We start from the raw sequence: 57,671 nt of genomic DNA, 5'->3' as shown, positions 1-57,671 counted from the left end.
CAATCAGCCCGGTTACAGCAAACCCTGTTAACACAGTGGTGCCGATGAGTGTGCCAATCGCAGTACGAAGCTGGTTTGGGTTGGCTGTTAGTTTGCGGATCGACTCTGTAATGCGATGAACCATAAAGATTTCACTCTGCAATAGCGATGGGAATCGGGCTGTTGTATAACTTGAAGACCACCCAGAGGACAAGCCTAATTGCTTGGAGATGCATTGCAGCCGTTCACGTTTTTTGAAGCTTGCCTGTATTCATCGAAATTTTTGTGTAGTTATTAAAAGGTGTATTTGGTTGACCTGACGGATCGGCTGGGATGGTTGTTAGCTTAGAGAGATGACTGGGCTAGATTGCTCAAAGCAGCAACTTAACATGTTCGGAATGGTAGCAAATTAAATTGTCATGCTTCGCAAAATGAAAAAACTGTACTTGGGGTTGGGATTCTTGCTGGGGCTGGGTTTGTGGGCTGAAGGAATGCCAGCGATCGCGCAAAGTGCATCTCCAGCAGCGCGCCCTCACACACAGCGAGTTTCCCAGCGGTTACGGTTTAATGTGCGCAATGTTCGTCCCTCGCGCAATCGCATTGGGGGTATTGCTCGCGGCAACTCGTGCGATCGCGCCATATCCGCCAACGATACGCCGTTAGCTTTGGCCCCCATGAGGATGTCTCTCAACGATGCCAACCAAGTCTCGGTAGAAGCAACCATTTCTCCGCGTCCCACCTTTTTTGCCTATGTGCCGCCTACTACAGCTACGGTGGCTGAGTTTTTGCTGACTAATGAAGATCAGTCCCAGGTGTTGGCAAATTTGCTGATCAACCTGCCGACTTCAGGCGGCATTGTGAGCGTGCAGGTGCCGCCTGAAGTGGTGCCCCTTGAGGTGGGTGAGGTGTATAACTGGTCACTGGAAATTTTGTGCGACCAGTCCGATCGCTCAGGCAATACTTTTCTAGAAGGTTGGGTACAGCGGGTAGAAGCTAGCCCAGACTTTGCAACCCGGCTGGATCAAACCCAACAGCGCGATCGCCCTGCTTTGTACGCTGCCGAAGGGCTTTGGCAAGATACCCTGGCCTCTCAGGCCACCCTCCTGCAAGATAATCCGACGGATCCTGCGGTTCGAGCTGACTGGGCAAGTTTGCTGCGATCGGTCAACCTGGAGCGTATCATTGGTCAACCAATTTTTATTCCCACAATTGAATAAAACATCCGTTAAGCGATCGCCAGATCGCTTAACGGGTACCTGAGAAGTCAAAAAATAGCCCTCATCCCCCAACCCCTTCTCCCAAATTTAGGAGAAGGGGAGCCGCAAACCCTTTCCCCTCTCCCAAATTTGGGAGAGAGGAACACAAGGGGTGAGGGCAATACACGAAGCTTTAGGTACTTTTCAGATGTCCTCTAAGTCTATTCAGACAAGTACTTTTTTGAGATCCCCTGCGCAGGGGATCTCAAAAAATATCATCACACCATCATGGCTTCAGCTAAAAAAAGCACCGCCTAGGCGGTGCTTTTTTTAGCAACATCTGCGTGATGCTCACGCCTAATAATTGGCCTACAAACGAACTAGGAGTAATTGACAATACGCCCAAATCCGCTTGGCACCAGGCTTGCGCCCCCCACCAAAACTCCGTCAATTTCGGGCTGAGCCATAATTTCATCAATATTGTCGGGCTTCACAGAACCACCATACTGAATTGGCACATCCGAGTTAGAAAGCTGATTCCGAATAATGCCAATCACTCGGTTTGCTTCCTTCGATTCGCAGGTATCGCCTGTACCGATCGCCCAAATGGGTTCATAAGCAATTACCAATCGCGACTGTTCCACCCCTTCCAGATCGATCGCCAACTGTTTGAGGATCACATCTTCGGTTTGTCCGCTATCGCGCTGTTGTTTGGTTTCGCCCACACACAAAATGGGGACCATGCCAGCCGCTTGTGCTGCTTTTAGGCGCTGGTTTACCGTTTCATCCGTTTCACCAAAGTATTGACGGCGCTCGCTGTGCCCAATCACCACATAGCTCACACCCAACTCCACCAACATCGGTGCAGAAACTTCTCCGGTAAAAGCGCCTTCGCTTTCCCAATGTACGTTTTGGGCTCCTAGCCGAACCCGGCTGCCGTGCAGATTGCGCGACATCACCGCCAAATCGGTAAATGGAACACACAAAATAACCTCGCGCTCTTCGGGTGTTTCGTCGAGCTGAGGCAAAAACTCTTGCAGATACTCCTGTGCATCTGCCTGAGTTTTGTACATCTTCCAGTTTCCAGCAATAACCTTCTTTCGCACGGGAGACTCTTTCTTAAGGATGGATTAACAATAAAACCGCACCCTACAGTTTACTGGCTAATCGGATCTTTCTGGCAAGTTTTCGCGATACACACGCAAGTTTGGCGAATTTTTGTTTTGCCTGAGCCAACAGCCGTGGCTCTCATAAGACGGCGCTCTCCCCGTTGCCATGAGGGCGATCGCCCGCCATCTCCTCCAATTAAAAACAGTCGCATAGAACAAAGGTTCTGTGTATCTTTAAGGAAGCAGAACCACTCCTGTTCTTTTCTACTGGTCTCTAGCCCCTAAATCCTCATCCCTTCTCTACTTCCTCTCTAGCTCCTGCCGATGCCACGCACGCCCAAGCTCAAGTTTGATCGAGGCACTCTAATTCTCCACCCTCCACCCAGGGGAAAATCGTGGGTGGAGTTTGCCACATGGGATGATCGGATTGAGCGGTTTCGGGTGCCTGCCATTCAATACCGGGCGCTGGTGGAAACGCTACAGGCAGAGGGCACAGCGTTTGAAGACAGCGCCAAAGCGTTTGAGGCGCTGGCATTAACAGCCAAACTAGAGCGCGAGCCATATCCCCATCAGCAAGAGGCGTTGGATGCTTGGGTTTCGGCAGGACGGCAGGGCGTTGTGGTGCTGCCCACGGCGGCTGGCAAAACATATTTGGCCCAAATGGCCATGCAAGCAACGCCCCGCAGCACACTGATTACGGTGCCAACTCTAGATTTGATGCACCAGTGGTATGCCCATTTGCTGGCGGCGTTTCCCGATGCGGAGGTGGGGTTGTTGGGAGGTGGCTCGCGCGATCGCACGTCCATTTTGGTTGCCACGTATGATAGTGCTGCGATTCATGCAGAAACGTTGGGCAATCGCTATGCGCTGCTAATTTGCGATGAGTGTCATCATTTGCCTAGCGATTTTACGCGGGTGATTGCGGAGTATTCCATCGCGCCCTATCGGTTGGGGCTTACAGCTACCCCCGATCGATCGGATGGCCGCCATGTGGATTTGGATCTGCTGCTGGGGCGGGTGGTGTATCACCGCACGGCGGCAGATTTGGCGGGCGATGCACTGGCCCATCATGAGCTGGTACCTATTCGTGTCAAGCTATCGCAAGAGGAGCGCGATCGCTACGAATCCCTGATTCGCACGCGCAACCAATTTTTGGAACAGCGCAAAATCCGTTTGGGCAGCATTCAAGGGTGGCAGCAGTTTGTGATGGCCAGTGCCCAATCGCAGGCAGGGCGGCGAGCCATGTTGGCCCATCGCGAAGCCCGGGCGATCGCATTGGGAACAGAGGGCAAGTTAAGAGTCTTGGCAGATCTGTTGACTCAGCATTATCCTGAGCGCACTATCGTGTTTACCAACGATAACGCCACCGTTTACCGCATCTCGCAAGACTTCCTCATTCCGGCCATCACTCACCAAACTCCGGTGAAAGAACGACACGAGATTTTGCAAAAATTTCGGGAGGGTGCGTACCAAACGCTGGTGGTATCGCATGTGTTGAATGAGGGAGTCGATGTGCCAGATGCGCGCATTGCCATCATTTTGTCGGGGACGGGCTCCAGCAGAGAATACATTCAGCGGTTGGGGCGGGTGTTGCGCAAAGGCTCGGGTGGCAAACAGGCGATTTTGTATGAGGTTGTGGCCGAGGAAACCACAGAAGAAGGGGTATCTCGTCGTCGTCATACTCAATCCAAGCCGTCGCGGTCTTCGACTCAGCTGGAACTGGTGCCGCCCGCCTCGCCCTACGAAATTTTTCTCACGCCAACGCGCAAGGCCGCAGAGCCCGATGCTCGCTATGGCACTACGGACGACGATGATGATGAGTGGTAGTGATAAAGCACAAACAAGACGCAGCGCAAATCCTAGGAGCGATCGCTCATCCGGTAACATGTCTGCCTAAGTGTTTCGCCAAAATATCGCGCATTTCCTTGCGAATTTCACGAGCGAGAGTGGGATTAGCCGTGAGCTGTTCTCGAAAGCCAGGACCGCATAGAAATGCTTGTTTTTTGGTGTCGAAAACGATTTCAAGCTGATTTGGGTCAACGAAGCCTTCAAGATCTTGAAGCAGGTTGTTGAAGACACTGTATACGGAAGAAACGTCGTATTGAGAACTCATGCACTTTACATAGATAACCAGATCGCACACATGATAAACCAGCGATCGCAGCAGTTGAGCTGATGAATATTGCAAAAGATGCATAAAGTTTCAACACATTCGGAAAGTGGCTCGATGTGGCGGTAGTTGTTTGTGGGCACGATTAGTTTGGAGATCGAGCAACTGGTGTTTGATCTTGCGATCGCCCCTGCTGGCATTTCCCCCCGTGCCATAGCCCATACAAGCAATTTTTTAGAGGTTCCGATGGTTTTATTTTCTGGCTCGGCAATTCGGCAATTGGTAGGCGGCTGCTCGCTCCTGCTACTAGCGGCGTGTTCTTCGGCGAATACTCCAGGAAATGTGAGCGCCTCTCCTTCTCCCAATTCGGGTACCGAATCAGCCGACACAACCCCTGAAATTGCCGCCGCAGGGCGATCGCCCGGTGAGTATTGCTTCCAAATAGAAACGGATACCTTAACGGGCCAACTTCGGTTCATGCTAGAAGCCGATGGTAGCGTTTTGGGCGGCGGTTCTGCGGTCATTCAAGACGATGAGAACAGCTACTACACCTCCTACCGCCAACAGTTTGACGGACAAGTGGTCGATGACAACCAACTTGAGCTGCAGCTCATCACCGAAATTGAAGAAGATGTTCAAAACTCGTCTGAAACCTGGACTTTAACCGAATCCACCCTCGATACTGGCCGCGAAGTATACACCCAAGTGGACTGTGCCGATTTGCTGACCGAGGCCGATATGGGGATGGATGTTGTCGATGACCCCACGGTGCATGTCTACTCTGTGGAGTTTGATCCAGGAACAACGGGAACAACCGTAGAAGGTTCGGTCATTCGTGGAGAGCGTGATGTCTATTTGCTCAGTGCCCAAGCCAACCAGCTTATGACCCTAACCCTAACCTCGCTAGAAGATAACGCTGCGCTGGAGTTGATGGCTCCCGATGGCCTGTTTCTGGAATATGAAGCGACCGAGACCAGCGTTGTGTTGCCTCAAACTGGTGAGTATCAAATTCGGGTTGGTGGCACTCGCGGCAATGCTACATACCGACTGGAAATTGAAATTAAATAACCTGAGTTTTGAATAAGCTGAAGTGCCCATTTTTGCGTGCGCATCACGCACACAAAAATGGGCTTTTATCAGGTTTGCGCGCCGCGCAAACCTGATAAAAGCCCTTAACCGAAACTGACGTTACGAAAGCGCTTGGAGCAAGCAGACGAGGCCAAGAGCTAAATTCCAGTTGGAAGGAGCAGCGGATCTGGGGTGGGAGGTGGGGTTGGTGGACGCGGAGTTGCTGCTAAGCGCGATCGCACGGCTACTCGTTGAAACATGATCTCAAACATCGCTTGACGCTCTTCGGCGGGTTCTGGTGCATCATTCCACAGGCTTTCGAACGAAAAGAACGCCATACCCAAGCCGCGCGATCGCGCCCCTTGTACCTTTGCTTGTACCAGCGACATAGGAACTGGACGACGGCGCAACCCGGTCAAAATTCCAGCCGCAGTAGGAATCAACTGTCGGGCCTCCTGAATTTCAGGACGGTTAACCTGTTCCATAAAGCTGTAGATATCAGAGCGATACATTTGCACCAACAGCTCATCTACGATGCCGGTTCTAACCCAGGTCAGCCAGTCCTGTAAAAAGCCGTTGTACGCCGTGGTATAGGGATTGGGCGATACCGAAAAGATAATGTGAGGCTTTCGAGACTTGACTTGGTGGTTAAGGCGAGTCATAAATTCGGTCAGTTTGTCGGCCCGCCAGCGCATCCAGGCCGGATCGCGAGGATTGGCCGGAGGAGGCTGTTTGGTCTCTTGCTGATACAGCGCTACGGTGTAGTCGTCATAGCCAAACTCAACGGGCAGGCTGGTATGGTCATCAAACTGAATGCCATCGATGTCGTAGCGGTTCACGACTTCCATGACCAGACTGGTGAAGAACTGTTGCACTTCGGGGTGTAAGGGGTTCATCCACCGGACTTCGCCAGCAGCACTCATGGTGGTGTCGCTGCCATCGCGTCGGTGAGTAAACCAATCGGGATGCTCGATGGTGAGCTCGGACAAGGGAGGAGCCATAAACCCAAACTCAAACCAGGGAATTGCCAGCAGCCCATTTTGGTGGGCAGTGGCGATCGCCGTTTGCAGAATATCTTGCCCTTGCAACCCGCGCCACACAAATGGCTGAATGCCATAGCGCTGTGCGACCTCGCTGGGATACAGTACGTAGCCCGAATTCCACACAACTGGATACACTGTGTTGAACTGAAGCTGCGACAGGCGGGCCATGGTGTTTTGAGTTTGGGGCAGGTCACGCAGAATGCCCATATCGTTGGTTGTAATCCACACGCCGCGAATTTCTTGGGTAGGGCGCATGGGAGGTGGCACCAGAGGGGATTCTTGGGCGATCGCGCCTCGCCAACCTGGCATTGCCACTCCAACTAAAAATGTTGTGAGGGCTAACAGAGCGCTATACGTCAGAATTTTCCGGATAGCACGCCAGTTGTGGGATGGCCACCCTCCTCCAGCACGAAAACGTAATGACATAGGCTTCACAAATACGAACGCTAAGCACGAGCCCAGTGGCTCATAGAGTTTGTCAAGTGTAATGTGGCAGGGTGCCGTACCAAGTGATACGGCTCAGGTAAATGACCAATTAGGCCATTTATATACCATTTCCTTCCGTAGACCTTTAGATATTTTTTCGATGAGATTTGAGCCAGGGGGCGGTGCGCTTTACACAATCTTGTTCCAAGCCAATCGATAAGGCTGCTGTGGTTAATGAGATGGTGAAAGCGGTCATTGCAAGTTGGGTGATAAATCCAAGATTTTCTCCAATCGTTTGAATTGAGATAATTGGGGGGTTAAGCGGGGGCAAAGGGGCGATCGCTCATCACAGGCAATGAATTGGCTTGGCAAAAATGAACTGCACAGCTTAATTACATATACTCAGACCTTTCATTCGCCAGCAGGATTTTTTAGGTCAAGTTCAGCAGGATAGCGGCATTTAGATAGCAGCTTTGGGTAGTACAGACTGAGCTTGTATTACTCAAAATCATGTTTTCAAGGGAGTACCATACAGCAGTCAACAGCTAAACCCAAGGCAATCGACGATTGATATGAGCAGATTTTTGAGTTGCGTTATCTAAGTTTCGTTATCTAAGTTGGGGGATAAGGATGCCTCGGCTAAATTCATGTCCTCAGCTCATAATGCCCACTCTGCGACCCTAGGGTTGGATAACGACAAAGTTGATTCAGCTTAGAATAAAAACATAGGCGATCGCTTAATATTCAAACACCGTCAAATAACCATCTCTTCAGTTCGTTGCTCCCAACTTTATCAAAGATTTGTCACCGATCGTTGAAACCATTCATGAAATCGATGAGTGGGCTAAAAGATGCCTTAGATCAAGCATTGATATCTCAATATCATCAGGACTTACGCAGTTGAATGATTTTTGGGGCGCTAAGCGCCCCAAAAATCATTCAACCCTCTGGTTTTTCGGATGAAGTGCGTAAGGCCTAATCATTTATTCAATTAAAACGAAGACTGAAGCGGCTATCTTCATACCGGGCTTTTTCTCACCGTGAATCGGTTTGAGCTAAGCTACATGACTTGAGAATTCAGCCAAATTGCTGATCGAAGCTTCAATTTTATGAGGTTCAATGCCTCTATTCACTGACGTTCATGGTCTGTTTAAAGGGGGATTAGACCTCATCGTTGTGGTTCACATGGCTTATTTTATTTGGCTATCTTTCTATAAGGATTGTATCGATTTGAGTCAAGGTGTTGCTGTGGTTTTAAGCCCATGGAACTTTTGATACACCAGTATTGCGATGTGTTCTGCGTTCTTTCCCACCACGATGGATAAAAGTCGATCTTTTGTCGCTACAACGACGCCTGAGCAAATCCTGGAGGGCATGGAGGCGATCGCTCAACGTATTCACTGGGGGGCTCATCTTGACCTAGTGTTGAACGAAGCAGCCGAGGCCGTTCATTCCTTATTGCAAGTGGAGCGGGTTCTCGTTTGTTGCGCTCAGCCGATAGGTTTTGTCGTAATGGCTGAGGCCAGCACTGAAGTCAGCACTGAGGCTAATCATTCTTGGTTGGGGCAGACTTGGGCTGCGTTGGGCATAGAAGCAATACAGAGCGACGGAGCCGAGGGTGCGGCGATCGCGGTTTCAGCATTTCCGGCTGAACTGGGTTCATCGGCGTCAGATTTGGCATCACATGGGGATTTGGATGCGCTAACGGGTGAGACTCCAGGAGTGCTAGCAGACTCCATGGTGCAAGCGCTCGCTGTCGCAGCCTGCTTAGCTGCGCCCATTGTGCGCCAGGGTGAGCTGTGGGGTTGGGTTGTGGCGTTGCACCAGCACCAAACCCGAGCGTGGCGATCGCTTGACCGAAAGCTGATTCAATATGTAGCGTTGCAGTTGGGCATTGCGGCTCAGCAGCAGGGACATTTCCCCGTGCAACCGTTGTCTCATGCTTCTGTACCGGCCGGATCTGCATCTGCTGGATATGGGGCTGATACCTCTGCGGGAGCAGCCCTAGAGCAAACTCTACGCGACCAAGAACGCCGACTAACGGCGATCGCTGCCAATTTGCCCGGTGGGATTTACCGGGCCGTTTACGATGCCGATGGCACGTTCCTAAGTTTGTTTTTGAGTGATGGCTATCGCGATTTGTTGGGGTGCGATCCACAAGAACTGATGCAGCATCCTGAGCGATTGGTCGAGTTCATTCATCCCGATGACTGGGAAATGTTTCATGCTTCTGTGCAAACTGCCTCACGCCTACAAACGGCAGATCATTTGGAATATCGCTTTGTTGCACCAAATGGTCGGGTGTGCTGGGTGCGCGATCATGCCCGTTTTCACCAAGGTGAGCAGGGGGAACTAATTGTGGATGGGGTGGCAATTGACATTAGCGATCGCAAACTGGCAGAAGCCCACTTGGCCGATCATCAAGCCGCATTGAAGCAAATTATTGATTCCAGCGCTAGCTCCATCTATGTCAAAGATCCCGAAGGTCGGTTCCTGATTGCCAACCAATCAGCGGCGGATGTGCACGGCACCACAGTTGCGGCCATGCTTGGAAAATATGAGGTGGAGTTCAACGCCAACTTTACGATGGCTCAGCTCGAAGAGTATTGGGCTATCAATCGAGCCGTCATGACGAGTCGGCAACCACAACAACACATCCAGCAAATTCAAACTGCCTCCGGCGAGTGGCGCTGGTATCAAACAACCATTGGCCCATTTGTCGGCGTTGATGATCAGGTGCGGGGCGTGATTGGAAATACGGTAGATATTACCAATATGAAGCAGGTTGAAGCAGCCCTTCAAGCCAAGCAGCACTTTTTAGACAAGGTACTCACTGCCAATCCCAATGCCATCTATGTTTACGACTTGATAGCGCAGCGCAATGTGTACGCGAATCGAACTCTGATAGAAGGTCTGGGCTACACGCTGGCAGATATGCAAAAGTTAAACCACATCACCTTGCAGGATTTTGTCCATCCCGATGATTACCCCCGCCTAGAACAGCATTTGCAGCATTGTGCCACGCTGCTAGATAACCAAGTGATCGAGATTGAATATCGTTGCCAGCATGTTAATGGTGACTGGCGTTGGTTTCTTAGTCGCGATACCCCCTTTTCTCGCACAACGGATGGGGTCGTGGGGCAAATTTTGGGAACGGTGCAGGATATTACCGAGCGCAAGCGCATTGAAGAGCGCTTGCGGCAAAGCGAGCAATGGCTAAATCAACACAGCCATCAGTCTCCCAGCAATATTTACACTGTGGTGCAAGAGCCCGATGGCCGAGTATGGTTTGAGTACATTAGCGCAGCGGTGCAAACGATCCACGAGTTCACGTCTGAAGATGTGCTGGCCAATGCCTACTTGGTGCTGGATCAAATTCATCCTGAAGATCGGGCCGGCTATGCAGCGGCCGTTGCACACAGTATGCAAACGATGGGGCAGTTTGCGTATGAATGGCGGGTGATCACCCCTTCGGGCAAGGTGAAGTGGTTGCAGGCAAATTCTCAGCCGGTGCATCGGTTTAATGGGGCGATCGCCTGGCATGGCGTAGTGCAGGATATTACCGATCGCAAGTTGGCTGAAGCGACGCTGCTGCAAAGCGAAAGCCGCTACCGCCACGTGGTGCAAACCCAAACGGACTTCATTTTGCGATCGCATGCCGATACCACAATTACCTTTGCCAATGCAGCGCTGTGTTATGCACTAGGCTGCACCCTCGATCAAGTGGTGGGGCAAAAATGGATTGACTTTGCAGAGCCCGGCGATCTACAGCGAATTTTGCAGCAAATTGCGGCACTCACTCCCGATGCGCCCACTTTTATGACCGAAAATCGCGATCGCCGGGGTGATAGCCACATTGGCTGGACGCAATGGATCAACCAGGGCATTTTCAACCTGGAGGGCGAGTTGGTTGAGATTCAATCCGTCGGGCGGGATATTACCGCCTTAAAGCAGGTAGAAGCGGCCCTGCGCGAATCGGAAGAGCGCCTGCGCTTGGCGTTGGAAGCGGCGCAAATGGGCAGTTGGGATTGGAACATTTTAACCCAGGAACTGGTTGTATCAGAAAACATGGAACGATTGATGGGTATCGCTCCTGGCTGCTTTGATGGGCGTATGGAAACCGTTTTGGCGATGATCCATCCTGAAGATCGGCCTCGAATGATTGCGACCCTTCGGCACAGCATTCGCCACCAGCAAGAGTACGAGATCGAGTTTCGCTATTTCAGACCTGACGGTAGCCTGAACTGGGCAACCAGCAAGGGCAATGTCCGAGTTGACCATACTGGGTTGCCAGTGCGTCTGTTGGGGATCAACCTCGACATTACCGAGCGCAAGCATCATGAGGCCGTTCGCAAACAGGCTGAGCAGCAATTGCAAGAAAGTGAGTTGCGCTTTCGCCTGGTGTTTGAGGCGGCTGGTTTGGGAATTGCCCTCTGTCAGGGGCCAGATTACAAAGCTATCCTAAGCAATTCGTATTTGCAGGAATTTTTAGGCTACTCGGGCGAGGAGTTGCGCAATCTAGATTTGCAAGATTACACCCATCCCGATGACTACGATGTTGAGGCGGGTCTGGTTGCAGAGTGCTTTGCTGGAGCGCGCGATCGCTACCAAATCGAAAAACGATATGTGCGCAAAGATGGCAGCGTGTGTTGGGGGCTACTGAATGTGGCGGTAATTCGCAATGATGTGGGAATCGTTTCCTTTGGGTTTGCCATGGTGCAGGATATTACCCAGCGGAAACAGGCAGAACTGGCCTTACGCCAGCGGATGGAGCGCGAACAGTCGTTGGGCTTAGTGGTAAGCACAATTCGCCAATCCCTGGATTTGGATACGATCTTAACCACCGCCGCTCGTGAAGTGGCGCACCTATTGCAGCTTGATCAGGCAGCAATCGTGCAATATATTCCGGAACGACGCTGCTGGCGACACATTACAGCCTACCAGCACGATTCCCACTTTCCTAACGGAATTGGGCTAGAAATTCCGGATGACAATAATCCAATTGCAGATCAGCTGAAGCGACGAGAAGTGGTAACAGTGGTCGATTCTCGCCGAATTACAGATGCGGTGAATCGCAGGCTGGCACAGTCTTCGCCGGGAGCGTGGCTTCTGGTGCCAATTGTAGTGGGGGATTCCATTTGGGGAAGCTTTACGCTACGGGTGCGTCATCCGATTGAGCAATGGCCCAGTGAACAAATTGAATTGGCTCAAGTTTTGGCTGATCAATTAGCGATCGCCATTCATCAGTCTGCGTTGTATCACCAAGTGCAACTGCTAAACGCAAGCCTAGAAGAACAAGTGCAGGAACGTACCAATGAATTACAGCAAGCACTGAATTTTGAATCTTTACTAAAACGTATTACGGATAAGGTGAGAGACAGTTTGGATGAAGCCCAAATTCTGCAAACAGCTGTAAAAGAATTAGCAGTGAACCTGGGGTTATGTTTTTGCGATACCAGCTTGTATGACCTGGAACAGAAAGTTGCAACCATTTGCTATGAATATGTTCCTTCCCAACTGCCGTCTGCCAAAGGACAAACAATTGGTTTTTCCGAGCTACCAGAGGTTTTTGCCCAATTGCTCAATGGCACCTGTTCTCAGTTTTGTTTGATCCCAACTGGCAAGTTGCCCGCTCCTATCAAAAACGATGGCCCAGAGGTGTTGTTGGTGTGCTCGCTCAAGGATGATCAGGGGGTGTTGGGTGATATGTGGTTATCCAAGCCAGCTCACAGTTTGTTTAGCGAATTGGAGGTCAGGCTGGTGGAGCAGGTGGCCAATCAATGTGCGATCGCCCTGCGGCAAACTCAACTTTACCAGGCTGTACAACTCCAGGTGCTAGAGCTAGAGCGCCTAAATCGATTGAAGGATGACTTCCTCAGCACGGTATCTCACGAAATGCGAACTCCCATGTCTCATATTCAAATGGCAACTCAAATGTTGGAATCCAGTTTGGAGCAGGCGGGAGTGTGGAAAAGTGAATCGAGCATGGATCAGGGAAACCAGATCAGTCGCTATTTAAAACTTCTGCGAGAGGAAGGCCAGCGGGAGATGGAGTTGATTAATGATCTCTTAGATCTCACACGATTGGATGCTGGAACCGAACCCTTAACGCTAAACACCATTGATTTGCAATACTTTCTGCCACATCTGGCGGAACCGTTTATTGAACGAGTTCAGACGCAACAGCAACAGCTCGTGATTGATATTCCTGAAACGCTACCATCGCTCACAACCGATCTCACTTGTCTTGAACGCATTTTTACCGAACTGTTGCACAATGCGTGCAAATACACACCTGCCCAAGAGGTGATTACGCTCACGGCTCAGGCATCTGAAACCTGTTTGGATGTGTTCGTCAGTAATTCTGGGGTTCACATTCCGCCGTCGGAGGGCGATCGCATTTTTGATAAGTTCTACCGGATCCCCAGTCATGATCCGTGGAAGCAAAGCGGAACTGGCCTTGGTCTCGCCTTGGTGAAAAAACTGGTGGAGCATTTGGGTGCAACCATTCGCGTACAAATTCAGGAAAGATTGATCACTTTTATTTTGAGTTTTCCGCTGCATTCCCACCAGCCTCCTGAAGAGCCAACTCAAGGGGATAGCTGCACTTTGTATCGCGCTCAGTAGTCACTCTCCATCCTCCTGCTGAGTTTAGAGCAAGAGTCTGTTTTGTGGGTTGACAGGTGCGATCGCCACCAATCTGGTTGGTGAACCCTGCCCCTTGGGGCGATCGCGGTAGCGATATGATGCGGAAACTTGGGAAAAATTGGGGGAGCCTGGATATAGCAAACCCAACCCAACACTATACCCAATGGACGTTTGTTATTTAAGTTTTGGCTGCTATCCTGTCGTTCACGATGGGGGTTCTTTAAGATAGTTCTGGGGGCAAAACACCCGATTTTCCTGCTTTTTCAAGCTATCACTACCAAATTTGCGATCGCCCATGTTAGCTAGTATTGTCAAGCGCAACAACGTCGTTACCCTAGGTCATGGTGAGCAAACCCTCATCTTTGCCCATGGGTTTGGCTCAGATCAAACAGCATGGCGACACCAAGTAGAGGCCTTTGCTTCATCGTATCGAGTCGTGTTATTCGATCATGTCGGCGCAGGCAAATCTGATATGTCGGCCTATAGTCCACGGCGTTACAGCTCGCTGTACAGCTATGCCGAAGACTTGTTGGACTTGTGCGCCGAACTCAAGCTCTCTCAGACCATTTTTGTTGGGCACTCAGTCAGTGGTATGGTGAGCCTGCTGGCGGCGTTGGTCGATCCAAGCCGATTTCAAAAACTGATCTTTTTGGGAGCCTCTCCCCGCTATGTCAACGATCCGGAGACGCAGTACATTGGCGGATTCGAGCAATCGGATTTGGATGCTCTATACGATGCGATGTCGTCGAATTATTACGCTTGGGTGAGTGGTTTTGCCCCGTTAGCCATGGGCAACCCCGATCGGCCTGAGCTGGCAAACGAATTTGCAAAAACGCTGTCTGCCATTCGTCCCGACATTGCCCAGGCAGTAGCGCGGGTCATTTTCCAGTCCGATCACCGGGCTGAGCTGCCCAAGCTCAAGATACCCACGGTCATTCTGCAATCCAATAATGACATTGCGGTGCCTACGGTGGTTGGCGATTACCTGGCCCAGCATCTGCCCAACTCCACCCTCGTGCGAATCGATGCTCAGGGACACTTTCCTCACATTAGTGCCCCCCATGTTGTCACTCAAACGATTTCAGAATGTTTAGCTGCCTAGTTCTTTCCCCTCCATCTCAACCTTTGTGAAGCCAGATCACCTGTTCAAGTCTCATCGCGTATTTGCTGCTTTGCCCTCGGGGCATCCAGCTCGCTTACCGACATTTGAGCCATTGCTATGGGGTACGGCGATCGCTTTGGTGGGGTTGGCCGTGCTGAGTGGATGCTCGGTTTGGGTGTGGGGAGCACCGATGGTATTTGCCTTGGCAACGTTGTATCCGCCCGTGATGGCGATCGCCATGGTGGGCCTTGGGGTTTGGAGTGTGGACCTGCTGGGACAGCCTGATCCCAGCCTGTTTCAGCCTGTAGCGGTGATGGGCAGTGTTGTGCTGCTGAGTCCCCTGGTGAGGCGTCGCCTGTTGCAATACGAGTGGCAGTTTGCGGCTCAGGCGACCTTAGCTAACCTTACCCAAGACGAAACGGCTGGAAATTCCCATGAGGCGATCGCCCAAGCGTTGACCGCTCTCAAACAATTTTCCTGTGCAGATGGGGCCATGGTGCTGCGGCGACTGGATGAGGTTACGGCAGAGGCGCTGATGTGCATGCCCGAAGCGGTGCTGCCCGATCGGCTCACAACACCTGCAATTTTTACCGAGGCGATCGCCCAAAACCGCTGTGTCTACTACTCCAACTATCCCGAAGCTCCCGTAGCGGCAACGGCCCTTGTCGCGCAAGGGGTGCAGTCCATGGCGGTGCTGCCGCTGTACCAACCCAACCAAACGAATGGGGTCAATGGGGCCATCGTTCTAACGTGGAATGAGCCAGTTGAGTTTTCCGAAGATTTGCAGCAATTTTTGGCATCTCTGCGGGGTGGGCTGCGCAATTTGCTGCATTTTCAAGATATGACCCTGCGGCTGGATAAGCTGCAAGCTCGACTGCAAGCCATTTTAGAAACGATTCCTCAAGGGGTTGTGTTTGTGGATGAGAGTGGCGAACAGGGCTGGATTAACCACGTCGCCGCGATGCATCTCAATTTGCCCCAGGGCTATGTGGAACCGATGGCGATCGCCCAGGCCATGACAGCGCTGCGCCTGCGTGCCGACAATCAGGACGACATTGCCACCCAAGCGAGCCAGCTCTTTACCAACGCCAGTAGCGAAATTCGAAATTGGCAATGGACCTTTAGCCAGCCTGCGCACCAAGTGCTGAGCTTGTCCAGCACACCAATTTATCTGCGCGATGTGCCGGGCCGCCTGTGGGTATTCGACGACATTACCGAGCGCAAGCAGGCCGAGGCGCTTACCCAATACGCCAAAGACATGGCCGAATCTGCCAACCGCGCCAAGAGCGAGTTTTTGGCGAATATGAGCCACGAACTGCGCACGCCGCTCAACGGCATTTTGGGCTATACCCAAATTTTGAAAAAAGCCAGCAACCTCACGTCCAAACAAATGCAGGGGTTGAACATCATTCACAACAGTGGCGAACACCTCCTCACACTCATTAATGATGTGCTCGATCTGTCGAAGATTGAAGCGCGGCGGATGGAGCTGCACCCCACAGAGTTTGCGCTGCCTGCGTTTCTCGAAACGTTGGTGCAGATGTTTCAGGGGCGCGTCCGGCAGGATACGGTGTTTGCCTATCGCCCTGTTGACCCATTACCTGCCTTTGTTTATGCAGATGAGAAACGGCTGCGTCAGGTGCTGCTCAATCTGTTGAGCAATGCGATCAAGTTCACCGAGCAGGGGCGTGTTACGTTAAAGGTGCAAATCCTGGCACTCGTAGACCCCAAGGTTTCCTTAGTGCGGTTTGAGGTGGAGGATACCGGGATCGGTATTTCTGAATCTCAATTGGAGGCGATTTTTCAGCCATTTCAGCAGGTGGGCGATCATCCTCAAAAAGCTGAAGGAACGGGGTTAGGGTTGGCAATTAGTCGCCAGTTGGTGCAACTGATGGGCAGCACGATTCAGGTGCAGAGCGAGCTGGGCAAGGGTAGTCGGTTTTGGTTTGATGTGGCGCTTCCCCATGTCACGCTGTCGGGTAAGGCTGCCTATATGCCCAAACCCCATGTGGTGGGCTATGTGGGCGATCGCAAAACTATTTTGGTGGTGGATAATACTTGGGAGAACCGGGCGCTGTTGGTGGATATGTTGACCCCGTTAGGATTTCAAGTCGTAGAAGCTGTGGATGGGCGCAGCGGATTGGAGAAAGCGCAACAGCTCCTGCCCGACCTAATCTTGATGGACTTGGTGATGCCTGTGATGGATGGATTTGAGGCGATCCGCCATCTGCGGTTGTCGCCGACGTTGAGCCGCATCCCGATCATTGCCATTTCAGCCAGTGTGCTGGATATTAATGCTTCCAATAGTCACACTGTGGGGTCTGACAGCTTTTTGATGAAACCTGTGCGCGAAGATGAACTATTGGAACATGTACAACAATTTCTCAAGTTAGAGTGGATTTATCAACATCCTGGCGATCGCATATCTGATTCACCCCCATCTTCCGAGCCGCCAGATCAGGCGGTGCGAGTGCTCCCTTCGCCAACCGAGCGCGAGTTTTTTCGCTCTGTGCAGCCACACCTCCAAACCTTGTTTACATTTGCTCAGCATGGCGATATTCAGGGAATTCTGGATTACATTCCTCAGCTTGAGCAGGCCGATCCTCGATGGCTTCCCTTAACGCAACCTTTGCAGCAACTGGCGATCGCGTTTGAAGAGCAAAAAATCCTGGAATTAGTGACTCAGTATCGAGAGTTTTATGATTAGCGCCACTTTAGCCACTATTCTGATCGTGGATGACTCTCCCGCCAACTTAAACGTCTTGTTTGACGTGCTCAAGGAGGCAGGCTTTAAGGTGTTGGTGGCTCAAAGTGGAACCAGCGCATTACAAAAAGTGGAGTGCACGTCTCCCGACTTAATTTTGCTTGATATTTTGATGCCCGCTCCCGACGGGTTTGAAACCTGCCGGATTCTTAAGCAAAAGGAAGAGACCAAAGAGATTCCAATTATTTTTATGACGGCCCTGTCCGATACGGTGGACAAGGTACGGGGGTTGCAGCTAGGAGCGGTCGATTATATTACCAAGCCGTTTCAACACGAAGAAGTGCTAGCACGCATTCAGCTTCATCTCAAAATGCGTAACCTCACCCGGCAGGTACAAGCCCAAAATCTACAGCTTGAGCAAGAAATTCGAGAGCGCATTCAGGTTGAGGAGGCACTGCGGCAGCGAGAGGCCCAGCTTCAGCTCATTACCGATTCACTGCCAGTTCTCATTTCCTACGTCGATCGCACCCATTATTATCGCTTTGTCAATCGAGGTTACGAAGAGTGGTTTCAGCTGCCCAAGGAGCAAATTCAAAATCGCCACATGCAGGAAATTTTGGGAGATGAGATGTATGATGACATCCTTCCTCATTTGAATCGCGCATTGGCGGGGCAGGTGGCGACGTTTTCCAATACGCTTACGCACAATGGCCGTTTGCATTACCTGCGCGAGACCTATGTGCCCGATCGCCGTGATCAAGGCGTATTTGGGGCTTATGTCCTCATTCAAGATGTAACAGAACAGCAACAGCTAGAACAACAACTGCTGCGATCGCAACGGATGGAAAGTTTGGGCACGCTGGCCAGTGGCATCGCCCATGACTTGAACAACGTGCTAACTCCAATTTTGCTATCGGTGCAACTGTTGGCAATGCAAAGCTCTGATGAGCAAAGCCTGCGATGGCTAGAGTTATTGGAAAGCAACGCAAGACGAGGAGCCGAATTAATTCGCCAAGTCATGCTGTTTGTGCGCGGGGTCGATGGAAAACATGTGTCGCTCCGCCCTGAGCAGTTCGTCTCAGAAATTGCAAAAATCGTTCGGGAAATTTTTCCAAAATCGATTCACATCTCAACCCACATTGCATCTGATTTATGGTCTGTGTTTGGCGATGCCACCCACCTGCATCAGGTATTGATGAATTTGTGTGTCAATGCTCGGGATGCCATGCCCAATGGCGGTGAGCTTACCATTACTGCCGACAATGTTGTCATTAAAACCATAGAGCCTCCACTGCCGCCCGAGGCCAAGCCCGGTTCCTATGTGGTTGTGCGGGTGAAAGATACGGGCTGTGGGATTCCGGTCGAAAACTTGGATCGCATCTTTGAACCCTTTTTTACGACAAAAGAGTTTGGCAAAGGAACTGGGTTGGGCCTGTCAACCGTTTTAGGAATTGTCCGGAGTCACAATGGTTTCATTACCGTTATACCAGCCGAAATGGGTGGAACACAGTTCAGTGTGTTCTTACCTGCATTTATCTCACTGGTATCTGACATGGAAGATGAAACCGAAATTCCGGTGGGCCACGGAGAAACGATTTTGATTGTGGATGATGAGTTGGCGATTCGCGAAATCACCCAAAGCTCGCTGGAGGCCCATGGCTATCACGCTCTAACGGCCAAGGATGGGGTGGAAGCGCTATCAGTATACATGGAACAGTCTCAAGCCATTGACTTGGTCATGGTGGATATGATGATGCCATCCATGGATGGTCCATTGGCAATTCGGGCACTCCGAAAAATTAATCCTGATATTCGCATTGTGGCGGTGACTGGCCTAGCCCCTAACGATACATTGCGGGAGCTAACAGGAACTGATGTCCATGCGTTTTTGCCGAAGCCCTTTACAGCCAAAGATTTGCTGAAGACGCTCAATCAAGTTGTAACAAGTGCTTCATCAGCATGAGTCTGCTGGCTTACCTTGGGCTCTTACTCCTTCGGGAGGGTGCAATATTGCTTCTGTTTTTGAATATGCAAATTGGACGGGCGAGGGCTTGCATTGCGATAGCCAGTTTGATTAGGGCAGTTTGGGGGATGGCGAAGCCATCCCCCAAACTGCCCTTGTCTCAACGATGCTGGCGACAGCTATATCAGTCAAAAAAGATGGGCTGAATGTGCCGAGTAAACCCCTACCTGAAATGCCGTGAAACCCGCTCCTGTTCTAGCCTGTATCCACTTCGACGACTCTCTATCATAAAAGATAGAGATAGAAGTAACAAGCAGTATGAAGATTCAATCGTCGGTCTTGGTTCACTTAGGATTTGGTAAATATGTGCGATCGGATCAGGTGACTTCGCTTCAGCCTGTTGAAGAAGAACGCGGTCCTGGGCGGCGCACCTTTGTCTATTTGGAAGGGCATGTCGATCCAATTGTGGCTTCACGGGCTGAGGACACAATTGTTCGCGATTTGGTGCAAGAACCCCGTGAAGTGATTCAGTCTCGTCAGCAACAGGAAATTTTGACTGATCTGCTACAAGACTTGTCCAAGGTTAATTCCACAGTACGGCGCATTAGCCGCGACGAGGGCGGGCTGGATCTCGATCAACTAGAGCGTCGAATTCAGCGTGTTCTGGAAGCATAGGTTGGATGTAACTTTTCAATAGATTCATCCATCGATAGATAACTGCCGCCAGGGTAGCTATTTTGAGAGTGGCCTAGCTGCCCTCAAAACGTCTCCAGATGGAGCTTGTTCGAGATTGAATATGTTCAACCTGGAACAAGCTTTTTGCTGGCTAAACCATTAAGTAGAAAGGTCACAACGGTTTATTGCTGAGATTAGTTTCTAAGAAGGCGGGTGAATGTTTCTTTGACGCCCAGTTGATCCAGATTTTGTAAAAAGTTACTTATGTTGGCATCGGCCAAATTGCCTGGAATGCTCCCCTTCATAATGATGGATTTATTAACGGTAACGAACTGACAGAGCTGATCGAGTTGGGGGCTGTAGGCGAAATTGCAGGATGGGCCTACGACCACCACGATATTTTGCTAAAGCAATGCACCAACACCCGAGTTGCGGGCGTTCCGCTGGAGCAGCCAGCCCACCGATTGACCATTGGCATCGCCAACGGCGTGAAAAAGACGGATGCTATTCTCGCTGCGCTGCGTGGCAATTAATCACTGGATTGATTGTTGATGAAGCAGCAGCAATTCTCAGCAAAATTTGATGAAATGTTTATCTGGCGATCGCCAGATTGGTTTGAACCTGTTGTTTTGAGAGCCTTTGCCTAGAAAGGGTTCTCAAAACAGACACTCACCTCTTGCATGCAAAACACCCTTAACCAAACCTCAAAAAAGCCCATGATTGCGTGCGGAACACGCAATCATGGGCGCTTTAGCTTATCCAAAACTCCTGTTCACCAAAATTTCGGTTAAATTCCTCAAGTTTGAACGAGGTTGAAGATATGGGTGATCAACCTATCGATGTCAGCGGGTTTGCTGAGATGCACCTGAAAACCGACTTCAAGCGCAGTATTGATCGTTTCTTGATCGGCATAGCCCGATAGTGCGATCGCCGGAATTAACCCTCCAGCTTCTGGCGACAAGGCTCTGACCCGCCGCATTAAGTCATAGCCGTTGATATTGGGTAAACCAATATCACTGACAATGAGATTGGGCAGTTCTTGCCTGAGCTGTTCTAATGCGTCTGTTACCGAGCTTGCTTTTGTCACGGTTGCACCAAACTGTTGCAAGGCAAAACTAATGGCAATGGAAGACATTTCATCGTCTTCCACCAGCAAGACTTTGACACCATCCAAAGAAATTTTCGATATCGGCACTGCCGGAGCAGCGATCGGGACGGATATCGTATGATCCTTGGGAAACGTGACAGTAAATGTTGATCCCTGACCTTCTCCAGGGCTGTGTGCCTCAACCGTTCCCTTATGAGCCGTCATAATCGATTGCACCAAAAACAGTCCCAAGCCTAAACCACCTTCTCGTCTGGTGTTCGACGCATCAGACTGCCGAAACCGCTCAAACACATGAGGCAGCAAATCGCGAGAAATGCCTTTTCCGGTATCTTGCACCTGCACCTGCACTTGATTTGGCCCGTTGAGCAGTCGCACAATAATGCGGCCATCCCGTGGTGTAAATTTAATGGCATTGACGAGCAAATTTGAAAACACTTGGGATATGCGAGTTGGATCAACAGAAATTTGCTCTGGGCAGGCTTGCAAATCCGTCTCAAGCTGTAGCCCTTGCGCTTGCATTTGAGGTTGAAGCTGAGCGATCGCTTGCTGTAAGAGTGTGGTTAAATCGCTCGGCTGCAAAGCAACTTGAAAGCGATCTTGCACAATCCGAGAAACGTCTAGCAACTCTTCGATGAGTTTGGTCTGTGTCGCTGTACTTTCACGAATTGCGGCGATCGCTTGTTGTTGCGTCACCTCGTCCAGCAATCCCCGCTCCATCAGTTGAATCCAACTCAAAATACTGGTTAATGGTGTTCTCAACTCATGGGAAAGTACCGCAAGAAACTCATCTTTACTTGCATTCGCCGCTTGAGCGGCGCGTGCATGCTCCACCAACATTTGCTGCTCTCGCTCAACCCGAATCAAGTCAATAAATTCGGATGCCTGCCGAGCATACAGGTCTAGCATTCGCAGCTCGCGTTCAGAGGGACGATGAGGCTCCTGAAAATAGGTTGACAGCACCCCTAATATTTCCCCTCGTCGATTAATTAATGGCGTTGACTGAAGCGCTCGAACTCCTGCGGTTGCTGCAATCGAACGGTGCGGCTCATATTCAGGTTCAATCTGCACATCTTCAATCATCATTCGCTGCCTTTGCTGAACCGCACGATAGCAAGAAGAGTTGCTATTTACAGCCATTGCCTGAAGGTAGTCTAAAAACTCTGAACCAAAGCCCCGATGCGCCGCAACGGTTAACACTCCCCGTTGCAAATCGTACAGCTGAACCGTTCCCATCTCCGTTTGGTGAAGCGCGATCGCCGCATCCAACACTTCATTCAACGCGCGATCGAGATCCAGAGATGCAAATAGCTGCACGCTCAGATCTTGAACCTGATTGATCGCCACTAGTTCAGTTTCAAGCTGTTCTTGAATTTGACGTAGATTCTGCTCCGTTTGCTTGAGATGGTCAATATCCATCAACGCAACAACAGCACCCCGAATCTCATTGTCAACAGTGCGGTAGGGCCGAATGCGCAAGCTATACCAGTGGCCTCGCTGGTTTTGCACTTCCTGCTCAATCGGATTCAACGCTTCAATCACTTCTACAACCAGCTCTTCTAAATTGGTGCCAGTCATGCCAAACCTGAGATCGCGAATTGGCCGCCCAACATCGGATGGAATTAAGTTAAAAACATCCTGCGCCGCTGGAGTAAAGCGCCGAATCCGCAGGTCATCCGATAACATCAAAATCGGAATATTGACATGGTTGATGAGGTTCATGAGATCATCGCTAGCACGACGGACTTCAATATTCCGCTTTTGTAGCTCTTCATTCGTCGTTTTCAGCTCTTCATTGGCCGACTGAATCTCTTCTTTGGCAGTCTGTAGCTCTTCATTCGTACTTTTTAGCTCTTCATTACTCGACAAAATTTCTTCATTCGCAGCAATCAGTTGTTGGTTGGTCGATTCCTTTTCTTCAACCGTTAGTTGCAACAAGGTTTGGGTGTCGAGCAGCTCTTGGCGACTCATTGTAAGTTCTTGGCGCAGGCGAAACATTTCAGGGTCAATATTGGCTTGATCCTCTACCATGCTGGCGTCGGGATCTTGCTCCAAGGTCGGTTCTTCGAATCCTTCACGCTCAAATAGGATAAGGTAACAGCGCTCCTGAGACGTTGAAACCCGGAAGGGAATCACTTCGAGAGACAGCGACCCTGCCAACAGTTCTTGAAAGATCAGCCCTTGTCGCTTGATGGCGATCCCCTGCTGCTTAACCGTTTCAATTGCGATACGCAGGTCGGTTAATAGACTGGGACGAACCATCTTCAGCACGTTGTAGCTAGGTTCTCCGGCGGGGATTCTGAGATAGGGATTTGTATCTCCTCGAAATTGCAAAATTTCTAACTGCTCATTGACCAAAACTCCGGCTGGTCCGTAGCGGCTGAGTACAACTTGGTCGGCCCACTGCTGTAGATTGGTGCGAATCAAGGCAGCAGAAAAGATTTGTCGCTGTTCGCTCTCAGGTTGTTTGGCATAGTAGCTTGGAGTGAAGTCGAAGTTAAGACGAGACGGTACCGCCTGTCGGGTATAGACCTTGGCTTGAGCATCAAATGGTTCAAATAGGTCTGAGGTATCTCCCAAGCTCTCAGAGTTGCCCAAGATCAAAAAGCCGGAGGGCTTGAGGCTGTAATGGAAAAATGACAACACCCGTCGCTGAAGGGGCGGCTTAAAGTAAATCAGCACATTGCGACAGCTCAGTAAGTCAATGTCCGAAAAAGGCGGATCGGTACTGAGATCCTGCCGAGCAAAAATGCATAGCTCGCGCACTGACTTTTTGATTTGATACCCACCTGTGACCTCATTAAAAAATCGACTCCGGCGCTCTGCCGATACATTTTCCATCTGGCTCTCGCGGTAGAAACCGATCCGGGCGGTTTCGATAGCTTCATCGCTAATGTCGGTACCAAAAATCTGAATTGTGGGGTTTAGCAGCAGCGAATGCAAGCTCTCCAGCAAACAGATGGCAAGGGAATAGGCTTCTTCTCCGGTGGCACACCCAGCAATCCAAATGCGAATGGTTGATGCAGCGGATGGTTGATGCAGCAGGGTGGGCAATAACTGGTCTTGAATGACATGAAAGACTTCGGCATCTCGAAAAAAGCTCGTGACCGTAATCAAGACATCGTTGTAGAGAGCCTGAATTTCAGCAGGGTGCTCTTGCAAATACTGAGTGTATTCACTTAGATCCAAACATTTGTGGAGCGCCAGCCTTCGTTGCAACCGTCGCTGAAACGTATTGAGTTTGTAGTTTGTAAAGTCAACTCCCGTTTGGCGTTGCAACAGCCTAAAGACGGTGACTAACTCATCTTCTCGGATATCCAGTGAGCTTGTTTCGCCTCCTTCGGCGGGTGGCGACTTGCGCAGATAGGGATGGCGGCTAATTTTGACGAGTTCTTCCGCGATCGCAGCGGGGGACAAAATAAAATCGACTTGCCCGGTGGCGATCGCAGCAGCAGGCATATTGGCAAACTCAGCGCTGGAATGCTCTTGGGCAAAGACAATCCCCCCTTCTTCCCGAATGGACTGAATCCCAACAGCCCCATCATTGTTACTTCCCGATAACACGATGGCGATCGCCTTATTTTTTTGGTCAGCCGCTAATGACTGAAAAAAAGCATCAATCGTTTTGACACGACCCTGAGTTTGATCGCAGACCGCTAACTGAAGCTGCCCCTGCTCGATGGTCATTTGGGTATTGGGCGGAATCACATAAACATGATTGGGTTGCACCTCTGCGCCCATTGTGGCAACCTCTACTGGCATGGGTGTAGTGCGCGCCAACAAGTCACCCAAAAGACTTTCCTGCTCTGGAGCAAGATGCTGAACCAACACAAACGCCATGCCTGTATCCGCTGGCAAGTGCCTGAGCAATTCGGAAAATGCACCAAGCCCTCCAGCAGAAGCACCAATTCCTACAACTAACAACACATCATTTGTAGGATCTTGAAAAGACATAATCTAGTCTCGGTAAGGGGCCAGAGCAATATTCCAAAAATCGTCTTTGCTGAGAAATATTTTTTTGCTCAATGTCACAAGCGATACAAGCTAACTCTACAAGTTTAGACAATCGCTCTAGAACTTTTCACTTACGCAGGCACAATATATTAATTTGTGTTAGGTTTGAATTGTTAGATAAACATGTTAGATTATACCGCTTGTCGATTCTCAAAATCAAAGAAATTCTGATTCAATTAAACACCTAAAGATTTGCCAAAAGAAGACTTTCAGAAGCTTTTCGCGATCTGTGTTTTGATTGATACAGACAAAATAGAGCTAAATCAAGAATCAAAATATCGGATTGATCGATGCATGTAAATCCTTTGTTTTGTGCCAGCAGGTTACTCTTTAAAGTATCTCATTAAATCCAGTTTGAGCTTGTCTGAGAAGAATATTTAGGCTGGGTAGAGAATCTAAATTAAACCTGCTTTTAAATTAGGTTCACAAAACAATGATTTTCACCTTCATCAGCTCAAGCTGTTGCTGAAAAGCTGCTGGATCGTCATTGTTGATGATGGTTCTTAGATAGTTGACGGGAATTAAAATGGATACCGTTCTTAATATTTAATCGTTTAAGGTTTATATATCCAAACCATTCGAAAGTATCAAAAGGTTATAGATATGGATGCTCAAGAAATTCGAAAACGCTACTCTGATGGACAACGAGATTTTAGTCATGTCAATCTTGTTCAAGTCTGTCTTGTGAATGCAAAGCTGATTGGAGCCGAACTCAATGGGGCAGAATTGATTGGAGCTGATTTGAGTGGGGCAGAACTAACAGAAGCGCAGCTTAACCAGGCAAAACTCAATCAAGCCAATTTAACAGATGCAGACTTGGTTCAAGCTTGTTTAACTCATGCAGATTTGAGTGAAGCAGACCTGAGTGGGGCCAGTTTGACCCATGCAGATTTGAGCGGAGCAGACCTGAGCGGGGCAAAGCTTGGAGGCACAGACCTGAGGCAAGCCAACCTTAATCATGCAAATCTAAATGGGGCTGATTTGCGGTGTGCTGATTTGAGTGGGGCGAATTTAAGAGAAACAAATCTGCGCAATGCCATACTAGACGGGGCTTATTTAGGCGGAGCAGATCTAACCGGAGCAGATACGGAAGGGGCCACGATTCTCAGAGCTGAGTTAAGCCAAACAAGAATGACTGATGGAACGATATATAACTAGTAGAATTTCTCAATACCCAATTCAAAATTAAGTAGCAAGTCTAATTGAATTAATCTTAGTTTGCCGGATCTTGGCTGTGTTCAACGCGCTTCATTAGCAAGACGTAAAGCATTAAGCGGGCTGAAATCCAGCTTACGAACTATTATGGCGACCAGCTGATGGATTCGAGATTGACTGTACAGTCTTCATGGCATAGGAAATCACTAAAATGATCATTTTCAAACGGATTTCTTTAACTTCGGCACCTGAATCTTTACAAGATGAAGCGTTAACCAGTTTTGTCGCAGATCAAAGTATGGCAAGCCAGCACATTTGCTCATGTTGTTCTTACGTTTTGCTGAGACATATACATTTAGGGAGTTTGTATTGGCGTTGTAGCCATTGCTATGCGGAAATGCCAGCTTGGGCCTGATTTTCAGGAACCCAGCGATCGCTGAGGTTCACTTCTACAGCATCTTCATCGACAAGAAGAACCCTTGCACTTCTGCCTGAAGCGTCGTAAATGCTGAGGTGCTGCTGCCTTTCTAGAGATGACAAACAATCTCTATGATGAGATTGCTTGAATCATACAAAGGCGAGTACTAAGACCAATTCCACTTGGACTCCATCCACTCGGGCAGTGATGTTCTCGAATTGAAGGTCAACTTTCCTCCCGCTTCATCCGATAATGAAGGAAAAGCAAACCTTTTTTAGTGTTTCATCATGGCCGATCTGTCATCCTGGGGTACATCCCTGACAACCACCGCTCAACGGATTCTCTTGCTTGGCTCTGGCGAGCTGGGTAAAGAAGTTGCTATCGAAGCGATGCGTTTGGGATTAGAAGTCATTGCGGTTGATGCCTATGCGAATGCGCCCGCGATGCAGGTGGCCCACCGAGCGCATGTGATCAATATGCTGGATGGAGCAGAGGTGCGGCAAATTGTTGAGCAGGAAAAACCATGGCTCATTGTGCCAGAGGTTGAGGCGATCGCCACGGCTACCCTCGTAGAATTAGAACAAGAAGGGTGGCGGGTCATTCCCACGGCGAAGGCAACTCAGCTCACGATGAATCGAGAAGGGATTCGACGGTTAGCAGCCGAAGAGTTAGGGCTACAAACCTCGCCCTATCGCTTTGCGGAGACCGAGGCAGAATACCAGCAGGCGATCGCAGATTTAGGCATTCCCTGCGTCGTAAAACCCGTCATGAGTTCCTCTGGAAAAGGCCAAAGTACCATTCGCACCGAGGCCGATGTGCAGCCCGCGTGGGAGTATGCTCAAGCCGGGGGGCGCACCAAAGGCGGTCGAGTTATTGTCGAAGGATTTGTCCCCTTTGACACCGAAATTACCCTACTAACCGTTCGCTCTGCTTCAGGTACGCACTTCTGTCCACCCATTGGCCACATTCAGGTTAGTGGCGACTATCGAGAATCCTGGCAACCCTGCATTCTGCATCCTCAGACACTAGAGCAGTGTCAAGAGATTGCCGAGAAAATTACAACAGCCCTTGGCGGATGGGGCCTGTTTGGTGTTGAACTCTTTATTCAAGGAACGAGCGAAACAGCACAAACTGTTTACTTCAGCGAAGTAAGCCCTCGTCCTCACGACACTGGGATGGTCACTCTCATTAGTCAAAATATGTCTGAATTTGAGCTGCATGTGCGGGCTATTACTGGGCTGCCCATTGGCGAGATTACCCTCATACAACCGGGAGCATCGGCTGTGATTCTCGCTAATGCAGCGGGTGACAATCCCTGCTTTTCTGGAATAAACGAAGCGTTGCAAGTGCCAACCAGTAAAGTTCGTCTGTTTGGTAAGCCTCGCGCCTATCGAAATCGCCGCATGGGGGTGGCATTGGCCCTTGGCGATACTGTCGAACAAGCTAGAGATCGGGCAAAAGCCAGCGCGGCAGCTGTCACAGTTTTGGTGGATAATCCGGAGCAATAAGTTCGAGAAAAGCCATTTGACCACTTAGCTGCTGGTCAAATAGTCCATCTCTTTGCGGCTCTGTTGTGGCATGCCCTGCTGGGATAACGGTACCTCTGCGGCGACCGGGTGCATCTCACCCACAAACAGGGCTGCGACATTTGCCCAAAAGCCTAATGGTGGTGACTGATGGCTGATGAACCTGGTCTATGATCCATCAGCCAAGTGCGCAACTTCTCACAAAATAGATACATCCTGGCGATCGCCCTCTTGCTTTAATACCCTTCAATCCCCCTATACACCTCCTGAACGAATGGCTGTTTGAGGCTTGAATCGTTGAGCAGTGCGGCTGCGTAGCAATTCAGACAGGAGGTTTCATACAGGTGAAACCCATTATCAAAGCACAGGAACGGCTGTCAATTGTTCATTCATTAGATGAAAGATGGCTGATGGAAACGAAGAGTTGATTCGGAACCGATTACCATTGCACTGGTTTTTAAAGGCACAAATCAGCAATTACTTAACCTAAAAATCAGTAGAGTAGCTGATGACTTACCAACCACTGCTGATACAAAGTGCAACGGTGAAATAATAACTCGATCTACAGTGTGTCAAATGTCCATCAATTCCATCAGGAATTGCTCCGTTCAATCCAAGTTGGAAACATCATGAACGTTCACTTCAACAGATTTTTCTCTAGCCCGTGATCTGTAAACAGGCCGCCCGTTACAGGGCCATTACCATAATTTATTTTAGGAATTAAACACTTCTGTTGAAGAATTAAAGCGGTTCTGAGGGAACGCTAATGTAGATTTCAATTTTTAATAGCTACCTATGGTCTTCCGGTGCTTGCTCCATCTCCCCACATTTTTTCTATTAAGCATTGCTGCTGGAATTGCTGCCCAGGTTCCAACTTCAGTGCTTGCAAAAACGGTTACCCCGAACCCAGCACCCAAACAAGCACTAACCTGGAGTCTGGCGTTGAATGGGGCGATCGCTGATTCAACCCCTGTTTCTCCATCTCTAGAAAACGCTTTAACAGAACAACGCGTTCAGAACTTCACTGAAGATCCCAAGCTGGCCTCAGGCGGGGTTCCGTTCTTTGCAGATACCCCCCAAGTTGCCCAACTGCCCATTGACTTTCAGCGTCCCGAACCTCTCCCCCCCCAAGAGCCTCTACCGCAGACGCCGCTTCCCAGCTTGCCGCCACCCGAACAGCTTTTGCCCCGGCCAGATGCACCTGCCATTCCTCCAGAACTGGGAGACGGGCCAAGCACCACCATTCGGGTGAATCGGTTTGAGGTCGTCGGAAGTACGGTTTTTAGTGCAGAAGAACTGGCCGAGATCACGGCTCCCTATACCAACCGCGATCTTTCCTTTGCAGAACTTCTACAGGTCCGCACCGCCATTACTCAACACTATGTCAGCCAAGGGTACACCACGTCTGGGGCTTTCATTCCCCCGCAAACGCCTGAGGACGGTGTTGTTCGGATTCAAGTATTGGAGGGTCGTGTCGAAGACATTACGATCACGGGCAACCGGCGACTACGCCCTGCCTATGTGCGCAGTCGTCTGCGCCTTGCGGCGGAGGCTCCGCTGAATGTGAATCAATTGCTGGAAGGGCTGCAACTGCTTCAACTCGATCCATTAATTGAAACGATTTCAGCCGATCTTCAAGCAGGAGTACGACCGGGGACAAATGTATTGGATGTTGAGGTGCAAGAATCTCGGAGCTTTCGCTTGACGCCATCGCTCGATAATGCGCGATCGCCCAGTGTTGGCAGCTTTCGTCGCCAGCTCGAACTGAGTGAAGCCAACCTTTTGGGGTTTGGAGATGCCCTTAGCCTTAGCTACAGCAATACTGATGGCAGCAATGGAATTGATGCTAGCTACACGTTGCCCATCAATCCTCGTAATGGCACCCTGCGATTGGGATTTGGCACAACCACTAGCAACGTCATCGAAGCCCCTTTCAACGCCCTGGATCTTCAGGCAGTGTCTCGGTATTACGAACTATCGTTTCGTCAACCAGTTGCCCAAAGCCCCACCGAAGAATTTGCTCTGGGGGTAACCTTCTCTCGACAAGAAAGCCAAACCGAATTGGGCTTTGATAATATTGGACCGTTTCCCCTCTCTCCAGGGGCAGACTCGGAAGGCCGAAGCCGAATTTCGGCTCTGCGATTTTTCCAAGAGTGGACTCGTCGCAGCCGCCAAGAGGTGCTGGCGTTTCGCTCACAAGTTAGCCTGGGCCTGGATTTGTTGAATTCCACAGTCAATCAGGATGCGCCCGATAGCCGATTCTTGGCATGGCGCGGTCAAGGGCAGTGGGTTCGGGTACTGGCTCCCGACAGCCTATTCTTAATTCGAGGGGATGTGCAATTTGCAGATTCTGCATTAATGCCGCTAGAGCAGTTTGGCCTGGGTGGACAATCCACGGTGCGCGGTTATCGCCAAGACACGCTGCTTAGTGATAATGGTGCGCTTCTTTCGTCGGAGGTGCGCTTGCCGATTCTGCGCGTTAATTCTGTCGATGGCCTCCTGCAACTCGTTCCGTTTATCGATGTGGGAGTCGCCTGGAATCAAGGCAACAGTGATCTGGATACAAATTTTATTGCTGGAACTGGAGTGGGCTTGCTATGGCAAATGGGCGATCGCTTCTCTAGCCGTTTAGATTGGGGCATTCCCCTGGTGGATGTGGCCAATCAAGGAAATACCTGGCAAGGGAATGGGGTGTATTTCTCAGTTCGGGGAAGTTTTTGAGGGAACGGATCGACGATGGGGCTAGATGTGAAACGATTCATAAACCAACGGATACTTCGGTTTTTTCCAGAAAAACGCCTGCGTTTGCATCAGTTGGTTTTCATTACGCCAGCAGTGGCGACAACGATTATTGCTGGCAACCTGTTGGGTGTGTTTAACCTTTTGGAATGGGCCATTCGGGATGAGTTCTTTCGGGTGCGCCCCGCCGAACCCCAGGAAGATTTGATCGTAATTGTCACAATTGATGAGGCCGATATTCAAACGGCAGGCAGTTGGCCCATTCGAGATCACACGCTAGCCGACTTAATTACGGCGATCCGGAATCAGGAGCCTCGTGTGATTGGTCTCGATTTATATCGTGATATTCCCGAAGAACCGGGATATCAGAACCTGGTCGAGGTATTTCGCTCGACACCGAACTTATTTGGAGTTGAAAAAATTACGGGCGATCGCGTTCTGCCACCGCCCACCCTGAAGGAGGTCAATCAGGTTGCCCTGTCAGATCTGGTGTTGGATGCTGATCGCAAAGTTCGGCGGGGTTTACTCTCTGCCAAGGATAGCCAAGAGCAGGAAGCAATTAAAACGGGATTGGCGGCCCAAGTTGCGTTGAAATATCTAGAAGCCGAAAATATTCGCCTTGAACCTGTCAATGCCGAACAGCAAATGTTTCGATTGGGGAAAGTGGTCTTTTCTCCCTTGCGCGATCGCCAAGCTGGATATTTAGACAGCGAGGTGGGAGGATATCAAATTTTGATGAATTGGCGTGGGGGCCAGGAAGCGTTCCTCACGGTTTCCATGCGCGATGTGTTATCCGGAAAAGTGCCGACTGACTTTATGCGCGATCGCATGGTTTTTATTGGCTCCATTGCACCCAGCACGAACGATTTTTTTGATACTCCCTACAGTAGCAGTCGGTTTGGAGCCAAAGATCCAACCCCCGGCATTGTTGTTCATGCCAATTTGGCCAGCCAGCTTGTGCGCAGTGCCAGAGATGGACGTCTCAACTTGCGCGGCATTTCGGGGCTTAAGCAAACCCTCTGGATTGCCCTGTGGGTAACCCTGGGTGCGACAGGCAGTTGGTCGATCGCGCGCTGGAGTGAAGGTCGGCCAACCATTGTGGGTGGCCGAATTTTGTGGACAGCGATCGCCGTCAATACACTGTTATTGAAAGGTTCCTACCTGGCTTTCCTGAGCGGACTATTCATTCCCGTCATCGCACCCTCTGTTGGCTTTATTGCAAGTGTTGTTGCAGCAACAAATGCTTACAAACACAAACGCTTACAGGATATTAATGCTCAGTTGGAAATTGCCAATCATCAATTGATTGATTATTCCAAAACGCTGGAAATAAAAGTTGACGAACGAACCCGTGAACTAGAGAAAGCAAAACTTGCAGCGGATGCGGCGAATCAGGCCAAGAGCGAATTTCTTGCCAATATGAGCCACGAATTGCGCACGCCCCTAAATGGCATCCTAGGCTATGCCCAAATTCTAGAGCGGTCAGAAACGCTCAAAGCAAAGGATCTTAAAGGCATTCAAGTCATTCACCAGTCTGGCAATCACCTGTTGACCCTCATTAATGACATTCTAGATTTATCTCGCATTGAAGCTCAAAAATTGGAACTGCATCCAACAGAGTTACATCTGCCCGCCTTTTTGACAGGGCTGATGGAAATTTTTGAAGTTCGAGCTGAGCAAAAGGGAATTATTTTTGAGCAGGCGATCGCCCCCAATTTACCGATCTTTATTACCGCTGATGAAAAGCGATTGCGTCAGGTATTGATTAACCTGTTGGGAAATGCCATCAAGTTTACCCATCAGGGGAGTGTAACCCTGCGAGTCAGCTGGCTCAACCCCGAAATTAGCACACGGTCATCCCCCGATTCCGCAACACCACCTCTGGGGACCCTACGGTTTCAGATTGAAGATACGGGCATCGGCATGTCTCAAGACGAGTTGGAAAAAATATTTCTTCCTTTTGAACAGGTTGGAGATATTTCTAACAAAGCTCAGGGCACGGGACTGGGGCTTTCGATCAGCCAGCGGCTAGTGGCATTAATGGGGGGGGAGTTGTGTGTTCAAAGCCAACCAGGAGAAGGAAGTATCTTTTGGCTGGACTTGGAGTTTCCGATTCTCTTCCGCAATCATCGGGCAAATATCCAACCCATTCAAGCCTCCATCGTTGGTGTCAAAAGCCAACAGTCCAGCCAAATTCTTATTGTTGATGATGATCCCGAAACCTGCACTATTCTAACATCGCTACTCCAGCCTCTCGGATTTTCAGTCATGGTGGCTGAAAATGGGCAGATGGCGCTCAATCTGGCCCAACAGCACATTCCAGATCTGGTGTTAACCGATCTCAGTATGCCAATTCTGGATGGTTGGGAATTGATTCAACAAATGCGTAGTCAAGAATCGTTGTGCCATGTGGCGATCGCTGTAACCAGTGCCAGCGTATTCGAGACCGACCGAGCCAAAAGCTTAGAAGCAGGAGCCAATGCGTTTTTGGCCAAACCGCTTCAGGTGGACGAGTTATTTGAAACGGTGCGATCGCTCCTCAACGTAGAGTGGATCTACGAAAATGGCTTCTCACAAGAGAATCAGGAAAGCTCAACTCAAACAGGCTGGACTCCTTATCCTCGGTCTTCGCCCAAACCTGCGATACCTCCTACCATCGTTCCACCGCCAGTGGAAGTGTTAAATCAGCTGTATCGCTGCGCCAAAACTGGCGACATCCAAACGATTGAAGACATCCTAAAAGCTCTGGAAAACCAAGAACCATCTTTAGATGCCTTTACGACTCATCTCCGACAACTAGCCGAAAATTTCCAAATTAAGCAGATTCGTCTTTTTATCGAATCTTTTCTATCTTCGGAGCATCAACCATGATCACCACACCCCAATCCACCAGGATTCTGCTTGTAGACGATACCCCAACCAACTTAAAAGTCTTATCCGAAGCGATTAAAAGCGAAGGCTGGTCTACGCTGATTGCCAATGATGGAGAGTCGGCAATAGAGCAGTTGGAATACGTTATCCCCGATTTAATCTTGCTCGACGTCATGATGCCGGGTATCGACGGCTTTGAGGTCTGTCGGCGATTGAAAGCAAACGTCGCGACCCAAGCCATTCCCATCATTTTCATGAGCGCTCTATCCGAAACCGTTGACAAAGTTAAAGGGCTGGAACTGGGTGCAGTAGACTACATCACCAAGCCCTTTCAGCAAGAAGAAGTATTGGCGAGACTGCGAGTTCATCTAAAGTTGTGTCGGCTCACCAAAACATTAGAAACCCAAACTCAAACCCTGGCTGAAAAACACCACCAAGCCATAGAAGAAATTCGCAAACGTGAACAAACAGAGCAAGTGCTGCTAGACCTTAAAGAGCAGCTAGAACAACGCGTCAAAGAACGCACCGCCGATTTGTCAACCTCGCTGCAACAACTACAAAATGCCCAACTGCAACTGGTTCAAAGCGAGAAAATGTCTGCTTTGGGACAACTTGTTGCCGGGGTCGCCCACGAGATCAATAATCCAGTCGGCTTTATCAAAGGAAACCTTTCGCCAGCCTGGGACTATACGCAAGATTTGTTGGATTTAATTCACCTCTACCAAAAACACTACAATCAGCCCCCCGCAGAGATTACACAAAAACTTGAAGATATTGATTTGGAATATATTCAGAAGGATTTGCCCAAACTGCTCACATCCATGAAAGACGGAATCGAGCGAATCCAAAACATCAGCGTTAGCCTACGGACCTTTTCAAGAGCCGATACCGATCAAAAAACTGCCTTCGATTTGCACGAGGGAATCGACAGTACCCTCCTCATCCTTACCCATCGACTGAAGGGCAACACCCATCGTCCAGAAATTCAAATTAGCCGTCAGTATGGGGACTTGCCAAAGCTCAATTGTTTTGCAGGCCAGCTTAATCAGGTATTTATGAATATCCTGGCGAATGCGATCGATGCATTAGATGAGTTGAGTTTGAAGAGTTCATTTGAAGAGATGGAGGCACGCTCCGGCAAAATTCAAATTCGAACTGAGGTGGCTCCCACAAACCAAGCTGTTTTAATTCACATTCAGGATAATGGGATGGGAATTCCTGACACCGTCAAAGAGCGCGTGTTTGATCACCTGTTTACAACAAAACCCGTTGGCCAAGGCACGGGATTGGGATTATCGATCGCCCGCCGGATCGTTGAAGAGATCCATGGAGGAGAGTTGAGATGCACTTCAAGGCCGGGAGAAGGCACCGAATTCACCATTCAACTTCCTTTGTATGAGTAGAGGATATGAATAGAGGCCAAAACGTTATCGAGAGATAAGGTTGATCCTGCGCTGTAGAGTCTATCCTTAACTGGCGAGATGGATTCAGAATCTTCAGCCAATCCACAGCCAGTCCATCAAACATCAAGGATTCGTGTGTGTCGCACTTCAGACCCTATTCGATCACCGAAATCTTGAAATGTGTTGTTCTTGGGATTGTCATCAAGTCAAGCTGAAATCCCAATGCACCAACTACAACAGCCCTTCGTCCAGCTCATCAGAGTATGAGCGAGACCGTCCGTGTCCCCAGAAGTTTACTCTCAAGAGATCTATACTTTATTGATGAAACACCCAGGGATGGATAGGGGTTGATGAGGATGGATCCCGGTCAGTGTGTATGTGCCGGGTGCAGAAGTCTAAAAGTTTTGGCTGATTTGTTGTGGGCTGAGTCCACAACAAATCAGCCAAATGTATAGTTTCTCACTGGGAATACAGAGGGGGGATTGCAGTGCAATCCCCCCTCTGTTGTTGAGTCAGTTGCTGAGTCAACTGGATACACTTCTTACATTAACCATGGATATTTGTATCGCAAATATCCATGGTTAAATCACGTTTTTGGCACTTGTTTAGGAATGGTTTTGACCTTCCTTGCATAAATTCATCGCACGAAGCTATGCGCTGTAAGGTGCCATTCGCGTCAGACGTTTACTGAACTGTTGCAGCGTAAACAGTTGTCACTTCTTGCAAACCTACAGAGTTCAACAACTCATGCCAATCTGCTGTAAACGCAGTATTGGTAGGTTGAGCAATTCGTAAGTCGGTCAATAGAGCTACGCTGTCATACCAGACGCCGTTTGCAGCCAGGGTTTCTGCTTGTTGATGAGCATCCACTTGCTGCAATGCCTGAGCCAAGTTCGTATCGGGGGCAATCCGTTTGATCCAGGCATCTACATACGGGGTGCTGGGGGAAAGGGTGCCATCTACCATCAGAGCAAAGAACCACTGATAGTTTTGGCCGATTTCCAAAGCAGGAGCATTTTCAGGTAATTGCACTGCTACAATACCTGCCGTGCTTGGAACGGTGACCAGCGTTTGGTAGAGGGTATTTCCCGCTTCATCTTTTAGGCTAAACACCGCATCTTGAGCATTGGAGGCGGGAACGTAGACCAGGATGGTCGGACGCTCTGCCAGAGTCGTGCCGTAAAAGGTTTGCGGGGTGACTGCCAGCATGGAAACCGCTTGCTCTCCTGATTGAGACGGTAGGTACCCGTACAAATTGGTTCGAGATGCCCCACCGACTGCTGTTTGGGGGGCGGCATTATCACTGGGGGGGATGAATCCGTCTCTAGAGGCACCGCCCGTGGCTTGGCGAGGCGCAGTATTGTTCGAAGGAGGCACGAATGTACCGCGAGACGCACCACCTGTGGCCTGTTGAGGAGCCTCATTTCCAGAGGGAGGAATGAAGGTCCCGCGAGATGCACCACCTGTGGCTTGACGAGGAGCCTCATTTCCAGAGGGAGGAATGAAGGTTCCGCGAGATGCGCCGCCTGTGCTAGCAGACGGGGCACTGTTATTGTCAGGTGGGGTAAAGGATATGGCGTGAGCATCCCTGATCGATACTCCTGCCAAGGCCATCAGGAGAACGAGAGTTCCCAATGGTTGCAAAAGAAAGGATCGTTTCATAGTGACTTCTAGGCTTTGCCTAGCCGTTGAGTTGACTGTTCGTTTTGCAAATTTCAGAACGGATTGCTGCTGTTAAGCAGTTTTTTAGCTCTGAAATTTTTAGGGAAACACTACTCTCAGAGTATATTTTGAATGTATAAACGAGAGCAGTAAACCTGCGCAATTTGACGCTATTAAATGATCAAATTGTGCGCTTTTTTTATTGCCAAAAGATGCATAGGCGATCGCAAACTGTAAATCTCGCATAGGTGTCGTGTATGGGACAGCGAATAGTTCCTGATGAACTTTGTTGACTGTGTTTACGAGGGGTAACGATTGGCTCAGATCAGGTACTTCTCAGCTCAGAGGCTAGGTTGCTCTGGGCAACACGCCCCTGAGCTGAGAAAAGCAAACGCAATCACTCTGGCGATTTTGGCAGTGTCCAGTGAGCGATCGCCGAGTTTGATACCGATCTACAGCCAACTACCAATCAATACAAACGCAGACCAGAAGAAAGGATCTTTGAAGTCGGTTTGATGCATTAAGTTCACTTGAGCCCGTTGAAGGGCTTGAGCTTTGGTTGTATTTGGTTGTTTTAACTGGCTATAGAACTCAGTCATTAATAGCGCGGCAGCCTTGTCTTTGACAGGCCATAGAGTAGCGATGGTCGATCGGGCACCTGAGCGCACGGCTAAACCTGCCAGCCCTAGCACTGCTCGATCATCCCCAGTGGCGGTATCGCAAGCACTGAGCACCAACAAGTCAATCGCTTTTGTTTGGTTTGTTTCCCGATTTTGCAGGAGTTCAGAAAGTTCATTCACATTAATGCGACCTTCCCACGTGAGCAAAAAGGTTTCTTCACGCTTGGAGCTAAACTGCCCATGGGTTGCCAGGTGCACAATGTTGGCGGCACTGGTTTGAATTTGTTGGGCGATCGCCGCCTGAGTAAAGTCTTGATTCAACAGCGTGGTACCAGGAACCAATTTGGATATTTCTTGAATTTCCGTGGATACTTCTGGTAACGCGCTGAAGCCATTGCGGGCTTCGCTAATGCCACCCACCATAACTTGCACGTTGTCAGGGTTGAGCGGTTGAGCCAGCATGAGTTGAAGTCCCGGAGAGAGCGCAACAGCATACTTCTCGACTAAATACTTTTCGCCATCGTATAACGCTGCAAGAGATACACTTCGCAGTAACCCATCGGGAACAAAGACAAGGGTTTTTGTTTGAGTCAGCAACTGATCTTGCTCAGCAGGGCGAACAAGCCAATCATAAATTTGGCGAGAAAGCTGTAATTGAGCTTGTCGATCGGCAGCGGGGTGCAGAGTGGCTAGAAAGTTCCTCAGGGTTGTTTCGACCTGGGTCTTGGAAACGGGAATTGAATAATATTTCAGCGGTTGATTGGGAATGGAAACAATAGTAGCGATGCGATCGCTCAACAAAATGGGGTAGATCACGGCTGCTGTTTGATCAACCTGGTCAATTTGTTGGGTATTGCGATCGAGACAGGCTTCTCGAAAGAAGTTATCCAACTCGGCCAACTGCAACGATTCGATCAGCTCACGCGACTTCAGCAGCGCCGCCGAATCTGGCTCATCAGCCAGCAGGAGCGTCACCATTTCGCGGTATACCGGCTCTACGCTTTGGCGAAACGAAAACTGAATATCTGAGTTAATGCTGACCAGATCTCCCCGCAGAGCCTGAAGTGCCGTGACAGCTTCGTTGTACGCTGCGATCGCATCCTGTTTTTTGCCTTGTTGATTGAACACTTGGCCCAGTTGCCACGCAGCTTGCGATGCTAAATCGTCTGCATTGAGTTGGCGGGCGATCGCCAAAGACTGCTGAGTTAACTGAGCAGCCTCGTTCCATTGCTGCGACTGTCTATAAAGGTTGCCCAATTCCAAAAGAGCATAGGCTTCCGCGTGAGGATCATTTAACGTCTTGGCCGACTCTCTCGCTGAGGCAAGCAATCGAGCCAGTTGCTCATGGGGAACTGGCTGGCGAGCATCATCCAACTTGGCTAAATGAGTCACCAAGTTTACAGCTCCATAAATTGAAAAATGGCTGGGAGGCAGGACCACAAGCTGCTGATAAATTGCATAAGCAAGCGCCTCAATGGGATGCCATTGCGCTTCATCAATAAGGGGCGCATTGTCTGTGTAGATCCGGAGCTGGTTGAGCCGAGCCCGCAGCAAGTCTATTGAATTGACCGCATGACGCTCAGCCGCTTGGAAATACTCAAGTCCCGTTGTCAGGTCACCCTGATCTGTCACAGCTCTGCCCAAAGCCAAAAATGAGGAACTCATTTCGGTTGTAGCATTCATGCGTTGGGCGATCGCCACACTTTCTTCCAGCGCTGACTGGCTTGCAGATAGATCTCCAATTAACCGCAGGGTCATGCCCAAATTACGCAAACCACTCAGCTTGACGTTGGAATCTGGCATGGTGGACAAGCGTTGGTTAATGGCTTCCAACTGTTCTCGCGAGCGACGATAAAAACCGAGCGCTCGCAACGCCTGCGCCTGATTAATTTGTGCCCCCAAAGCTCCCAGCGGATCATTGGCTTGTTGATACAGCGTTGCCGCCTGCTCCCAAGTGCTAAATGCCGATTCCGTTTGCCCTGTGTGCAGTAGCAATCCCGCTTTTGTATTCAAAGCCTGAGCCAACACAATCGTTTTTTCGCCGGAATTGACGCTCTCCAAAAGGCTCAAACTCTCTTCAATCGCGTTGCTTGCTTCCGTCCATTGGTTTAGCTCTTGGTGGGCTAACGACAAATAGCTCAAGCTCAATGCTTGATTGAGGCGATCGCCACGGGTCGCATACTCCTGCGTAGCCTGCCGCCACACTGAGATCGCCCTTGCAAACTCGCCCGCTGCATAGAATCTACGCCCTTCTTCCAGAAGCGAAGTGGAAGTCACCTCAGCGGGGTCGGTAGAGGTCACGGGTGAAACAGAATCCATGGCGACTCCAGGAAACCCGACAACCACCATAGATAAACTGAGCAGACCAATCAATAAATAACGCAGCGGAGAAATCCAACGAAGATAGAGCAGAGAACGGGAACGATTCTTGGAATAGCGCAGCATCTTTCTAAATTATCTGTAAATATGAAGGACTTTGATTCGAACGCATTCTGGAGATGATGGCTGAGCATTAATTTGGAACAGCACTGCATGTTGTCGGCGCACGATTTTGAGCCGGTATTTCTGCCTGGGCAATGAGTTGAAGTTGGCCTTGGGCATTGACGCTTAAATTGGTTGCCTCAATTACCGCATCTGCTGAATGGAAGGATGTACTAGAAACCGGTGAGCTCTCTAAAACGGGTGAGCTTTCTAAAACAGCGGCGCTGTTGGTCGGAAGCTGACGCAAATCAGACCAGGCGCGATCGGCCCCAATACCCTGAGTCGGGTTTTCACGAACTCCCCCTCGCCCCGTCGCGATAAACCGACTGGATTGAGTATTCGAGCACGTTTGGGCAACTTGTTGGCTAGAATCGGCCACATCAGTAGGAAGTGCGCTGAGACTAGAGACCGGGTCGACGGCAAGATTGTTAATTTGAACCGTGCCATTCACACTGAATTGAGAACTCGCGGTGATGTCATTGGTGACATTGGCTCTTGGCGTTAACGTATCGCGAAACTCAAGCCCAATAATGCCCTGAGCCGTGATGTCAATATTGCCGCCTGCTCCTTGAAACGCATTGGCAATGATGTCACTATTTTCGTTTGGCACACCGACAATAAACGCCGAATCAATCGTGATATTGCCCCCGATGGATGCGCCTTGAGCATTGGTGGTAATGGTGCTGCCCTGCCGCAAAAGAATAATTTCATTCGCGGTTAACTGAATATTGCCCTGGCCGCCCCCATTCACCTGGGCCTCCAGGCTGGCCCGGTTATTCAAAAGAATATTTTGAGCATTAATCGTCAGGTTACCAGCATCACCTGAACCAGTGTTGCCAACAGATATCGTGGCTCCATCTTGTATCTGCAATACACCACCCGTGATATTCACCGAACCTGCTGCGCGATCGCTAACGGAGGATGCCCCAATCGTGCTGGGAACAATTCGCCCATCACTGAACGGTTGAGATCCACCTCGAACGGTAATGGTGTTAATGTTGAGGTCCACATTACCAGCCGTTCCTTGCCCTAAACTGGACGCGAGGATCTGCCCCCCGTCCAGTATTTGTAAGCGATTGGCCCTTACATCGACACTGCCACCTTGACCCATGCCACCTTGATTGACAATGGCGATAATGCCACTTGGGGCTCTGCTAACGCTGTCAACTGCATAGTCGCGAACAGTAACTTCATTCGCTCGAATATTGATACTTCCAGCGACCCCCATTCCAGACATTGAACTAGAAATCGTTCCGCCATTTCGTAACAGCAATCGCCCAGTATCAACCGTGATAGAGCCACCCTGCCCTTGAGCGGCTCCTTGAATGGAGTTAACAATAGAAGCCAGGATATTTCCACGCGTCATCCCTTCAATCTCGACACTTTCTGTTGCCCGAATTGAGATATCGCCGGTTCGGCCTGTGGATACCAAGCTTGAATTAGAGTCTAGAGGGCCAAATAAATTCGCACTGATGACTCCTCCTTCTAAAAGTCGAACGCGTTCCGCCGTAATTGAAATCGTTCCACTTTCAACATTCGTTCCAGCAGAAGACAAAATCGTGGTGATTGCCGTTGGCAGAATATTTCCTCGCGTAGTTAGGGGTGTGCCTGGCGGCAAGAGAGGGTTAGGAAATGGTGTGTCTCCTCTAACTTCAACATCTCTAGCGCGAATCGTGATATTTCCACTTCTTGAGTTATCGTTCTCGCCGGGTTTCGGCATAAAAAATTCATCAAGCCCCGAAAAACTCGATTGAATCCAGGCTCCGTTGCTCAATCGCAATTGAGGTGTCTCAATGATGATGTCTCCAGCCGTTGCCCCAGATCCATAGGCAACCGTGCTAATGCCCGCGGTTCGATCTTGAAGCGGTGCAGAAGCACCCAACAGTTCCACAAACTCAGTGGTTCTAACGGAAATCGCTCGTCCTCTTCTGGCACCGTTGGTGCTGGAAACCAGGCTTGAGCCATCCTGAAGGGTGAGCCCGCGGGCCCGCACCTGAATCCATCCTCCGTTATAGGGTTGTGCAGAGTCTACTTCTCTTGAAAGCCTGCCCGTATTCACCAGCGAGGATTGTCGCAAGGTTACGGTTCCCCAATCGGTGGCGGCGGGTTCAGTTCCAGCGAGATACCAACCCGTTGGATCTATCATGATGTCCGCATTGCGAACAGCCCATAGTTCCACCTGTCCATCTGGGGCATAGAGTTTGGACTGAGCCAGATCCAACGTGCTGCCGACCAACGCCAAAGTCTGCCCTGGTGCCACCTGCAACCCATGAAACACAGAGGGGTTTGGCAATGGGCCTTGCAGTTGAATGGGGCCTGCATTGGCTCCCAGTTGCAGCCCAACCGGAGCGCTCACAGTCAGTAGCGATGATGCTGCCGGATTGACCGCACTAAATACGGTGCCATCGGCAAAGCGAATGCTGTTGGCGGTGCTGCCCACAAACGACCCACCCAGATTCAACGAGGCATTTGGCCCAAACAAAATGCCGTTAGGATTGAGCAGAAACAGGCTTGCAGTCCCGTTGGCTCGAATCATTCCATCAATATTGGAAGCACTAGAACCCGTGACCCGACCAAAGATGGTTTGAATATCGGCAGCGTTGTTGAAGTGGGCAGATCCACCTGTGGGAACCGAGAACTCGCGAAAACTATGAAACAGGTTGCCGCCGCTGCGGTTGCCATTTTCGATGACGAAGTTGAGGGAATTGGAGCTGGTGACGGTGGTGGAGAGGGTTCCATCGACTGCGATCTGTGCCAAAACAGGTGAAGCCACCCCTAGGCTTAATAAAGCCAAGGTAACTGTTAGTGTGACTGGAGTAGCCTGGAATCTCATCAATACTTTCCTCTGGACAAGATAGAGCGATCGCCCCCTATCTGAGAATTCCCGTAAGGACGGGTTTGTGGACTAAGAGAAATTACGCAATTCAGTACATCTACTTGAAAGCCCATGTGACCAAGCATCCCTTAGCTATATGTATATGTAATGGCTCTGACGCTTTTTTGGGGAGGAGCTATCGGTCTGTAGGGCTTTGGCAAGCAAACACCCTATGAAACCGCAGCAGCGCTACAGGTCGCAGGTGCCCGATGTTGAACTGATGTTTCGGTCTGGGCAATGAGTTGCAGTTGGCCTTGGGCATTGACGCTTAAATTGGTTGCCTCAATCACCGCATCTTCTGAATGGGCGGGTGTGCTAGAAACCGGCGTACTCTCTAAAACGGGTGAGCTTTCTAAAACAGCGGCGCTGTTCGTCGGAAGCTGACGCAAATCAGACCAGGTGCGATCGCCTCCAATGCCCTGGGTTGGGTTTTCGGGGATTCCCCCTCGCCCCGTTGCCACAAACCGACTGGATTGAGTATTCGAGCACGTTTGGGCAACTTGTTGGCTGGAATCTAGCACATCCGTGGGTAACGCACTGAGGCTAGAGACCGGGTCAAGCGCAAGGTTGTTGATTTGAACCGTACCATTCAGGCTGAATTGAGAACTCGCGGTAATGTCGTTCGTGGGATCCAGTCTTGGCGTTAAGGTATTGCGATATTGAAGCCCAATAATGCCCTGAGCCGTGATGTCAATATTCCCACCTGCTCCCTCAAATGCATTGGCGATGATATCGCTGTTCTCCGATGGAATGCCCACAATGAACGCCGCATTGGCCGTGATATTGCCCCCGGTGGAAGTGCCTTGAGCATTGGTGGTAATGGTGCTGCCCTGCCGCAGAAGAATAACTTCATTCGCAGTTAATTGAATATTGCCCTGGCCGCCTCCATTCACCTCGGCTCGCAGGTTGGCTTTGTCCACCAAAATAATGTTGCGAGAGTTGACAATCAAGTTGCCCGCATCTCCGCTGCCGCTATTGCTCACCGACAGGATCGCGCCATTCTCGACCCGCAACGCATCGGTTGTAATATCAACCGAGCCCGCCGCAAACTCGCTGACCGAAGAAGCCCCAATCGTACTAGGAAGGATTTGCCCCGTGGGGATAACCGGAGCCTGCCCCGAAACTCGGATATCGGCAACGTTCAAGGTCACACTGCCGGCCTTCCCCAAACCTAAGCTGGATGCAAGCACTTGCCCACCATTAAACACCTGTAAGCGCGCTGCTCGAATATCGATACTGCCCCCTTCCCCACGGCCACTTTCAGCAAGCGTTGCGGTAATGCCCCCAACCGTTTGGCTAAAAACATCAATCACCGGGTCGCTAACCTGAATATCACGCGCTTGAATCACGACATTTCCCGCTGTCCCAGAGCCAGCCATGGTGGTCGAGATTGTGCCGCCATTGCGCAGCACAAGTTGTCCAGTGTTGCGCACCGTCACATTGCCACCCTGCCCCGAAGCCCCTGGTTGAACAGAACTAATCACTGCAGCTACCATCCTTCCCCGAGTTGCTCCCTCAATGTCGAGGATTTCTGATGCTTCGATCGTGATATCGCCAGTTCGACCTGTAGGCACAAACGTAAACCCAGGCATATTTAAACCCAACAGATCGGTACTGATGCGGCCTCCTTCTAGCAAGCGTACCCGCTCTGCCGTTACAGAAATATTCCCACTGGTTACATTGGTACCGGGAGCCCCTAAAACAGTGGTAATTGCGCTGGGCACCGTATTCCCAGGGGTATCGATAGGGGCATCGGGCGGTAAGAAGGGGCTCCGAAATGGGGTTTCTCCAATGACTTCTACATCCTGAGCGCGAATGACGATATCTCCACTGCGGGAGTTATTGCTAGAGATGGTTTGAAACGTAGCGAAATTAAATAGAGATGAAACATTAGACTGAATCCAGGCTCCATTTCGCACCCGGAGTTGTGGCGTTTCAACAAGAATGTCGGCACCCTGTGCCCCATCGCCATAGGCAACCGTGTTGATGCCTGCAGTTCGATTGTGAAACGGCGAGGAGGCCCCCAACAGTTCCACAAATTCTGTCGTGTTCACGGTGATTGTGTCTTCACTCACTCGGCCATTGGTACTGGAGAGCAAACTGGAGCCATCTTGCAGGGTGAGCCCGCGAGCCCGTACCTGAATCGAGCCGCCATCATACGAAGAAAAAAAGTCTGGTGAGTCGAAGCGCCGACCCACATCCACCGAGGACAATTGCTGCAAGGTTACGGTTCCCCAGTCGGTGGCAGCGGGTTCAGTTCCAGCGAGATACCAACCTGTTGGGTTCATCACCACATCCGCATTGCGGACGGCCCACAGTTCCACCTGGCCATCTGGGGCATAGAGATTGGCCTGAGCCAGATTCACATTGCTGCCCACCAATGCCAGGGTTTGCCCCGGTGCCACCTGCAAACCACTAAAGGCAGGTGGGCCAAAAAACGGTGGGCCAGGGAAAACTGGCGTTGGGCCTTGCAGTTGAATAGGGCCTGCATTGTTCCCCAATTGCAGCCCAACCGGAGCGCTCACAGTCAGCAACGATGATGCTGCCGGATTGACCGCACTAAATACGGTGCCATCGGCAAAGCGAATGCTGTTGGCGGTGCTGCCCACAAACGACCCACCCAGGTTTAGGGCGGCATTTGGCCCAAACAAAATGCCGTTAGGATTGAGCAGAAACAAGCTTGCAGTCCCGTTGGCTCGAATCATTCCATCAATATTGGAAGCACTAGAACCCGTGACCCGACCAAAGATAGTTTGAATATCGGCAGCGTTGTTGAAGTGGGCAGAGCCGCCTGTGGGAACCGAGAACTCGCGAAAACTATGAAACAGGTTGCCGCCGCTGCGGCTGCCATTGTCGATGACGAAGTTGAGGGAATCGGAGCTGTTAACGGTGGTGGAGAGGGTTCCATCAGCCGCGATCTGCGCCAAGACGGGAGAAGTCGGCTTTAAGCTGAGCAAGGCCAAGGTGACCGTTAGTGTGACTGTAGTAGCCCGGAATCTCATCAATACTTTCCTCTGGACAAGATAAAGCGATCGCCCTTATCGGAGAACTCCCGTAAGGACGGGTTTGTGGACTAAGAGAAATTACGCAATTCAGTACATCTACTTGAAAGCCCATGTGATCAGGCATTCCTTAGCTATATGGAATGCCTCGTAGGGCTTTGGCAAGCAAACACCCTATGAAACCGCAGCAGCGCTACAGGTCGCAGGTGCCCGATGTTGAACTGATGTTTCGGTCTGGGCAATGAGTTGCAGTTGGCCTTGGGCATTGACGCTTAAATTGGTTGCCTCAATCACCGCATCTTCTAAATGGAGAGGTGTGCTAGAAATCGGTGTGTTTTCTAAAACCGATGCGCTGTTCGTCGGAAGCTGACGCAAATCAGACCAGGTGCGATCGGCCCCAATACCTTGAGTCGGGTTTTCAGGAATTCCCCCTCGTCCCGTCGCCACAAACTGACTAGATTGAGTATTTGAGCACGTTTGGGCAACCTGTTGGCTGGAATCTAGCACATCCGTGGGTAACGCACTGAGGCTAGAGACCGGGTCAAGCGCAAGGTTGTTGATTTGAACCGTACCATTCAGGCTGAATTGAGAACTCGCGGTAATGTCGTTCGTGGGATCCAGTCTTGGCGTTAAGGTATTGCGATATTGAAGCCCAATAATGCCCTGAGCCGTGATGTCAATATTCCCACCTGCTCCCTCAAATGCATTGGCGATGATATCGCTGTTCTCCGATGGAATGCCCACAATGAACGCCGCATTGGCCGTGATATTGCCCCCGGTGGAAGTGCCTTGAGCATTGGTGGTAATGGTGCTGCCCTGCCGCAGAAGAATAACTTCATTCGCAGTTAATTGAATATTGCCCTGGCCGCCTCCATTCACCTCGGCTCGCAGGTTGGCTTTGTCCACCAAAATAATGTTGCGAGAGTTGACAATCAAGTTGCCCGCATCTCCGCTGCCGCTATTGCTCACCGACAGGATCGCGCCATTCTCGACCCGCAACGCATCGGTTGTAATATCAACCGAGCCCGCCGCAAACTCACTGACCGAAGAAGCCCCAATCGTACTGGGAAGGATTTGCCCTGTGCGAACAACCGGAGCCTGCCCCGAAACTCGGATATCGGCAACGTTCAAGATCACACTGCCGGCCTTCCCCAAACCCAAGCTGGATGCAAGCACTTGCCCACCATTAAACACCTGTAAGCGCGCTGCTCGAATATCGATGCTGCCCCCTTGCCCACGGCCACGTTCGCCAAGCGTTGCGGTAATGCCCCCAACTGTTCGGCTAACAACATCAATCACCGGGTCGCTAACCTGAATATCACGCGCTTGAATCACGACATTTCCCGCTGTCCCAGAGCCAGCCATGGTGGTCGAGATTGTGCCGCCATTGCGCAGCACAAGTTGTCCAGTGTTGCGCACCGTCACATTACCACCCTGCCCCTCGGCTCCCGGCTGAACGGAACTAATCACCGCAGCCACCATTCCACGCGGGGTTACTCCCTCAATCTCGAGGATTTCTGATGCTTCAATCGTGATATCGCCAGTTCGCCCCGTGGGCACCAAAGTAAACCCAGGAGCATTCAAAGCCACCAAATCGGTACTGATGCGGCCTCCTTCTAGCAAGCGCACCCGCTCTGCCGTTACAGAAATATTTCCACTAGTTACATTGGTACCGGGAGACACCAAAACAGTGGTAATTGCGCTGGGCAGCAGATTCCCAGGAGAATCCATAGGGGCATCGGGCGGTAAGAAGGGGCTCCGAAATGTGGTTGCTCCAATGATTTCTACATCCTGAGCGCGAATGACGATATCCCCGCTGCGGGAGTTATTGCTAGAGATGGGTTGGAACGTAGCGGGGTTAAATGGAGATGAAACACTAGATTGAATCCAGGCTCCATTTCGCACCCGGAGTTGCGGCGTTTCAACAAGAATGTTGGCACCTCGTGCCCCATCGCCATAAGCAACTGTGCTGATACCGGCAGTTGGACTATGCAACGACGAGGAAGCAGCCAACAGTTCCACAAATTCTGTCGTGTTAATGGTGATTGTGTCTTCACTCACTCGGCCATTGGTACTGGAGAGCAAACTGGAGCCATCTTGCAGGGTGAGCCCGCGAGCCCGCACTTGAATCGAGCCGCCATCATACGAAGAAAAAAAGTCTGGTGAGTCGAAGCGCCGACCCACATCCACTGAGGACAATTGTCGCAAGGTTGCGGTTCCCCAGTCGGTGGTGGCGGGTTCAGTTCCAGCAAGATACCAACCCGTTGGATCTATCATGATGTCCGCATTGCGAACAGCCCATAGTTCCACCTGGCCATCTGGGGCGTAGAGATTGGCCTGAGCCAAATCCAACGTGCTACCGACCAACGCCAAAGTTTGCCCCGGTGCCACCTGCAACCCATGAAACACAGAGGGGTTTGGCGTTGGGCCTTGCAGCTGAATGGGGCCTGCATTGGCTCCCAGTTGCAGCCCAACCGGAGCGCTCACAGTCAGTAGCGACGATGCCGCCGGATTGACCGCACTAAATACGCTGCCATCAGCAAAGCGAATGCTGTTGGCGGTGCTGCCCACAAACGACCCACCTAGGTTTAGGGCGGCATTTGGCCCAAACAAAATGCCGTTGGGATTGAGCAGAAACAGGCTTGCAGTCCCGTTGGCTCGAATCATTCCATCAATATTGGAAGCACTGGAACCCGTGACCCGACCAAAGATGGTTTGAATATCGGCAGCGTTGTTGAAGTGGGCGGAGCCGCCTGTGGGAACCGAGAACTCGCGAAAACTATGAAACAGGTTGCCGCCGCTGCGGCTGCCATTGTCGATGACGAAGTTGAGGGAATCGGAGCTGTTAACGGTGGTGGAGAGGGTTCCATCAGCCGCGATCTGTGCCAAGACGGGAGGAGTCGGCTTTAAGCTGAGCAAGGCCATGGTAGCTGTTAGGGTAGCGATCGCAAACTGGAACCTCTTAGGCATGGACTTTTACCTCAACACGAGATGCAGTAGCGATCGCCCGAATCAGGGATAAACTGGGCGATCGCTGGCTTTAGTTAGAGGATGCCCAAAATTCTTTTTGGGTAGCTAAGAAGGAATGAATCCGGTTAAAACCAGCGCATTTGTATGAAATTTCCCAGCCATGTCTGCAGAGTTTTAGCCCAATCCTAACGACCTTCTACATAAGTCATTACGCAGCTCCGCCGCCTTATGCTCTCAAAGCCCTTCGCGCAGGAGGGCCAATATATTCAGCAATTGCGGCTGGCAAAACAGTTATGGGGTTTTCTGCTTATCCAAAACTGACCCTATTCAAGGGGTGTAATCAAATTGCTCTGTGTGCCTTGTCTATGGGTTAGCTAAAAATTCAGCAATTGAAGCGACTCCTGAATTTAGTTAATGATACATCGGCAATCGAACCGTGAAGATTGTTCCCTTGGCTTCAGATGATTCGACGAGGAGTTGGCCATGATGAGCTTCTACAATGCGTTTAGCGATCGCTAATCCTAAGCCAGTTCCTTCCGGCTTTGTAGAGTAAAAAGGCTGCATAACCCGGGAGAGAACATCAGCAGGAATGGGCACCCCCCCATTGTGAACAGAAATACAGATATGTGAGGGAGAACTCACTTGAACAACCCACCGTATCGTATCCCCCGATTGGGCCGCTTCGCACGCATTACGAATCAAATTAATAAACACCTGTTTCAACTTTTCTGAGTCGCCCGAAATCAATAAAGGTAAAACAACGGGAACATACTCAATCGAGCGCCCTTCTGCCTCTGGCATTGAACGCAATAAAATTAGTAATTCTTGAATCAAGCTGTCAATATTAATTTCAGTGAATCGTAAAATTTGAGGTTTGGAGTAAGACAAAATTTCTTGCAAAAGATTGCCCAATCGTTTTGCTTCATCCATTGCCAATAAAAGCCGCGATCGCGCCGATTGATGAAGCTCAAGCTTGGCAAAATAGTTCAATCCCATTTGAATAGTTGTTAGCGGATTGCGAATCTCATGAACGATCATGGCTGCAAATTCACCAATGGCTGCAAGACGCTCATGCTCAATCAGCTTGGCTTGTGCTTCATGTAGTTCTAGTGTTCGTTTCGTGATTTCTGCTGCTAGTACACCATTGGACTCTTGTTGTTGGTAGTACAAGCAATAATTATCAAGCGCTGTTGCAATTCGCTCTGCAAATTGTTCTACTGTTGCGATGATTTGCGCGTTGTACCACTGTGGATGCATGCTAAATGAACAAATCGTGCCAATGATCCGACCCTGTGAACTTTTTAGTGGCACCCCCAAATAACAGACATAGCCCTCCATCCGCTCCATTTCTTCAGAATGGTTGTGAGCATCCTCAATCAAGTAAGGTCTTCCACTGCGGAGCACGATTTCCGAAATACTTTCATGGACTTCATATTCTTTTTCCGAATCGCTAATATCTAGTGTGCTAGCAATAATTTTGACCCTGGTCGCTTCACAGAGTGTGACAATCGACCAGTCAGATTCTAATAATTGGCTCACAGCCTGAGTCATTTCGTGCAGATAGCTATTGAGATCATAGGAGCGATAGCTTAGCAAGATCAGCCTATCCAATGCAGTATGCCACTGCTGTGTTGCCCGATTTTTTTGAGCATCTATCATATCTCTGAGCTATGCCAAATATGAGTTAACTAATTTTTAAAAGAGCCTATAATAACAGCCCTCCTTACTGTCGTTGATTTGAATCAAGTCCGACATTTCTTCAGATTTTCTTAATCAAAAAAAATCCAATTCACAACTCAAAATTCCTTGAAATTTCTCAACAATTTTTTCATAATTTAATATATTAAGTAAAAGCCAGAATCAAATTTGACCTTATAAAGTGGGAGATGTCGAGCATCATTTAATGTTTATGAAACTAATGTTTATGAAACCGTCTTACTCTCTAGCTTTGAATAAAGTTTAGTCATACTTTTTGAGGATTGATTTTATTCCAATTCGAAAAAATCCAATCTGCAAAATTGAAATTGAGATAGGATTTTTGGGTAAGTATCGTAGGGTAGAAATAATAATGACCCTCAGCATGATTTTGATTGGGATAAGCTGAGCGATATTTGAGGCATCACTAAATACCGCGATCGAAATTTTCGGAGAATCTCAGCTAAATCTCATTTTCTGCAATTAGATTCTAGACACTTAAGGTCAGATTCCGGTTGAGGGGTATTCGCTTCTTTGGTTCAATTGAGGATTCAGGAGCCAGCGGTGAATGCATAGAAGCTGATATTTAGGAGGCTTGTTCCGTATCCCAGCTCACTTCTTAAACTTATTTTGCAGTTGCAATTGGCTACTTTTTGAGCAGTCAGGTTTAATGCTTGCTGCATCAAAAAAGGATGAAAGTCGACGTACCCTGTACCCTAGTCTTTAGATAGCATGGTTTATTCTCTTCCCCTTGTCTCTCGCCAAACGCAACTTTCTGTTGTTGAGCAGTATCAACTAATTCGTCAACTCAGCGAATGGCTTTGCCAACCTTTGGCCATTGAAGATTATGTCATCCAGAGTATGCCAGATGTGAGTCCACCTAAGTGGCATTTGGCGCATACAACTTGGTTTTTTGAAACTTTTTTGCTGGTTCCTTATCTACCTGGGTATGAGGTATTTCATCCTCAGTTTACCTATCTCTTCAATTCGTATTACGAGGCGGTAGGGCAACGACATCCTCGCCCGCAGCGGGGTATACTCTCTCGACCTACTGTGGAACAGGTATATCAATACCGAGCCTATGTAGATGAAGCAATGCGATCGCTGTTGAATTCATTGAATCGCTCACCATCGCACAATGTAGAGATACTGTCGCTTGTGGGGTTGGGGTTGCATCACGAGCAACAGCACCAAGAACTGTTGGTGACAGATATTAAGCACATTTTGGCGGGTAACCCTCTGCGCCCTGCCTACCGTTCGGAATTACCAACGGTGGCTGGCCCAGTGCAGGCAACCGAACGTTGGTTGGATTATCCCGGTGGAATCTATGCCATTGGGTACGAGGGCGAAGCGTTTGCTTTTGACAATGAACAGCCTCGGCACTCTGTTTACTTGCAAGATTATTGGCTCGCCGCTCAGCTAACCACCAATGGTGAATACCTAGAGTTTATACAGGCAGGTGGTTACCAAAAATCGGAATACTGGCTATCGGCAGGTTGGGCAACTGTGCAAACCGAGCAATGGCGATCGCCCCTCTACTGGGAGCAGATAGATGGGCAATGGTGGGTTATGACATTACAGGGAATGCGCCCTATCAATGAGCACGAACCAGTTTGCCATGTTAGCTACTATGAGGCCGATGCATTCGCTCGTTGGGCAGGCAAGCGCTTACCGACAGAAGCCGAGTGGGAAGTTGCAGCCGATCAAGTGCCATTACACGGAAACTTTGTTGACCATGGCTTTTTTCATCCCATTCCTGCCCAAGGGACAACGCGCCCCGATCAAATCTTTGGAGATGTTTGGGAATGGACTCAGAGTGCCTATCTTGCCTATCCCGGTTTTCAGCCTGCACCGGGTGCCGTAGGGGAATATAACGGCAAATTTATGTGCAATCAAATGGTGCTGCGGGGTGGTTCATGCGCAACTTCTCTGAGCCACATTCGCTCTAGCTACCGTAACTTTTTCCCTCCTGAAACTCGCTGGCAGTTCAGTGGGATTCGCTTGGCTCACTAGCGAATTATCTGGTTGACTATCTGCTGCTGTGAGCTTTCCTTCAGTTTTGAACTGTTCTGCCGCAGTCATCTCAACTCAAATTCCCTAACCTGGGCGCAACGGAGGTTGTACTCTACTTTCTCTGTGATTGCGATTCGTAAACCGAACTTGATACGACCACACTGTATTTTTGCCATTCATTCTTTCTTAAACTTGCCATGACGACTTCTCTGCACCAACCCCGCCTCAAGCTTTATGATTTGCATCCACCATTGCATGATATTCGGGCAGAGGTGATACATGGATTGAGCCAGCCTCAAAAAGTCATGTCGCCGAAGCTGCTCTACGACAAGCGAGGGGCTGAATTATTTGATGAAATTTGCGAATTGGATGAATACTACCTAACGCGAACCGAAATCGCCATTTTGCAAACTTACGCGTCGGAAATTGCAGCGTTGATTGGGAATGGAGCGCTGATCGAATTTGGCAGTGGCAGTAGTCAAAAAATTCGCATCCTGTTGGATGCGATGCCAAATCTGGCAACATATGTTGGACTGGATATTTCTAAACAACATTTGCAGGAGTCGTGCAGTCGTTTGGCGGCAGATTATCCTGATTTGCAGGCGATCGCAATTTGTGCAGACTATACTCAACCGTTGAACTTACCGTACATTGCTGCAATTCATCAAAAACATAAAGTTGGCTTCTTTCCCGGCTCTTCTATTGGCAATTTGGAACCTGATGATGTCGTGCAGTTTCTCAAAAATGCAGCGATTTTTCTTAATCCAAATGGTGATTTTTTGATTGGGGTAGATCTTAAAAAAGATAAGGCCATCTTGGAACCTGCTTATGATGATGCAAAAGGGGTATCGGCTGCCTTTGCACTCAATTTGCTTGAGCGCATCAATCGAGAATTAGGTGCCGATTTTGATTTAAATCAATTTGAGTATCAAGCGACTTACAATTCAATTGGACGGATTGAAATGAATCTTGTCAGTTGTATTGACCAAGTCATTCATCTTGGAGATACGGCTATTAGCTTTCGAGCAGGCGAAACCCTTCGTACTGAGAACTCATATAAGTACACGATTCATGAGTTTCAGGAACTAGCTGCTTTGGCTGGGTTTCGAACCAGGGCGGTATGGACAGATGATCAACAACTGTTTAGCCTGCACTATTTACATCTTGCTTAATTCGTGAATGGTTATGCGGATGACTCCAGCAAAGTAATTCTGCGTTTTTCGCGGGCGATCGCTCCAGCATCTTCCAGTTGGGTCAGCGTCCGCGATAAAACTTCAGGGCTGATGCTGAGATCGGCAGCAATATTCTTTAAGGGTTGCTCAAGAACGATAACGTTTTTTTCGGGGGTTGCGAGAAACTGTAAGTAATGCAGCACCCGTTCTTGGGCAGAACGAATGCTGCGTAACTCTAACATGACTTTAGTGGTGTGCAATCGATACGTAAGCTGCATCATAACGGCGATGGCCCAATCCACATGTTGCCGAAGTGCATCAAGGAATGCTTGCTTCGGAAAAGCTAAAACTTGAGTAGGGGACTCGGCGATCGCACTACAGGTATAAACATCCAAAAATAGAGAAACCTCTGAACAAATTTCACCAATTTGCACAGCGTAATGGCTAATCGACTGCCCGCTTTTAGTGTAATGTAGGAGCCGAAGTTGACCTGACTTTACAGCATAAATCATCTGTACTTTGTCATTGCGATGGAAAAGAACTTGACCAAGTGATAGGGACCTATACTCAGCAACAGCGTGTAATGCCGCGGGCAATTCATCAATTTCAGCAAAATTCATAAGGTTTGGGCATACGAAAGTTCATGTTCCATCAATGGTTGTGCGTCTGACTCACGGACAGTTTTTTGTAGAGAAGGCTTAGCCAATCAAGGATTGATTGATTGGCCAGCATTTTGATAAAACTTGGCTCTACAGTAAAACTTGTCGTATGGTCTTTTGTGCGAAAATTGGGAGCTTTACTCACACAATCATCAGGAATTGCAACCATCAAGAAAATATGCTCAACAACATATAACAGTCAGTGCTAGGTTGGCTCGGATCAGTCTTTTTTGAAACTCCTACTCAGCAAAGGCTTGCAAAAAATACAATCACCAATCTCGCATTGAGCGTTATATCACTCACCCATCTCGGTCAAGTGCTCGACCAAGATGGTGACTCATCTGTTGAGCATCGATTCAGTATTCATGCAGTTTCTAAGGATTTCCTGAGAATTTGTTGAAAGCAGCATAAAATATTGTGAAGAAATCTAAAAGGTGCGGGTGAGGATGCCAAATTTCACCCTGTTTGCGGCCCAACAGTCCGCTTAATGTAACAAGTATCGGTTTTCATTTCAAAGCTTTAAGGAACCTTAAGCTGGCTCTCATTCTTTCTGCGATCGTTTGATGGATGGTAGCAATACTCTAGTTTTGTACTTCCATGGTTCCCCGTATTCTGATCATTGACGATCGCAACAATTTACCTCGTTTTATTGCTCTAGAGCTTAATGCAAAAGGCTATCAGGTTAGCATTCGTGCCAAATATAGTGTTGAATCTTGGATGATTCAAGTATTTCGTCCAGATCTCATTATTTTGAATTGGGAGCTTCGCTGCCAGTCCGGTTCTGATGTTTACCACCATCTCAAGGTGACTCATCCGCAAATTCCCATAATTATCATTACAGCTAAAGATGAGAACAGCGATCGCGTGGGTTTAATTTCAGAAAAACAAACTTGCTTGACAAAACCGTTTTCTATGAGTGATTTGCTCATAGCGATTGAGTATGAATTCATATCTCGAAAACAGCTAACGACTTGTCGCCGTGCTAATCTTGGAAAACGAGAATCCATCAGCCTGTCTTATTATCTAAACCCTAGCCAATGACGTGTGGCCTGTTAGAATTTTAAAGACGTTGATTGCAACTGAGTGGTTCTAGATTGAAGCAAAAACTTTCGGATTTGTTGTTGTTGTCGCTGCTTAACTTTTTGGCAGATTTTGATGGCGAGCTGTCGGAAGACGCCTTGACAATCTTGGAAGAGCTGAAAACTCGATCGCACGTGATTCCACCGCTCTATGCAGATGTATTTGTGTTGCCGCATTCGGCAACCTGTGCAGATTTGGCGGTCTGTGTCTCTTCCTTGACACGACCGCAAGTAGCGGTTGCCAGCTACGCATTTCAAATCTTTCGCTACTATGAGCAAATTTTGAGGGCCAATCCAGAGAATGCATCAAAAGAGCAAAGAGTCGCTTACGAATCGCAAATTGAGCGAATTCGCCTATCTGTAGCCCGAACCAAGGCCGCATTAGCAGAAGTGATGGCCGACAATGCCGATCCGAACCAATCGGGCGATCGCTAAATGTAGGCTGGGAGGAGGGATAACGCCGTCATGACGAGAAACAGGAACGACATTGTCGTTTCTAGCAAGGCAACAAACTGAATTTTGGTTGTGCAGTACCAATCTTTTCGCCACAGAATGATGCCGAATTTGAGTAAGGCCACGCCAAATGTAAGTGCCACCATACTGCAGAGCCAACCAATCGCCCACAAACCCAAGATCACAAAAGAAGCGATCGCATGATAAACCAAGCTGGAGATGATGGAATGGTGTTTATGCTTGCGCAACTTTAGCGTAAAAATAGAACTCGAGAAGAATAAGCCATTCAAAAGCCACAAGCCGACAACCGAAGCTGACATTGTTCCTGTTGTCACCACGTAGGCAAAGGGCGCAGACAAACAAACGGCAAAGAAAGTCATCAGCTCATTCAGAATGGATCTCTGTTGTCGATAAAACACTGAGACGGCATCCATTCCTAAGGCGGCGATCGCCCCTATATAAATTCCCAACAGGGGCAACAGCACTTCGCCTTGCTGCCAGTACAAGTACAGTGCGATTGCCAGTGCTACTCCAGCATAGAGACTGCCCCAAAATAGCAATCGCGGTTTTGCTTTACGGCGCTGCTTAAGCTGAACGATGAGTGGATGCTCTGCCTGAAAGCCGCAAACAGCGCAAATCAACGCGAGCGTGGTTGCCCAAGTCCATTGCACAGCCGCCGCTGCCCCCAGCAGAAACGATACCAGCAGCACCACGTAGACTCCATGCTCTGGTGAGATTGTTGGATGGTACCAGGGGCGTGAATTGGGCTTGGGGGCTGGCAATGTGGTTATGCTGCTGTGGGATGAAGATGTCATACAAGCTACCTCTGGTTCATTCTTTGCCTGCGAGAAGACATACCGTGTGAGAAGACATACCGTGTGAGAAGACATACCGTGCGGGAAGGTAACTGGAATGAGGGTAGGTTCCGGTCTATTGCTTGGTCTACTGCTTGCCGCAACATGATTTGCGATAGGTTTCCTGCACGAATCGTTGTGCGGCTGATCTGCACAACGATTCATGCTTAGAAAGCCATGCAGGCAAGAGGTCAAATATGGCTGCAGCGATGAAAAATTTCATGACTTTCATGAAGCAGGCGGTACCTTACATCTATTCAATTGCCTAAAGCTGATTCCTCCAATCTACTCACGGATGCGATAGGGTTCCAAACAGAAAAGGACAGATTCATGAATTGATTGATGAACCCTTGTCGCTATCAATCAAGGATTGCCAAATTTATTGAACGACTTCATCAATTAACGCTATGAAAGCAACAGTTGAACAACTGGCGTCTATCTCAATTTTTGCGCAGGTTCCGCCAAACCAACTCGCAAGTCTACAACCCCATGCTGTGATTCAAACCTATCATGTGGGAGAAATAGTGTCTCATGAGGGCGATCGCCTCGTTCCAGGGCTTTATGCGTTACTTCGTGGCTCGTTAAGGGTTTCTAAGCTAGCAACCAGCGGTAAGGAAACCATCTTACGCACCCTAACCAGTGGCGATATCTTTGCGGCACCAGCGCTATTTGGCAACGGCATGGCACCCGCTACAGTGACCGCCGAGAGTGAGGTCGAAGTTTTGATGGTTGATCGCGGGGCATTGCTTGCTGTCATCCGACATTCCGCAGGTTGCTCTGGGAATTAAAGGGAGTGGGGATAAGCTGAGGGAGACGAGTTAGGATCGCCCCCTTGCAGATCGAGAACTTGGACCACTTGGGACTGATTGCGGGTGTTATTGA

Annotated in this window: 33 protein-coding genes (1 of these 33 running past the window's edge); 19 read left to right on the top strand and 14 right to left on the bottom strand. The window is 49.6% G+C overall.

Translation table 11 applies throughout. The annotated features are described in order from the left end of the window. Window positions 1-124, bottom strand: partial view of a CHASE2 domain-containing protein gene (locus tag ACQ4M4_RS20780; protein WP_430686377.1) — the 5' end (the start) only. 1,400 nt of this gene lie to the left of the window's left edge; only the first 124 of its 1,524 coding nucleotides appear in the window; its start codon is at window positions 122-124; its stop codon lies off the left edge, out of view. A gap of 274 nt (window positions 125-398) precedes the next feature. Here ACQ4M4_RS20780 and ACQ4M4_RS20775 point away from each other — a divergent pair, with 274 nt between their 5' ends. Further along, complete coding sequence (locus ACQ4M4_RS20775) at window positions 399-1,196, top strand: DUF928 domain-containing protein (RefSeq protein WP_430686376.1); 798 nt, start codon at window positions 399-401, stop codon at window positions 1,194-1,196. 359 nt (window positions 1,197-1,555) lie between these two features. Here ACQ4M4_RS20775 and tpiA read toward each other — a convergent pair whose 3' ends face one another. Continuing rightward, the gene (gene tpiA, locus ACQ4M4_RS20770) at window positions 1,556-2,281 is read right to left on the bottom strand and encodes a triose-phosphate isomerase (RefSeq protein ID WP_430686375.1); all 726 of its coding nucleotides are present in this window, start codon (window positions 2,279-2,281) and stop codon (window positions 1,556-1,558) included. A 327-nt stretch (window positions 2,282-2,608) separates the two neighbouring features. On the opposite strand from tpiA, the gene ACQ4M4_RS20765 reads away from it, so the two are divergent. Continuing rightward, a complete protein-coding gene (locus ACQ4M4_RS20765) occupies window positions 2,609-4,111 on the top strand; it encodes a DEAD/DEAH box helicase family protein (RefSeq protein ID WP_430686374.1) in 1,503 nt (500 codons plus the stop codon). A 46-nt stretch (window positions 4,112-4,157) separates the two neighbouring features. On the opposite strand, the gene ACQ4M4_RS20760 is transcribed toward ACQ4M4_RS20765, so the two are convergent. Then, the gene (locus ACQ4M4_RS20760; protein ID WP_430686373.1) at window positions 4,158-4,481 is read right to left on the bottom strand and encodes a hypothetical protein; all 324 of its coding nucleotides are present in this window, start codon (window positions 4,479-4,481) and stop codon (window positions 4,158-4,160) included. A gap of 159 nt (window positions 4,482-4,640) precedes the next feature. Here ACQ4M4_RS20760 and ACQ4M4_RS20755 point away from each other — a divergent pair, with 159 nt between their 5' ends. Continuing rightward, window positions 4,641-5,462 carry a hypothetical protein gene (locus tag ACQ4M4_RS20755; RefSeq protein WP_430686372.1) on the top strand — a complete coding sequence of 274 codons (822 nt, stop codon included), beginning with the start codon at window positions 4,641-4,643 and terminating at the stop codon, window positions 5,460-5,462. 158 nt (window positions 5,463-5,620) lie between these two features. Here ACQ4M4_RS20755 and ACQ4M4_RS20750 read toward each other — a convergent pair whose 3' ends face one another. Then, a complete protein-coding gene (locus ACQ4M4_RS20750; protein ID WP_430686371.1) occupies window positions 5,621-6,814 on the bottom strand; it encodes a family 10 glycosylhydrolase in 1,194 nt (397 codons plus the stop codon). Between the two features lie 1,434 nt (window positions 6,815-8,248). On the opposite strand from ACQ4M4_RS20750, the gene ACQ4M4_RS20745 reads away from it, so the two are divergent. From ACQ4M4_RS20745 to ACQ4M4_RS20720, 6 genes are all read left to right on the top strand, one after another. Then, a complete protein-coding gene (locus ACQ4M4_RS20745; RefSeq protein ID WP_430686370.1) occupies window positions 8,249-13,558 on the top strand; it encodes a PAS domain S-box protein in 5,310 nt (1,769 codons plus the stop codon). A gap of 316 nt (window positions 13,559-13,874) precedes the next feature. Then, window positions 13,875-14,681, top strand: coding sequence for an alpha/beta fold hydrolase (locus ACQ4M4_RS20740; RefSeq protein ID WP_430686369.1), 807 nt, complete (start codon window positions 13,875-13,877; stop codon window positions 14,679-14,681). A gap of 25 nt (window positions 14,682-14,706) precedes the next feature. After that, window positions 14,707-17,388 carry an ATP-binding protein gene (locus ACQ4M4_RS20735; protein ID WP_430686368.1) on the top strand — a complete coding sequence of 894 codons (2,682 nt, stop codon included), beginning with the start codon at window positions 14,707-14,709 and terminating at the stop codon, window positions 17,386-17,388. After that, window positions 17,381-19,348, top strand: coding sequence for an ATP-binding response regulator (locus ACQ4M4_RS20730; RefSeq protein WP_430686367.1), 1,968 nt, complete (start codon window positions 17,381-17,383; stop codon window positions 19,346-19,348). The genes ACQ4M4_RS20735 and ACQ4M4_RS20730 overlap by 8 nt, the downstream gene beginning before the upstream one ends. Before the next feature lie 318 nt (window positions 19,349-19,666). Further along, on the top strand, window positions 19,667-20,023 hold the full coding sequence (locus ACQ4M4_RS20725) for a hypothetical protein (protein ID WP_430686366.1): 357 nt from the start codon (window positions 19,667-19,669) through the stop codon (window positions 20,021-20,023). A gap of 272 nt (window positions 20,024-20,295) precedes the next feature. After that, complete coding sequence (locus tag ACQ4M4_RS20720; RefSeq protein WP_430686386.1) at window positions 20,296-20,556, top strand: sugar-binding domain-containing protein; 261 nt, start codon at window positions 20,296-20,298, stop codon at window positions 20,554-20,556. Between the two features lie 263 nt (window positions 20,557-20,819). Here the strand turns inward: ACQ4M4_RS20720 and ACQ4M4_RS20715 are convergent, their stop codons facing one another. Further along, window positions 20,820-25,082, bottom strand: coding sequence for a chemotaxis protein CheB (locus ACQ4M4_RS20715; RefSeq protein ID WP_430686365.1), 4,263 nt, complete (start codon window positions 25,080-25,082; stop codon window positions 20,820-20,822). Between the two features lie 663 nt (window positions 25,083-25,745). Here ACQ4M4_RS20715 and ACQ4M4_RS20710 point away from each other — a divergent pair. Continuing rightward, window positions 25,746-26,300 (top strand): pentapeptide repeat-containing protein, encoded by a 555-nt coding sequence (locus ACQ4M4_RS20710; protein WP_430686364.1) that lies wholly within the window; start codon window positions 25,746-25,748, stop codon window positions 26,298-26,300. 384 nt (window positions 26,301-26,684) lie between these two features. Here the strand turns inward: ACQ4M4_RS20710 and ACQ4M4_RS20705 are convergent, their stop codons facing one another. Next, complete coding sequence (locus ACQ4M4_RS20705) at window positions 26,685-26,837, bottom strand: hypothetical protein (RefSeq protein WP_430686363.1); 153 nt, start codon at window positions 26,835-26,837, stop codon at window positions 26,685-26,687. 165 nt (window positions 26,838-27,002) lie between these two features. Here ACQ4M4_RS20705 and purT point away from each other — a divergent pair, with 165 nt between their 5' ends. From purT to ACQ4M4_RS20685, 4 genes are all read left to right on the top strand, one after another. Next, entirely contained in the window at window positions 27,003-28,223 is a 1,221-nt protein-coding gene (gene purT, locus ACQ4M4_RS20700) for a formate-dependent phosphoribosylglycinamide formyltransferase (RefSeq protein ID WP_430686362.1), read from the top strand. Window positions 28,224-29,036: 813 nt separating this feature from the next. Continuing rightward, window positions 29,037-30,962: a ShlB/FhaC/HecB family hemolysin secretion/activation protein gene (locus ACQ4M4_RS20695; protein ID WP_430686361.1), complete on the top strand. Its 1,926-nt coding sequence runs from the start codon at window positions 29,037-29,039 to the stop codon at window positions 30,960-30,962. A gap of 114 nt (window positions 30,963-31,076) precedes the next feature. After that, window positions 31,077-33,851, top strand: coding sequence for a CHASE2 domain-containing protein (locus ACQ4M4_RS20690; RefSeq protein WP_430686360.1), 2,775 nt, complete (start codon window positions 31,077-31,079; stop codon window positions 33,849-33,851). Continuing rightward, entirely contained in the window at window positions 33,848-35,254 is a 1,407-nt protein-coding gene (locus ACQ4M4_RS20685) for a sensor histidine kinase (protein WP_430686359.1), read from the top strand. Before ACQ4M4_RS20690 ends, ACQ4M4_RS20685 begins: the two co-directional genes overlap by 4 nt. A gap of 684 nt (window positions 35,255-35,938) precedes the next feature. On the opposite strand, the gene ACQ4M4_RS20680 is transcribed toward ACQ4M4_RS20685, so the two are convergent. The 6 genes from ACQ4M4_RS20680 to ACQ4M4_RS20655 form a co-directional block, all read right to left on the bottom strand. Continuing rightward, complete coding sequence (locus tag ACQ4M4_RS20680) at window positions 35,939-36,916, bottom strand: DUF928 domain-containing protein (RefSeq protein ID WP_430686358.1); 978 nt, start codon at window positions 36,914-36,916, stop codon at window positions 35,939-35,941. A gap of 452 nt (window positions 36,917-37,368) precedes the next feature. After that, complete coding sequence (locus ACQ4M4_RS20675) at window positions 37,369-39,855, bottom strand: CHAT domain-containing protein (protein ID WP_430686357.1); 2,487 nt, start codon at window positions 39,853-39,855, stop codon at window positions 37,369-37,371. Window positions 39,856-40,048: 193 nt separating this feature from the next. Next, entirely contained in the window at window positions 40,049-42,850 is a 2,802-nt protein-coding gene (locus ACQ4M4_RS20670) for a filamentous hemagglutinin N-terminal domain-containing protein (RefSeq protein WP_430686356.1), read from the bottom strand. A 212-nt stretch (window positions 42,851-43,062) separates the two neighbouring features. After that, entirely contained in the window at window positions 43,063-45,894 is a 2,832-nt protein-coding gene (locus ACQ4M4_RS20665) for a filamentous hemagglutinin N-terminal domain-containing protein (protein WP_430686355.1), read from the bottom strand. Window positions 45,895-46,068: 174 nt separating this feature from the next. Continuing rightward, the gene (locus tag ACQ4M4_RS20660) at window positions 46,069-48,864 is read right to left on the bottom strand and encodes a filamentous hemagglutinin N-terminal domain-containing protein (protein ID WP_430686354.1); all 2,796 of its coding nucleotides are present in this window, start codon (window positions 48,862-48,864) and stop codon (window positions 46,069-46,071) included. A gap of 411 nt (window positions 48,865-49,275) precedes the next feature. Then, a complete protein-coding gene (locus ACQ4M4_RS20655) occupies window positions 49,276-50,523 on the bottom strand; it encodes an ATP-binding protein (protein ID WP_430686353.1) in 1,248 nt (415 codons plus the stop codon). A gap of 768 nt (window positions 50,524-51,291) precedes the next feature. Between ACQ4M4_RS20655 and egtB the strand changes: the two genes are divergently transcribed. Continuing rightward, window positions 51,292-52,572 carry an ergothioneine biosynthesis protein EgtB gene (egtB, locus tag ACQ4M4_RS20650; RefSeq protein WP_430686352.1) on the top strand — a complete coding sequence of 427 codons (1,281 nt, stop codon included), beginning with the start codon at window positions 51,292-51,294 and terminating at the stop codon, window positions 52,570-52,572. Window positions 52,573-52,769: 197 nt separating this feature from the next. Continuing rightward, window positions 52,770-53,744 carry an L-histidine N(alpha)-methyltransferase gene (gene egtD / locus ACQ4M4_RS20645; RefSeq protein ID WP_430686351.1) on the top strand — a complete coding sequence of 325 codons (975 nt, stop codon included), beginning with the start codon at window positions 52,770-52,772 and terminating at the stop codon, window positions 53,742-53,744. Between the two features lie 11 nt (window positions 53,745-53,755). Here the strand turns inward: egtD and ACQ4M4_RS20640 are convergent, their stop codons facing one another. After that, window positions 53,756-54,364: a Crp/Fnr family transcriptional regulator gene (locus ACQ4M4_RS20640; protein WP_430686350.1), complete on the bottom strand. Its 609-nt coding sequence runs from the start codon at window positions 54,362-54,364 to the stop codon at window positions 53,756-53,758. A gap of 636 nt (window positions 54,365-55,000) precedes the next feature. Here ACQ4M4_RS20640 and ACQ4M4_RS20635 point away from each other — a divergent pair. Both ACQ4M4_RS20635 and ACQ4M4_RS20630 read left to right on the top strand, forming a co-directional pair. Beyond that, complete coding sequence (locus ACQ4M4_RS20635) at window positions 55,001-55,444, top strand: response regulator (protein WP_430686349.1); 444 nt, start codon at window positions 55,001-55,003, stop codon at window positions 55,442-55,444. A gap of 53 nt (window positions 55,445-55,497) precedes the next feature. After that, window positions 55,498-55,917 carry a hypothetical protein gene (locus tag ACQ4M4_RS20630; protein WP_430686348.1) on the top strand — a complete coding sequence of 140 codons (420 nt, stop codon included), beginning with the start codon at window positions 55,498-55,500 and terminating at the stop codon, window positions 55,915-55,917. Here the strand turns inward: ACQ4M4_RS20630 and ACQ4M4_RS20625 are convergent. After that, window positions 55,914-56,750 carry a YwiC-like family protein gene (locus tag ACQ4M4_RS20625; RefSeq protein ID WP_430686347.1) on the bottom strand — a complete coding sequence of 279 codons (837 nt, stop codon included), beginning with the start codon at window positions 56,748-56,750 and terminating at the stop codon, window positions 55,914-55,916. The genes ACQ4M4_RS20630 and ACQ4M4_RS20625 overlap by 4 nt on opposite strands. A gap of 446 nt (window positions 56,751-57,196) precedes the next feature. Here ACQ4M4_RS20625 and ACQ4M4_RS20620 point away from each other — a divergent pair, with 446 nt between their 5' ends. Beyond that, the gene (locus ACQ4M4_RS20620) at window positions 57,197-57,577 is read left to right on the top strand and encodes a cyclic nucleotide-binding domain-containing protein (protein WP_430686346.1); all 381 of its coding nucleotides are present in this window, start codon (window positions 57,197-57,199) and stop codon (window positions 57,575-57,577) included. The last annotated feature ends 94 nt before the right edge of the window (window positions 57,578-57,671 follow it).

Origin of the sequence: Leptolyngbya sp. AN02str (assembly GCF_050565595.1) — a bacterium.
In the GTDB taxonomy this organism is placed as follows: domain Bacteria; phylum Cyanobacteriota; class Cyanobacteriia; order Elainellales; family Elainellaceae; genus Kaiparowitsia.
Note: the sequence above shows the minus strand (reverse complement) of the source record. Positions and strands in the feature narration are given on the sequence as shown.

What these genes read in the sequence shown, in the direction of transcription:
- ACQ4M4_RS20775 (WP_430686376.1), top strand. Translation starts at nt 399, where the DNA reads ATGCTTCGCAAAATGAAAAAACTGTACTTGGGGTTGGGATTCTTGCTG.
- ACQ4M4_RS20765 (WP_430686374.1), top strand. Translation starts at nt 2,609, where the DNA reads ATGCCACGCACGCCCAAGCTCAAGTTTGATCGAGGCACTCTAATTCTC.
- ACQ4M4_RS20760 (WP_430686373.1), bottom strand. Translation starts at nt 4,481, where the DNA reads ATGCATCTTTTGCAATATTCATCAGCTCAACTGCTGCGATCGCTGGTT.
- ACQ4M4_RS20755 (WP_430686372.1), top strand. Translation starts at nt 4,641, where the DNA reads ATGGTTTTATTTTCTGGCTCGGCAATTCGGCAATTGGTAGGCGGCTGC.
- ACQ4M4_RS20750 (WP_430686371.1), bottom strand. Translation starts at nt 6,814, where the DNA reads ATGCCAGGTTGGCGAGGCGCGATCGCCCAAGAATCCCCTCTGGTGCCA.
- ACQ4M4_RS20745 (WP_430686370.1), top strand. Translation starts at nt 8,249, where the DNA reads ATGGATAAAAGTCGATCTTTTGTCGCTACAACGACGCCTGAGCAAATC.
- ACQ4M4_RS20740 (WP_430686369.1), top strand. Translation starts at nt 13,875, where the DNA reads ATGTTAGCTAGTATTGTCAAGCGCAACAACGTCGTTACCCTAGGTCAT.
- ACQ4M4_RS20730 (WP_430686367.1), top strand. Translation starts at nt 17,381, where the DNA reads ATGATTAGCGCCACTTTAGCCACTATTCTGATCGTGGATGACTCTCCC.
- ACQ4M4_RS20725 (WP_430686366.1), top strand. Translation starts at nt 19,667, where the DNA reads ATGAAGATTCAATCGTCGGTCTTGGTTCACTTAGGATTTGGTAAATAT.
- ACQ4M4_RS20715 (WP_430686365.1), bottom strand. Translation starts at nt 25,082, where the DNA reads ATGTCTTTTCAAGATCCTACAAATGATGTGTTGTTAGTTGTAGGAATT.
- ACQ4M4_RS20710 (WP_430686364.1), top strand. Translation starts at nt 25,746, where the DNA reads ATGGATGCTCAAGAAATTCGAAAACGCTACTCTGATGGACAACGAGAT.
- purT (WP_430686362.1), top strand. Translation starts at nt 27,003, where the DNA reads ATGGCCGATCTGTCATCCTGGGGTACATCCCTGACAACCACCGCTCAA.
- ACQ4M4_RS20695 (WP_430686361.1), top strand. Translation starts at nt 29,037, where the DNA reads ATGGTCTTCCGGTGCTTGCTCCATCTCCCCACATTTTTTCTATTAAGC.
- ACQ4M4_RS20685 (WP_430686359.1), top strand. Translation starts at nt 33,848, where the DNA reads ATGATCACCACACCCCAATCCACCAGGATTCTGCTTGTAGACGATACC.
- ACQ4M4_RS20680 (WP_430686358.1), bottom strand. Translation starts at nt 36,916, where the DNA reads ATGAAACGATCCTTTCTTTTGCAACCATTGGGAACTCTCGTTCTCCTG.
- ACQ4M4_RS20675 (WP_430686357.1), bottom strand. Translation starts at nt 39,855, where the DNA reads ATGGATTCTGTTTCACCCGTGACCTCTACCGACCCCGCTGAGGTGACT.
- ACQ4M4_RS20670 (WP_430686356.1), bottom strand. Translation starts at nt 42,850, where the DNA reads ATGAGATTCCAGGCTACTCCAGTCACACTAACAGTTACCTTGGCTTTA.
- ACQ4M4_RS20665 (WP_430686355.1), bottom strand. Translation starts at nt 45,894, where the DNA reads ATGAGATTCCGGGCTACTACAGTCACACTAACGGTCACCTTGGCCTTG.
- ACQ4M4_RS20660 (WP_430686354.1), bottom strand. Translation starts at nt 48,864, where the DNA reads ATGCCTAAGAGGTTCCAGTTTGCGATCGCTACCCTAACAGCTACCATG.
- ACQ4M4_RS20655 (WP_430686353.1), bottom strand. Translation starts at nt 50,523, where the DNA reads ATGATAGATGCTCAAAAAAATCGGGCAACACAGCAGTGGCATACTGCA.
- egtB (WP_430686352.1), top strand. Translation starts at nt 51,292, where the DNA reads ATGGTTTATTCTCTTCCCCTTGTCTCTCGCCAAACGCAACTTTCTGTT.
- egtD (WP_430686351.1), top strand. Translation starts at nt 52,770, where the DNA reads ATGACGACTTCTCTGCACCAACCCCGCCTCAAGCTTTATGATTTGCAT.
- ACQ4M4_RS20640 (WP_430686350.1), bottom strand. Translation starts at nt 54,364, where the DNA reads ATGAATTTTGCTGAAATTGATGAATTGCCCGCGGCATTACACGCTGTT.
- ACQ4M4_RS20635 (WP_430686349.1), top strand. Translation starts at nt 55,001, where the DNA reads ATGGTTCCCCGTATTCTGATCATTGACGATCGCAACAATTTACCTCGT.
- ACQ4M4_RS20625 (WP_430686347.1), bottom strand. Translation starts at nt 56,750, where the DNA reads ATGACATCTTCATCCCACAGCAGCATAACCACATTGCCAGCCCCCAAG.
- ACQ4M4_RS20620 (WP_430686346.1), top strand. Translation starts at nt 57,197, where the DNA reads ATGAAAGCAACAGTTGAACAACTGGCGTCTATCTCAATTTTTGCGCAG.